The 52,470-nt window shown below is 65.1% G+C and carries 42 protein-coding genes, 1 tRNA gene and 1 pseudogene; 32 read left to right on the forward strand and 12 right to left on the reverse strand.

Annotation, left to right across the window (positions count from 1 at the left end; all coding sequences use genetic code 11):
- Positions 1 to 21: 21 nt before the first annotated feature.
- Together DFR67_RS25155 and DFR67_RS25160 are read right to left on the reverse strand one after the other, a co-directional pair.
- Positions 22 to 95: transfer RNA gene (locus DFR67_RS25155), tRNA-Met, on the reverse strand.
- Positions 96 to 183: 88 nt separating this feature from the next.
- Positions 184 to 3,174 carry a UPF0182 family protein gene (locus DFR67_RS25160; RefSeq protein ID WP_110472213.1) on the reverse strand — a complete coding sequence of 997 codons (2,991 nt, stop codon included), beginning with the start codon at positions 3,172 to 3,174 and terminating at the stop codon, positions 184 to 186.
- A gap of 262 nt (positions 3,175 to 3,436) precedes the next feature.
- Here DFR67_RS25160 and DFR67_RS25165 point away from each other — a divergent pair, with 262 nt between their 5' ends.
- Positions 3,437 to 4,060 (forward strand): PPA1309 family protein, encoded by a 624-nt coding sequence (locus tag DFR67_RS25165; RefSeq protein WP_110472214.1) that lies wholly within the window; start codon positions 3,437 to 3,439, stop codon positions 4,058 to 4,060.
- A 24-nt stretch (positions 4,061 to 4,084) separates the two neighbouring features.
- On the opposite strand, the gene DFR67_RS25170 is transcribed toward DFR67_RS25165, so the two are convergent.
- Entirely contained in the window at positions 4,085 to 5,119 is a 1,035-nt protein-coding gene (locus DFR67_RS25170; RefSeq protein ID WP_110472260.1) for a YlbL family protein, read from the reverse strand.
- A gap of 220 nt (positions 5,120 to 5,339) precedes the next feature.
- On the opposite strand from DFR67_RS25170, the gene DFR67_RS25175 reads away from it, so the two are divergent.
- From DFR67_RS25175 to DFR67_RS25185, 3 genes are all read left to right on the forward strand, one after another.
- The gene (locus tag DFR67_RS25175; protein WP_110472215.1) at positions 5,340 to 6,695 is read left to right on the forward strand and encodes a zinc-dependent metalloprotease; all 1,356 of its coding nucleotides are present in this window, start codon (positions 5,340 to 5,342) and stop codon (positions 6,693 to 6,695) included.
- 106 nt (positions 6,696 to 6,801) lie between these two features.
- The gene (locus tag DFR67_RS25180) at positions 6,802 to 7,701 is read left to right on the forward strand and encodes a hypothetical protein (RefSeq protein WP_110472216.1); all 900 of its coding nucleotides are present in this window, start codon (positions 6,802 to 6,804) and stop codon (positions 7,699 to 7,701) included.
- A gap of 32 nt (positions 7,702 to 7,733) precedes the next feature.
- Entirely contained in the window at positions 7,734 to 9,050 is a 1,317-nt protein-coding gene (locus DFR67_RS25185) for an ABC1 kinase family protein (protein WP_110472217.1), read from the forward strand.
- A gap of 77 nt (positions 9,051 to 9,127) precedes the next feature.
- Here DFR67_RS25185 and DFR67_RS25190 read toward each other — a convergent pair whose 3' ends face one another.
- The 3 genes from DFR67_RS25190 to DFR67_RS25200 all read right to left on the reverse strand — a co-directional run bounded on the left by DFR67_RS25190 (position 9,128) and on the right by DFR67_RS25200 (position 12,049).
- On the reverse strand, positions 9,128 to 9,418 hold the full coding sequence (locus DFR67_RS25190) for a WhiB family transcriptional regulator (protein WP_158540036.1): 291 nt from the start codon (positions 9,416 to 9,418) through the stop codon (positions 9,128 to 9,130).
- Positions 9,419 to 9,568: 150 nt separating this feature from the next.
- The gene (locus DFR67_RS25195) at positions 9,569 to 9,784 is read right to left on the reverse strand and encodes a hypothetical protein (protein ID WP_146240536.1); all 216 of its coding nucleotides are present in this window, start codon (positions 9,782 to 9,784) and stop codon (positions 9,569 to 9,571) included.
- A gap of 189 nt (positions 9,785 to 9,973) precedes the next feature.
- Positions 9,974 to 12,049 (reverse strand): ATP-dependent DNA helicase UvrD2, encoded by a 2,076-nt coding sequence (locus DFR67_RS25200; protein ID WP_110472219.1) that lies wholly within the window; start codon positions 12,047 to 12,049, stop codon positions 9,974 to 9,976.
- 220 nt (positions 12,050 to 12,269) lie between these two features.
- Between DFR67_RS25200 and DFR67_RS25210 the strand changes: the two genes are divergently transcribed.
- Positions 12,270 to 12,494, forward strand: coding sequence for a mycoredoxin (locus DFR67_RS25210; protein WP_084834656.1), 225 nt, complete (start codon positions 12,270 to 12,272; stop codon positions 12,492 to 12,494).
- Positions 12,495 to 12,500: 6 nt separating this feature from the next.
- Here DFR67_RS25210 and nudC read toward each other — a convergent pair whose 3' ends face one another.
- A complete protein-coding gene (nudC, locus tag DFR67_RS25215) occupies positions 12,501 to 13,415 on the reverse strand; it encodes an NAD(+) diphosphatase (protein ID WP_425451339.1) in 915 nt (304 codons plus the stop codon).
- A 66-nt stretch (positions 13,416 to 13,481) separates the two neighbouring features.
- Complete coding sequence (locus DFR67_RS25220; RefSeq protein ID WP_110472222.1) at positions 13,482 to 14,552, reverse strand: potassium channel family protein; 1,071 nt, start codon at positions 14,550 to 14,552, stop codon at positions 13,482 to 13,484.
- Between the two features lie 113 nt (positions 14,553 to 14,665).
- Between DFR67_RS25220 and DFR67_RS25225 the strand changes: the two genes are divergently transcribed.
- The 6 genes from DFR67_RS25225 to DFR67_RS25250 all read left to right on the forward strand — a co-directional run bounded on the left by DFR67_RS25225 (position 14,666) and on the right by DFR67_RS25250 (position 18,826).
- Entirely contained in the window at positions 14,666 to 15,067 is a 402-nt protein-coding gene (locus DFR67_RS25225; RefSeq protein ID WP_110472262.1) for a DoxX family protein, read from the forward strand.
- A gap of 98 nt (positions 15,068 to 15,165) precedes the next feature.
- Positions 15,166 to 15,795, forward strand: a complete 630-nt coding sequence (locus tag DFR67_RS25230; RefSeq protein ID WP_110472223.1) for a DUF4178 domain-containing protein — start codon at positions 15,166 to 15,168, stop codon at positions 15,793 to 15,795.
- 2 nt (positions 15,796 to 15,797) lie between these two features.
- The gene (locus DFR67_RS25235; protein ID WP_110472224.1) at positions 15,798 to 16,289 is read left to right on the forward strand and encodes a DUF2617 family protein; all 492 of its coding nucleotides are present in this window, start codon (positions 15,798 to 15,800) and stop codon (positions 16,287 to 16,289) included.
- The gene (locus DFR67_RS25240; RefSeq protein ID WP_245938151.1) at positions 16,286 to 16,798 is read left to right on the forward strand and encodes a DUF4247 domain-containing protein; all 513 of its coding nucleotides are present in this window, start codon (positions 16,286 to 16,288) and stop codon (positions 16,796 to 16,798) included. Before DFR67_RS25235 ends, DFR67_RS25240 begins: the two co-directional genes overlap by 4 nt.
- Positions 16,799 to 16,819: 21 nt before the next feature.
- A complete protein-coding gene (locus DFR67_RS25245; RefSeq protein WP_245938152.1) occupies positions 16,820 to 17,254 on the forward strand; it encodes a DUF350 domain-containing protein in 435 nt (144 codons plus the stop codon).
- Positions 17,255 to 17,284: 30 nt separating this feature from the next.
- On the forward strand, positions 17,285 to 18,826 hold the full coding sequence (locus DFR67_RS25250) for a polyamine aminopropyltransferase (protein WP_110472226.1): 1,542 nt from the start codon (positions 17,285 to 17,287) through the stop codon (positions 18,824 to 18,826).
- A gap of 24 nt (positions 18,827 to 18,850) precedes the next feature.
- Here the strand turns inward: DFR67_RS25250 and DFR67_RS25255 are convergent, their stop codons facing one another.
- Positions 18,851 to 22,219 carry an ATP-dependent helicase gene (locus DFR67_RS25255; protein WP_110472227.1) on the reverse strand — a complete coding sequence of 1,123 codons (3,369 nt, stop codon included), beginning with the start codon at positions 22,217 to 22,219 and terminating at the stop codon, positions 18,851 to 18,853.
- On the reverse strand, positions 22,212 to 25,514 hold the full coding sequence (locus DFR67_RS25260) for an ATP-dependent helicase (RefSeq protein ID WP_110472228.1): 3,303 nt from the start codon (positions 25,512 to 25,514) through the stop codon (positions 22,212 to 22,214). The genes DFR67_RS25255 and DFR67_RS25260 overlap by 8 nt, the downstream gene beginning before the upstream one ends.
- A 155-nt stretch (positions 25,515 to 25,669) precedes the next feature.
- On the opposite strand from DFR67_RS25260, the gene DFR67_RS25265 reads away from it, so the two are divergent.
- The 4 genes from DFR67_RS25265 (at position 25,670) to DFR67_RS25280 (ending at position 29,569) form a co-directional block, all read left to right on the forward strand.
- Complete coding sequence (locus DFR67_RS25265; protein ID WP_110472264.1) at positions 25,670 to 26,449, forward strand: alpha/beta fold hydrolase; 780 nt, start codon at positions 25,670 to 25,672, stop codon at positions 26,447 to 26,449.
- 12 nt (positions 26,450 to 26,461) lie between these two features.
- On the forward strand, positions 26,462 to 26,767 hold the full coding sequence (locus tag DFR67_RS25270) for an MGMT family protein (protein WP_110472229.1): 306 nt from the start codon (positions 26,462 to 26,464) through the stop codon (positions 26,765 to 26,767).
- A gap of 154 nt (positions 26,768 to 26,921) precedes the next feature.
- The gene (locus DFR67_RS25275; RefSeq protein ID WP_110472230.1) at positions 26,922 to 28,208 is read left to right on the forward strand and encodes an acyl-CoA dehydrogenase family protein; all 1,287 of its coding nucleotides are present in this window, start codon (positions 26,922 to 26,924) and stop codon (positions 28,206 to 28,208) included.
- A gap of 2 nt (positions 28,209 to 28,210) precedes the next feature.
- Positions 28,211 to 29,569 carry a phosphotransferase family protein gene (locus tag DFR67_RS25280; RefSeq protein ID WP_110472231.1) on the forward strand — a complete coding sequence of 453 codons (1,359 nt, stop codon included), beginning with the start codon at positions 28,211 to 28,213 and terminating at the stop codon, positions 29,567 to 29,569.
- An 88-nt stretch (positions 29,570 to 29,657) separates the two neighbouring features.
- Here the strand turns inward: DFR67_RS25280 and glpK (DFR67_RS25285) are convergent, their stop codons facing one another.
- Positions 29,658 to 31,175 (reverse strand): glycerol kinase GlpK, encoded by a 1,518-nt coding sequence (gene glpK, locus DFR67_RS25285; RefSeq protein ID WP_110472232.1) that lies wholly within the window; start codon positions 31,173 to 31,175, stop codon positions 29,658 to 29,660.
- Positions 31,172 to 31,945, reverse strand: coding sequence for an IclR family transcriptional regulator (locus tag DFR67_RS25290; RefSeq protein WP_110472233.1), 774 nt, complete (start codon positions 31,943 to 31,945; stop codon positions 31,172 to 31,174). Before DFR67_RS25290 ends, glpK (DFR67_RS25285) begins: the two co-directional genes overlap by 4 nt.
- Before the next feature lie 143 nt (positions 31,946 to 32,088).
- Here DFR67_RS25290 and glpK (DFR67_RS25295) point away from each other — a divergent pair, with 143 nt between their 5' ends.
- From glpK (DFR67_RS25295) to DFR67_RS25370, 17 genes and pseudogenes are all read left to right on the forward strand, one after another.
- Positions 32,089 to 33,603 carry a glycerol kinase GlpK gene (gene glpK, locus DFR67_RS25295; protein WP_110472234.1) on the forward strand — a complete coding sequence of 505 codons (1,515 nt, stop codon included), beginning with the start codon at positions 32,089 to 32,091 and terminating at the stop codon, positions 33,601 to 33,603.
- Positions 33,604 to 33,652: 49 nt separating this feature from the next.
- On the forward strand, positions 33,653 to 35,389 hold the full coding sequence (locus DFR67_RS25300; protein ID WP_110472235.1) for a glycerol-3-phosphate dehydrogenase/oxidase: 1,737 nt from the start codon (positions 33,653 to 33,655) through the stop codon (positions 35,387 to 35,389).
- Positions 35,386 to 36,132 carry an MIP/aquaporin family protein gene (locus DFR67_RS25305; RefSeq protein ID WP_110472236.1) on the forward strand — a complete coding sequence of 249 codons (747 nt, stop codon included), beginning with the start codon at positions 35,386 to 35,388 and terminating at the stop codon, positions 36,130 to 36,132. Before DFR67_RS25300 ends, DFR67_RS25305 begins: the two co-directional genes overlap by 4 nt.
- A gap of 228 nt (positions 36,133 to 36,360) precedes the next feature.
- The gene (locus tag DFR67_RS25310; protein WP_110472237.1) at positions 36,361 to 36,822 is read left to right on the forward strand and encodes an SDR family NAD(P)-dependent oxidoreductase; all 462 of its coding nucleotides are present in this window, start codon (positions 36,361 to 36,363) and stop codon (positions 36,820 to 36,822) included.
- A 50-nt stretch (positions 36,823 to 36,872) separates the two neighbouring features.
- Entirely contained in the window at positions 36,873 to 37,544 is a 672-nt protein-coding gene (locus tag DFR67_RS25315; RefSeq protein WP_146240537.1) for a TetR/AcrR family transcriptional regulator, read from the forward strand.
- A 75-nt stretch (positions 37,545 to 37,619) separates the two neighbouring features.
- On the forward strand, positions 37,620 to 38,576 hold the full coding sequence (locus DFR67_RS25320) for a fumarylacetoacetate hydrolase family protein (protein WP_110472239.1): 957 nt from the start codon (positions 37,620 to 37,622) through the stop codon (positions 38,574 to 38,576).
- 15 nt (positions 38,577 to 38,591) lie between these two features.
- Complete coding sequence (locus tag DFR67_RS25325) at positions 38,592 to 39,230, forward strand: VOC family protein (protein WP_110472240.1); 639 nt, start codon at positions 38,592 to 38,594, stop codon at positions 39,228 to 39,230.
- A 23-nt stretch (positions 39,231 to 39,253) separates the two neighbouring features.
- Positions 39,254 to 40,267, forward strand: a pseudogene (locus DFR67_RS31510) (FAD-dependent monooxygenase); the annotation flags it as partial.
- Between the two features lie 111 nt (positions 40,268 to 40,378).
- The gene (locus DFR67_RS31515; protein ID WP_342766758.1) at positions 40,379 to 41,092 is read left to right on the forward strand and encodes an aromatic-ring hydroxylase C-terminal domain-containing protein; all 714 of its coding nucleotides are present in this window, start codon (positions 40,379 to 40,381) and stop codon (positions 41,090 to 41,092) included.
- A 274-nt stretch (positions 41,093 to 41,366) separates the two neighbouring features.
- Positions 41,367 to 42,491 carry a VOC family protein gene (locus tag DFR67_RS25340; RefSeq protein WP_110472243.1) on the forward strand — a complete coding sequence of 375 codons (1,125 nt, stop codon included), beginning with the start codon at positions 41,367 to 41,369 and terminating at the stop codon, positions 42,489 to 42,491.
- Positions 42,488 to 43,432, forward strand: coding sequence for a fumarylacetoacetate hydrolase family protein (locus DFR67_RS30645; RefSeq protein ID WP_158540038.1), 945 nt, complete (start codon positions 42,488 to 42,490; stop codon positions 43,430 to 43,432). The genes DFR67_RS25340 and DFR67_RS30645 overlap by 4 nt, the downstream gene beginning before the upstream one ends.
- Positions 43,429 to 44,997, forward strand: a complete 1,569-nt coding sequence (gene mhpA, locus DFR67_RS25345; protein ID WP_158540039.1) for a bifunctional 3-(3-hydroxy-phenyl)propionate/3-hydroxycinnamic acid hydroxylase MhpA — start codon at positions 43,429 to 43,431, stop codon at positions 44,995 to 44,997. Before DFR67_RS30645 ends, mhpA begins: the two co-directional genes overlap by 4 nt.
- Positions 44,994 to 46,898, forward strand: a complete 1,905-nt coding sequence (locus DFR67_RS25350; RefSeq protein ID WP_110472245.1) for an acyl-CoA synthetase — start codon at positions 44,994 to 44,996, stop codon at positions 46,896 to 46,898. The genes mhpA and DFR67_RS25350 overlap by 4 nt, the downstream gene beginning before the upstream one ends.
- Positions 46,895 to 48,091 (forward strand): cytochrome P450, encoded by a 1,197-nt coding sequence (locus DFR67_RS25355; protein WP_110472265.1) that lies wholly within the window; start codon positions 46,895 to 46,897, stop codon positions 48,089 to 48,091. The genes DFR67_RS25350 and DFR67_RS25355 overlap by 4 nt, the downstream gene beginning before the upstream one ends.
- Positions 48,088 to 49,740, forward strand: coding sequence for an FAD-dependent monooxygenase (locus DFR67_RS25360; protein WP_158540040.1), 1,653 nt, complete (start codon positions 48,088 to 48,090; stop codon positions 49,738 to 49,740). Before DFR67_RS25355 ends, DFR67_RS25360 begins: the two co-directional genes overlap by 4 nt.
- A 31-nt stretch (positions 49,741 to 49,771) precedes the next feature.
- Positions 49,772 to 50,206, forward strand: coding sequence for a hypothetical protein (locus DFR67_RS25365; RefSeq protein WP_110472247.1), 435 nt, complete (start codon positions 49,772 to 49,774; stop codon positions 50,204 to 50,206).
- 931 nt (positions 50,207 to 51,137) lie between these two features.
- Positions 51,138 to 51,812, forward strand: a complete 675-nt coding sequence (locus tag DFR67_RS25370; protein WP_110472248.1) for a TetR/AcrR family transcriptional regulator — start codon at positions 51,138 to 51,140, stop codon at positions 51,810 to 51,812.
- The last annotated feature ends 658 nt before the right edge of the window (positions 51,813 to 52,470 follow it).

Here is a 52,470-nt window from a genome sequence, read left to right on the forward strand (position 1 = left end):
TCGAGGGCCTCTTGACCTTCGTAGCGGGGACAGGATTTGAACCTGCGACCTCTGGGTTATGAGCCCAGCGAGCTACCGAGCTGCTCCACCCCGCGGCGGTGAATACAACGTTACAGGCGGGCGTCTCCGATCTGCAAATCGCTCGCCTGTAACGCTGCTCACCTGCCTTGAGCTGCGTAAACGCTAACTCGTCGGCAATGCCTCGTATTCTTGGACCGCCGCTTGCAGGTCAGTCTGAGCCTGACCGTAGGCGGTGAAGTTGCCCGTCCTCAGAGCCTCTTGCATCGCGTTCAGCGCAGTGTCCATCTTCTGGACAACCGCGTCCCGCTGAGGCGATGCGGGAACCGCAGGTGCGTTGCCGGTGGCCGGCGGTGCCTGCCCCTGCTGCTCGGTCTGACCCGGCACCGGATCCTGTCCAGCGGGCGGAGCGCCCTCGGCACCCGGTACCTGGGTCACCCGTGAAGGATCGATACCCACGCCGGCCAGAGCACCTGCCACCGTCGGCGCGTACCCGATCTTGCCGTCGTACCGCACGATCACGCGGAACAGCCTCGGGAACGTGCCCGCGGTGCTCTTCGCCTGTGCGTACATCGGCACCACATTCAGGATCCCGTTGTCGCCCACCGGCAGCGTCAGCAGGTTGCCGAAGGTCACGTCAGCCGTGTTCTCGAGGTTCTTTCGACTCTCGGCCACACGCCCGTCGGTCTCCATGGCACTGAACACCTGTTTCGGTCCCTCACGCTGCGGCGTGGCAGGCAGGTCCTTCACCGTGATCCGACCGTAGTTGCCGGGGTCCGACGACACCGTCAGATAGGACGCCATGAACTCCTGCTTCAAGACGTTCAACACGGCGGTGAGCTGGAAGGAGGGCCTCCCGGTTTCGGGGTCGGACGCCACAAAGTAGTACGGCGGCTGATCGAGCCCCTGCGTGACTGCCGCGCTGTCGGTCGGATCACTCGGAACCGACCAGAACGCATCGCCCTGGAAGAACGTCTGCGGGTTGTCCACGTGGTACTTGGTCAAAAGCTCGCGCTGGATCTTGAACAGATCCTCGGGATACCGGACGTGCTCCTTCAGGTCGTCGAGTTTGTCGAACTCGGACCTCGGTTCCACGCTGTCCGGGAACACCTTCATCCACGTCTTGAGGACCGGATCCTGGTCGTCGAACTGATAGAGCTTGACCTCGCCGGAGTACGCGTCGACCGTCGCCTTCACCGAGTTGCGGACGTACGACACCTGCTTGTTGACCTGGGTCCTGCCGGTCTGTCCCTGATTGAGCTGCTGCGCATCGGTTGTCGCATCTTCCAGCGACGTCGACTGCGCATACGGGAACGCGTCGAGTGTGGTGTAGCCGTCGACGATCCACTTGATCGACCCGTCGTCCATCACTGCGGGATAGGTCTTCGAATCAACGGTCAGCCAAGGCGCTGCCTTCTCCACGCGGTCTCGGGGATCACGGTTGTAGATGATCTTCGAGTTCTTGTTGATGGCACCCGACAGCAGCAGGTTGCGCTCGGTGTACTTCACCGCATACGCGGCCTTGTTGAACCAGTTCGACAGCGGCACACCGGCTTCACCCGAATAGGTGTACGTCGAGTCCGGGGTGTCGAACTCGCGGCTCTCCTCGTTGTCCGACCCGACGATCGCGTAGTCGGGGTTCACCTTCGAGATGAGTTCACCGAAGTAGATGCGCGGCTGCGACACCTTGATGGGGGCGTTCGCCTTGTAGTCGTCGCTCTCGTAATTCCGGAGATCGCTGACGTAGAAGACCGGTTCGCCGCCACCGCTGGCAACGTCGTCGATGTTCGACACTGCTTCGTTGACCTGGTTGGCAGGCGCGGCGATGAAGCCGTTGCCATGCGTGTACACGGTGTGCTTGTTCAACCAGTTCTGCTGGTTCGCCTCGAAACGGCTCGGGTCCAGCTCACGGGCCGCGACGACGAAGTCGCGCATCTGGCCGTCGACCTCGTACCGGTCGAGGGCAAGCTGCGAGGGAAAGCCGTAGAAGTTCTGTTGCCGCTGCACCTGGGTGAACGCCGGGGAGATGATGTTGGGGTCCAGGATGCGGATGTTCGACAACGTGGGTTCGTCTGTGTTGACCAACTGCTGGTTGACCGGTTCGGAAGTCCAATTGTCTTCGTATGTGACCCGATCCGGTCCGATCCCGTACGCCTGTTTCGTCGCCGCGATGTTGCGGCCGATGAACTCGGCCTCCTTCTCCGCAGCGTTCGGCTTGACGGAGAACTGCTCCATGGCAGCGGGCCAGCCGACGCCGATCACGAGCGCGGACAGCAACATCATCGCCGTGGCGAGGGCGGGAATCCGTAGGTCGCGCAGGATGATCCCGGCGAAGAACGCCACCGCACAGATCACGGCGATCGCCATCAGGATCAGCTTCGACGGCAGCACGGCGTTGATGTCGGTGTAGCTCGCGCCGGTGAAGATCTCCTGCTTACGGGTGCTGGAGAGCAACGTATACCTGTCGAGCCAGTACGCCGCCGCCTTGAGCAGCAGGAACGTGCCGGCGATGACCGCCAGCTGGATCCGCGCGGCGTTGGTCAACGTGCCACCACGACCGGCCAGTCTGACCCCACCGAAGATGTAGTGGGTCACCAAGCTCACGATGAAGGCGATGACCACGACGACGAACAGGAAGTTCAGGACGAAGCGGTAGAACGGCAGATCGAACGCATAGAACCCGACGTCGAGACTGAACTCGGGGTCCTTGATGCCGAAGCTCTCGCCGTGCAGGAACATCTGCACCGTCGACCACGAACCCTGCGCGACAAGGCCTGCCAGCAGACCGACCAGCACCGTCGGGATGATTGTGAACCAGCGGATGCGGCTCATCACCAAGGTGCGGTACCGCGCGATGGGATCGCCGGGACCACTGGTCGGCACGAACACCGGCCGGCTGCGGTACGCCAGCCACAGTGCACCGAAGATGATCAGCCCGGCGACGACGCCGCAGATCGCGAACAGCGCGATCCTCGTCCAGATGATCTTGCTGAACACGGACCGATAGCCGATGTCGTCGAACCACAGCCAGTCGGTGTAGATCGAGATGAAACGCGGCCCCACCAACAGGACCACGAGAATGACGACGGCCGTTGCGATCAGCGCCTTACTGCGCCGCGACAGCGATGGCATTGCTGCCGGACCACGGATACCCACGAGTGTTACTCCAAAATTTTATGCCGGAGCACCGCAACCGGACTTGACCAACACTTTACTTTGCGGCGCCCCGCAGCCTGTGCCGGGCGGTAGAAGGCGGCAAGTCGAGTCAGATTCGACACAACTTTTTCGCATTCGCCTAGAACAGTACCGATTGCTACCTGAGAGCGGCCCGCAGCTTGTGTAGCCTGCGCCGGATCACTCAGGCGCGCAGGCCTGCGAAGACGGTGGCTGCACCGGAAACATCGCGATAGATGCCACTATGTGTGTTGTGACCGAATCGCAACCACCTGTGCTCTCCCCCGACGCCTTGGGCAGCGCGATCCGTGAGGTCGTCGAGTTCGTCGACGCGGCCGGATGGGGTCAGCCCCCGCAGTTGTTCGCCCTGGTGCCCACCTCCCTGCTCGCCGACACGCAGCCCGACTGGGTCGACGATCACGACACCTCCGAGCTGACGCTGATCGAGCAGGCGCCCCTACCGGTCTCCCCCGACAGCGGCATGGCCGAGCTCGAGCACGTACTCGCCACCACCAGCTGGCCTGCCGACGTCGCGGGATGCGCGTTGGTCCAGGAGATCATCGTCCTGCCGCCCGAGGCCGAGGACGATCTCGACGACGCCCTGGGTCCCTTGCTCGCCGATCCCGATTCCGCCGACCAGGCCGCGCGCAGCGCAGCCGCGGCGCATCCGGAAAGCCGCCAAGCCCGGCTCGCTGCCGCGGTGTTGCGCGACGGGCGCAATCTGAGCCTGCTGCAGCTCGCACCGGGAGTCGACGACGTCGAGACCGACGACGACGCACCGATAGAACTGCTCTCGCACCCCAACATGGCTCCCAATCTGGTGCTGGCCCTGGCTGCGACCCTGGAGAACACGCCCGACGAGGAGTGAGTACCGCCGACCGGCTCGGCACACTCAACAACTGGGCGGGGTGCGTCCCTCCCGCAGGTCGGTCAGTCCCGTGATGGCGTCGTCGAGCGTGTCGACCCGGACCAGCGTCAGACCGTCGGGTGTATCGGATGTCGCCTCGGCACAGTTGCCGGAGGGTACGAGGAACGCGGTCGCGCCGGCCTCTCTGGCCGCCTTCATCTTGTGGGTGATGCCGCCGATCTCCCCGACGTCACCTGTCGAGTCGATGGTGCCGGTACCGGCGATGAACTCGCCGCCGTTGAGCTCGCCCGGGCTCAGTTTGTCGATGATCGCCAGCGTGAGCATCAGACCTGCGGATGGTCCGCCGATTTCTCCGACGTCGAAGGAGATGTCGAGATCGGGGTCACCGTTTTGTTCCGACAGCGAGATGCCCAGATAACCCTTCTCCGCGTCGTCGGGGTTCGCTGCCAAGGTGACCGTTGCCGTGGCAGGTTGCCCGGCGCGCACGACGTCGAGGGTCACCTGCGTTCCGGGCGCGAGAGCGGCGACCGCTTCACGCAGGGCCACCGACGTCTCCACCGGGGTCCCGTTCACCGCGGTGATGTCGTCGTCGGGCTGCAGCTCGCCCGCGGATGGTCCCTTGTCATCGACGCCGGCAACGACCAAGTCGAGGGGACGACCCAGAAAGGCGAGCGCGGCAATGGTCGCCGAGTTCTCCGAACCGGTCATCTGCTGACGGTTCTCCTGGCTCACCTCTTCGTTGGACTTGCCGGGCGGATACACGCGGTCGCGTGGCTGTAACTCGTCGTCCCCCGACAGCCACAGTCCGATCGACTGGAACAGCGTCAGACCGTCCGTCACCGAGACAGTGGTCAGGTTGAGATTGCCGGTCGTCGGGTCGGTGGGTTCACCGGTGATGGCCACGACCTGCCGATCGTCAACCGATCCCAATGTGTTGACCGTCGGCCCGGGCCCCAGGGCCACGTAGGGCACCCGAACAAGGGTGCCGACGAGCACGAACACGACGAGGAAGGCCAAAGCGACGACCAGAGTTGCGATACGCCGATAGCCCGGCGCAATCGTCGCGCGGCGACCCCTGGGAGCCGCAGCGCGCTCGGGCTCCGGTGCGTGCCCGTGCTCGGGTCCCGGTGATACAGACTGCTCTTTCACGTCGCCCAGCGTAGAGGGTTCGGAGCCGAGTCCTGTTTGTGCTCACCCGCCGGCGAGCGCCGGTCGACTTTCGCCCAGAGCGGATCGCTTCGATCGCCAAATGCGACCCGACCGCCGGTACCGTGGAGTCATGAATGACTTGCCTTTCGGATTCTCGGCCGCCTCCGGTGATGACGGGGACGGTGACTCGTCCGGCAAGAAGCCCGGCGACTTCGACCCCAATCAGCTGGGTCAGATGCTGTCGCAGCTCGGTCAGATGCTCTCCGGCATGGGCGCCGGCATGGGCGCCGCGGGCGGCGAACCGGTCAACTACCAGGTCGCGACGTCATTGGCGCGCCAGCAGATCGGTAAGCACAGCCCTGTCAGCGAGCGGGAGACCTCGGCGGTCACCGACTCGGTGCGCCTGGCCGAGGTCTGGCTCGACAACGTGACGACCCTGCCCGCGGGGGTCAGCACGACCGAAGCCTGGACGTCGGTGGACTGGCTGGAGAAGACGCTTCCGGTCTGGAAGACACTCTGCAATCCCGTTGCCGAACAGATCGCCGGAACCTGGACCAAGAATCTGCCCGAAGAGGCCCGCGAGTTCGCCGGTCCGATGATGGGCATGGTCACCCAGATGGGCAGCATGGCCTTCGGCACCCAGCTCGGTCAGGGCCTCGGACAGCTCGCCAAGGAAGTACTGACCTCCACCGACATCGGCCTGCCGCTCGCGCCGTCCGGTACGGCGGTGCTGTTGCCGGAGGCCGTCGCCGCGTTCAGCGACGGGCTCGAGCAGCCGAGCCAGGAGATCATCGTCTTCCTCGCCGCTCGCGAAGCCGCCCACGTGCGTCTGTTCACCCACGTTCCGTGGTTGCGTCAGAGACTTCTCTCGACGGTCGAGGAGTACGCCCGCGGCATCAGTATCGACTTCTCGGGCATCCAGGACGCCGCTGCGGGTATCGACCCGACCACGCTGCTGTCCGATCCCAGCAAACTCCAAGAACTGATGGCCGGCGGCGCAGCATTCGAACCGAAGACCTCGCCCGCACAGGAACACGCCCTCGCCCGCCTGGAAACCATCCTGGCACTCATCGAGGGCTGGGTGGAAACAGTGGTGACGCAAGCACTCTCGGATCGCATCCCGTCGGTGGGAGCACTCACCGAGACGATGCGCCGGCGCCGCGCCACCGGAGGACCGGCCGAGGAGACCTTCGCCACCCTCATCGGGTTGGAACTGCGGCCCCGCAAACTGCGCGAAGCCGCCGACCTGTGGTCGAAACTCCTCGAGTCGTCGGATATCGCGACCCGCGACGGCGTGTGGGCTCATCCCGACCTCGTGCCAGATGCCGAGGATCTCGATCACCCGGCAGCGTTCATCGACCGGGTCATCGGTGGCGGCGTGGATCCCTTCGACGACCCGATGGCCCAGCTCGAGAAGACCATCGCAGAGGAAGCCGAGAAGCGCGGCGAGAAGCCAGACAGCGACGGCCCGACGCCGCCCGCCTGACATTTCGGCAATCACCGCTGCACCCGCAGCTCAGGGCCATACCCCTCTGTGGATAACTCCACCACGCTGGCCCTGTTACCGGTTCGGGTTCTGGTTGGGTGGCGCCATGACGGTCACCGCTTCGCTACCAGTCCTGCGCCCGGGCGCGGCGGTTCTCGTCCGGCCCGGAGGACGCGTCCAAGTGGGTTGCGACCCCGAAACGGCAGTCATCGTTGAACCGACCGGACATCTGGACCCCGCACGGCTCGCGACGCTGCTGCGGTCGCTCACGAGCAGGCGCCCACGGGATGAGATCGTGGCCGCAGCCACCGAAGCAGGACTGTCCCGGACAGACCTCGAACAGTTGCTCGACGACCTCGTCATCGCCGGCGTCGCGCATCACGAGGTCGCGGCGCCCCCCACCCGGCTCCGGGTACGGCTACACGGATCCGGCCCGCTGGCCGTGGCCATCTCGGGCGCACTGCGCGCGGCCGGAGTCGACCTCGTGCGGTCGGTGCGCAAACCTTCGCTGATCGACGCCGCAGACCCCGATCCTCTTGTCCACCAGGACCGGGTGTCGGCCTGGGCGAGCGACCTCGTGGTTTTGACCGATTACCTCACACATGATCCGTGGCTGGTGTCGAGTCTGATGCGTCATCGCATACCCCACCTGATGGTGCGACTGCGCGATGGCGTGGGGGTCATCGGCCCGATGGTCCTGCCCGGGCTGACCAGCTGCCTGCACTGTGCCGATCATCACCGTACCGACCGCGACCGCGACTGGCCGATCGTCAGCGCCCAACTACTGGGGATCTGCGGTTGGGCCGGATCCGCCACGATCGCCGGGACCGCCGCGGTCACGGCGGCACAGATCGAACAGATTGCGGCGCTCACCCGCTCGGGGCAGCCGAACCCGCCACCGCCGTCGACGGTGAACACCACCATCGAATTCCGGGCAAACCCGTCATCGATGGCGGTGCGGCACTGGCCACCGCATCCGCTTTGCGGCTGCCGCTCAGCCAGGTGAACTAAGCTCGGGCATTGGAAAGGGGAAACTCAATGGCAGAGATCACACGAGGTGGAGCACGCAGAAATGCCAAGCTCGCCTCGCTTCCGCTCGGGGTGGCCGGACGGGCGGCCTCCGGCTTCGGCAAGAGACTCGCGGGTGGGGACCGAGATGAGATCGCCGCCGACATGCTGGAGAAGACCGCGGAGCAGCTGTTCGCCGTTCTCGGTGAACTCAAGGGCGGCGCGATGAAGGTCGGCCAGGCGCTGTCGATCATGGAAGCCGCGATTCCGGAGGAGTTCGGAGAACCGTTCCGCGATGCCCTGACGAAGCTGCAGGCAGAAGCACCGCCGCTGCCCGCAGCGAAGGTTCACGGAGTCCTCGACAATCAGCTCGGGACCAAATGGCGCGAACGGTTCAAAGAGTTCTCCGACGAACCGGCAGCGTCGGCGTCCATCGGGCAAGTGCACAAGGCGCTGTGGCACGACGGCCGCGAGGTCGCGGTGAAGGTTCAGTATCCCGGCGCCGACCACGCCCTCAAGGCCGATTTGAAGACCATGTCCCGGATGACCGGCCTGCTCAAACGCCTGTCCCCCGGAACCGACGTCAAGTCGATGATGGACGAGTTGATCGAGCGCACCGAAGACGAACTGAACTACACCAAAGAAGCGAACAATCAGCGAGCGTTTGCCAAGGCGTTCGCGGACGACCCCGATTTCGTGGTGCCTCGGGTGGTTGCTTCCGCACCCAAAGTCGTTGTTTCCGAGTGGATCACCGGGATCCCGATGTCGAAGGTGATCAAGGAGGGAACCGTCGAGGAGCGCAACGCCGCGGCGGCAAAGATGACCGAGTTCGAGGTGAGCTCCCCGAGCCGGGTCGGTCTCGTACACGGCGATCCGCACCCCGGAAACTTCCAATTCCTGGCCGACGGCCGGATGGCCATCCTCGACTTCGGTGCCGTCGGTCACTATCCAGACGGCCTGCCGGCCGCGACCGGCCCGATCCTGCGACTGTGCCGGGACAGGAAGTACGACGAACTCAAAGAAGAGATGGTGCGCGCGAACTTCATTCAGCGTTCGCACCAGGACAAGGTGACTCCCACCGATCTCGAGGCGTACCTGCGCCCCTACGTCGATCCGCTGTACAGCGAGTCGTTCCATTTCACTCGCAAGTGGCTACAAAGAGCGGCGGGCGCCGCGTCCGATCCTCGTGGTGACGTCTACAAGACCTCGCGAAACCTGAACTGTCCCAAGGAATATGTGATGGTGTTTCGTGTTCTCGGCGGTTGCGTCGGCATTGCCGCACAACTCGATGCCGAAGCCCCGTACCGGGCCATCATGGAACGGTGGGTCACCGGACTCGCAGAGTGAACCCCGCGCATAGACGGCAAACGGGCGGATACGAGACTTTCTCGTACCCGCCCGTTTCGCTTCTCTACCGGTAGGCGTCATGCAGCCTGGTTCTTCCGCGGCCGGCCACGGGGACGCTTGCGGGCGATCACGACACCTTGGTCGAAGATCTCACCGCCCCAGACGCCCCACGGTTCGCGCCGGTCAAGAGCCTCGGCGAGGCATTCCTTGCGCAGTGGGCAATCGCCGCACAGCGCTTTGGCCTGCTCCAGGTCATTCGGGTTCTCGGAGAACCACAGGTCTGCGTCCGCGAACTGGCACGGAAGTTCCATCTTGGCGAAGTCCAGTGCGAGCCCGCCGCCGATACACGACTCGAGTACCTCGGTCATCAGTATTCCTCCACTGTCGAAAGTGCTTGTCGGATGTTGTGCTTGAGACCCGGGCACTTCAGTGGTGGCGGAACGAAAGACGTTCCTAGAACACAAAAGAGGCCACGGGTTCGCTGTCGCGATTCGCCGTGGCCTCGAGTGAAATCTGAACTAGGTCAGATCAACACTCTCCACGGGGAACGCTGAGCGGTTTACCGCCGAAATCGCTGGTTTGGGAGCCAGAAATTCCGGCTTCCCGGCGACTGCGCGATGATGCGCTTGTCCGGTTCGCGGACGCTGGGCGAGGGGCAGCGTCCGATGCCACGAACCGCATGCCATGCCGGCATATGCGACAGCGCTCTCGGCGGTGGTGAACAAATCGTTCATCGGACCTCTCCCTTCCTTGCGTTCGCGTGCACATTCAGTGCGTGGTGTGACGGTGGGCCGATCGAGCAGATCGATGCGACCCCCGCCGTTCTTGTTCTCCACAGTAAACGGGGGCGCCCAGATCGCACAACCTATTTTTGACCTGCGGTTTCTCGGATCATCGACTGCAGACCGATCCCCCGCCTCGAGCTAACCCGTCCCGATATCCCGGACCAGGCCGAGAACGTCTTCTCCGTACTGGTCGAGTTTCTTCGCCCCGATGCCCGGAATCGCCACCAGTGCAGGGACATCGCCGGGCTGTTGTTCCGCGATCGCGATCAACGTGTTGTCGGAGAACACCACGTAGGCGGGAACCTTCTGTTCTTTCGCACGGACGCTGCGCCATTCTTTGAGCGCCACCAGCAGACCTTCGTCGAGGTCGGACGGACATCCCTCACACCGCCCGAGCAGAGATGCGGTCTTACCGACCAACGGCTTTCCGCAGACCCGGCACCGCGGTCCGGACTTCTTGCGTTTGGGTTCTGCGATCCGTGATGCCGGAGAGTCCTCGGGAACGAGATCGACCACGAACCGCGAGCGCCGCCGCGATGCCCGGCCACCCTCATTCCTCGACAGGGCCCACGACATCTGCAGATGCTCGCGAGCACGCGTCACTCCCACGTACAGCAGCCGGCGTTCTTCCTCGATCGCGTCGTCGCCCGCCTTCACCGCCTGGTTGATCGGCAATGACCCGTCGACGAGGCCGACGAGGAACACCGCGTCCCACTCCAGCCCCTTCGCTGCGTGCAGCGACGAGAGCGTCACACCCTGGACGGTCGGTGGGTGCCGCGCCTCCGCACGTGCGGACAGTTCGCGCGCGACCTCGGTCAGGGTGAGGTCGGCGTCCTCGGTCAGCATGTCCTCGGTCATCTTCTGCAGGGCCAGCAGCGACTCCCAGCGCTCTCGTGCCTGCGCACCTGCAGGTGGCTCATCGGTGAGCCCCAGCGGTACCAGGATCGCGCGCAAGAGGGTCACCGTGTCCGCATCGGAGGGCAGATCATCGCGTGCTGCGGTTTGGTTGATCGACCGCATGGCCTGCCGGATCTCGGCCCGTGAGAAGAAAGCCTCGCCGCCGCGCACCTGGTACGGGATGCCTGCGGCGGTCAGCGCCTGCTCATGGGCTTCGGACTGCGCGTTGATCCGGTAGAGGATGGCGATCTCCGAGCCCGGGACGCCTTGCGCCATCAACCGTTTGATGGACCTGGCGACGCCGGTGGCCTCGGCGGGCTCGTCGGCGTACTCCGCGAAATCGGGCTCGGGGCCGCTGGGACGCTGCCCGATGAGTTGCAGACGGGTGCCGGCGATCCTGCCGCGCGCAGCACCGATGACCCGGTTGGCCAGGCTCACCACCTCCGGGGTCGACCGGTAGTCACGCTCGAGGCGCACCACCATGGCCTCGGGAAAGCGCCGTGAGAAGTCCAGCAGGTAGCTCGGGGTGGCGCCGGTGAAGGAGTAGATCGTCTGGTTGGCGTCGCCGACGACGGTCAGATCGTCACGCTCGCCGACCCACGCGTCGAGCAAAGCCTGTTGAGCTGGGGTGACGTCCTGGTATTCGTCGACGACAAAGCACCGGTAGCGGTCGCGGAACTCGTCTGCGAGCACCGGGTGATCGTCGAGGATCGCCCGCGTCATCAGGAGCAGATCGTCGAAGTCGAGGAGCTGATCGCCCGACGAGGAGACCTTGAGCTGCTCGTATCGCTCGTACACGGCGGCGACCTGCTCGGCGGGCAAGGGCGCTTCCCTGCGCGACTTCGCGACCATCGCCGGGTAATCGGCGGGCCCGATGAGCGAACCCTTGGCCCACTCGATCTCGGAGATCAGGTCTCGCAGCGAATCGGTGGTGGTCGGAGCGCCCGCAGATCTGGCCGCGCGCGAGACCACCGGGAACTTGTTGTCGAGCAACTCCCATTGGTTCTCACCGATGGCCTGCGGCCAGAAGTATCGCAGCTGCCGCAGCGCAGCCGCGTGGAACGTCAATGCCTGCACCGCGTTTCCCTGGCCGGAGATGCCGAGCGAGCGCAGCCGGGTGCGCATCTCACCGGCGGCGCGGGCGGTGAAGGTGACCGCGAGAACCTGACTGGCGCGGACGTGACCGTCGCCCACCAGGTGGGCGATACGGCGGGTGATCGTGCGGGTCTTGCCGGTCCCCGCGCCGGCCAGCACGCAGACCGGTCCGCGGGGCGCCAACACGGCGGCCTGCTGTTGAGGGTCCAGTGAGGCGTTCATGGGCTTCAGTATTCCAATGGCTGCCGACAGAGCTGACCCGGCGGGTCGCGCCGCCCACCAAAGACGCCATTTTCGGCCCGCTCGGCGGTCAGTTCGGCACACTCAGCGGCATCTTTGGCACGCTCGACGGTCGGTTCGGCACGCTCGACAGCTCAATCAGGAACACCTGACCCCACCGTGGTGTTATGTAAGCGTGACTACGGAGAACGCGACTTTGACCATGTACACCACCACCTGGTGCGGCTATTGCAAGCGCCTCAAGATGGGCCTCAAGGGCCAGGGCATCGAGTGGGTGGAGATCGATATCGAGCAGGACCCGGCCGCCGCCGATTTCGTCGGCAGCGTGAACGGTGGCAACCATGTGGTCCCCACCGTCAAGTTCGCCGACGGCAGCACGGCGACCAATCCCACGGTCGCGGACGTGCGCAAGAAGCTGGGTGTCTGAACTCAGTCAGACGCCCAGCGTGTAGGCCCAAGTCCTGATCAGGGCACTGGCGATCGAGATCGATCCGGGTAGCCGCAGACGCGCGTCGTCGATGATCGGCGCCCCATCGTCGGATGTCCATTCCTCTTGGGCTTCGATTGCTGCGATGACCTCGTCGCGGCCGAACCACTCGGCCGCGGCGATTTCGCCGTCGATGAAGTCGAGCGGCTGAGCCGGATCAGCGGTGACCTCGAAACCCAGCATCAATGACCTGGGAAACGGCCACGGCTGCGAACCGATGTATCTCGGATCCCACGTGTCGATCCCGACTTCTTCGTGAACCTCACGCAGCACACACTGCTCGAGGGACTCACCGGGCTCCACAAATCCTGCGAGCGTCGAGAACCAGCGGTCCGGCCACTGCGCCTGCCTGCCCAGGAGTATCCGGTCGCCGCCGTCGTGGACGACGGTGATGATGGCCGGATCGGTACGCGGAAACTCTTCTCGCCCACTGATGGTGTTGCGGCGGACCCAGCCACCCTTGATCGGTTCGGTCGGAGCACCGTCGATCGGGGAAAACCGAGCCGCATCGTGCCAATTCAATACTCCAAGGGCCGTCGTCAGGATGCCCGCATCATTGCCACCCAGCAGTTTGGCACCGCGACGGGGGTCGTCCTTGGGGCCGTCGATGATGTCGAAGCGCATCGCCCACATGTCGCGGCCCTCGTCGGGATGTATACCGAGGAACACCGCTTCCGGCGGTGGTTCGTCGCCGACGTCGACCGCCATGATCCAGCCCAGGCCGTCCTCCCCCACCGGGTACCGGCCGGACGGATCGATCTGCAGCAGCAGCGCGTCGGGCCACTTGGCCTTCAGCCGCTGCTCGTCGTGCCTGATCTCGTCGGCCCTGTCGTATACGGCCCGCGACAACATCGGTGGCATCTCGAACTCAAAGCGCGGCAATCGGTTTTCCTCCTAGAAGGTGCACTGCAGATGATGTGGGCGGGCCTAGTCCGGCAGGCCTTGCCGAACGTACAGCAACCGATCGCCGTTCTCGATGGCGTCGACCTTGCTGTCGTCGACGCGGTGCAGTTTGCCGTCGCGGACCACGCCCAGGACGATCTCGGGTAGATGCCGCGGCGAACCGCCGACCTCTTCCGGTTCGATGTCGCGTTCGGCGATGGCGAATCCCTCGTCGGGTGTCAGGAGATCCTCGATCACCTGCACGACGGTGGGTGTGCTGGTGGCCAGGCCGAGCAGACGTCCGGCGGTTTCCGAGCTGACGACGACGGAGTCGGCACCGGATTGCCGGATCAGGTGGGTGTTCTCGGCCTCACGAATAGAGGCCACGATCTTCGCTTTGGGCGCCAGTTCTCGTGCGGTCAGCGTCGCCAGCACCGCGGTGTCGTCACGGTTGGTGGCAACCACGATCGCCGAGGCATGCTGGGCACCGGCCAGACGGAGTACGTCCGAGCGGGTGGCATCGCCGCGCACCGTCACCAGCCCCTTGGCGGCGGCGTTGTCGAGGACCGTCTGATCGCCATCCACCACAACGATTTCCGAGGGCTTCTGACCGTCGGCGATCATCGCCTTCACGGCCGTCTTTCCCTTGGTCCCGTAGCCGATCACCACAGTGTGGTTACGCACTTTGCTCCTCCAACGCTGGATCTTGAGGGCCTGCCGTGAACGTTCGGTGAGCACCTCGAGTGTGGTACCGACCAAGACGATCAGGAACATCACCCGCAGTGGCGTGATCACGAGCACGTTGATCAGCCGGGCCGACGGCGTGTACGGCGTGATGTCACCGTATCCCGTCGTCGAGAGCGACACCGTCGCGTAGTACAGGCAATCGAGGAATGACAGTTCATTGTCCTGCACGTCTCGATAGCCGTCGCGGTCGAGATAGACGATGAAGACTGCGGCGAACAGGGCGATCAGCGCGTAGATGACGCGCTTGCTGATCGCGCGTCCTGGGCTCTCCTGCATCGAGGGGATTCGAACCACACCGACCAATGCATGGTCGGGCATATCCGTCAGGTCATCGTCTTTGAAGCGCCGGCGCAACCGTCCGCCCGCCATCAACGCCTCCCTGTACGGCCGCCGAGGGGGAGCCGCAGTATTTGCTGTCGCACAGTTGGCGACTGTAGCCCTTTTCGGCAGCGGCGGGCGAGGTGATCGTGCAAGGTGTACCCATGAGCAAGCGTGAGCAGAAGTTGCGGGAGTTGGTCTTTCCCGGTGAGAACAAGCTGGCCGAGCGAATGGGGGCGGCGCTGGTCGGGATGGGGGTCCTGCATTTCGTGGCGCCGGCGCCGTTCGACGGCATCATCCCGCCAGAACTTCCAGGTTCACCGCGCGCATACACCTATGGGTCCGGCGTGGCCGAAGTTGCGATCGGGGCGGCGATGCTGATGCCCAGCACCCGACGTCGTGCCGGGCTCGCATCGGTGCTGCTCTTCGTCGGCGTGTATCCGGGCAACATCAACATGGTCCGGATGTTCAAGAACAGGCCTCTTCCCTATCGCATCGCCGCCTGGGGACGTCTGCCTCTGCAGTTCCCCATGATCTGGGCGGGCTGGAAGGTCTGGAAGGGGTAGCGGACCCGACGTCGGGCGGTGCGAGGCGACCGGTACGGAACCTCGCTCAGCGCGACCGGGTCACGTTCGCCAGCGGACCTGTTGGATAGGTTCTTCGCATGGAAGCACTGCTGATCATCATCATCGCCATCCTCGCGGTCATCGCTGTGGTGCTGTTGTTCAACGTCATAGGGACGCGTCGTGAGCGGCAGGCGCGCGAGGCCCAGGGCGTCCGTGACCGTACCTATGCACCGCGCGACCCCTTCTCCTCGGCCGACGACGACGCGGTGCGCGGTGACCCGCGCGCCCTCAAGCCCGGTGACATGGTCGACATCCGGGGTGAGATGTTCGCGGTCCGCGGGACCCTGACCTTGTCGCAGAGTGGTTTCTCGTGGACCGAGAACTTCCTGGACACCGGCACCGGCCGCAAGGCGTGGGTGTCGGTCGAAGAAGATCCCGACCTCGAAGTCGTCCTCTGGGAAGAGCTCACAGGGGTGACCGTGGCCCCCGGTCCCGACACCATCGACGTCGACGGCCGCCGCTATACCTCTGACGAGGCAGGGTCGGCCCGATTCAGCTCCCAGGGCACCACCGGACTGGCAACGGGCAACATGTCCTATCACGACTACACCGCGGGCGACGATCGTCTGTCGTTCGAGGACTTCGGCTCCGGTTGGGAGTGCGCACGCGGTCGGGTACTCGCTCGCGCCGAGTACCGCATCTTTCCTGCCGACACCGGACCGAGCTGACCATGCAGTCCATCCTCGAGGTGCCGTACGCGGACACCGGAGCCGACCAACTCTGTCTGTCGTTCGACGAACCGCTGCTTCCTGCTCTCTCGACTGTGCATTGCGCATTCGAGCGGGCCGGGCTGACGCTGCGCCTGCTCGGGGCAAGCCATCAGGTACGGGTCGTCACCGCGGACACCGAGACCGTCGAGACTCTGGCGTGCCTCCCCGGCCGCCCGCCGACCTTGCCCACGCACATCGACGCCCCAAGCATCTCGTTCCGATCGCGCATCGAGCAGCACGACGCTGCGTCGCTCACCGCACTGGCGGCGCGGGTGTCGGACCAGGCCCTCGGGCCGCATTCGCTGATCGGGCATTACCCCGGCCACCCCAACGCTTTCACCGCGATCATCGCCACCGACCTCGGCCACCGGGCACGGTGGGATACCTGGCACGCCTATCCACAGACCGGTGATGTGGTCGTCACGTCGAGCGTGTTCGAGGCAGTCCGATGATGGCCTCCGCCCCCTTCGCCGGCGGCTACGACCGACGGCCCCTGAACCGGATACGCAACGGGATCATCGCCGCCATCGTGCTCGTTGCCGTCGCGCTGTTGGCCTTCTCCTGTGTCTCGGGGAGTTCGGGATCGACCAATGCGAAGGCCTACATCCAGCAGAACTACCAACGGGAGGCCGGTCTCGACGAATCCTCTGTCGATGCCTACGTTGCCGATGGCACGCCGGAGCAGGTGGCAGACGAGATCAGCGAGATCCAGCAACCGGTGGACCGGCGAACGGCCACCGACACCGCGACGAGCGGCACCGGACTGTTCCTGCAGTATCCGGACTATCTCGTCGGGCTGTTTCCGTACCAGGACAACAAGACTCGGGTGATGGTCAGCGACGACTACGAATCCGGCTATCGGCACTACAGCGGATTCGTCGGCCCCCTGTGGGTGTCGCGGCCAAACTTCTCCGGTGGCGGCTCCGATTATCGGGGCGGCGGCGGCGGTTCCGGTAAGTAGCGCTTCAACAACAGGTGGGAGATGAAAGTGGAGTGGGAGATCATGCGAGACAACGTCGCATCAGCCGCGGCGTACAGCTGCGTGGGTGTGCTGTTGATGCTCGTGAGCTTCATCGCGGTAGACGTGGTGACGCCGGGCAGATTACGGCAGCAGGTCTGGGTGGATCGCAACCGAAACGCCTGCATCCTGGTGGCCAGCAACGCAATGTCGGTGGCGATCATCATCGTCGCAGCAATCACGGCCAGCCAGGGCGATCTCGGTGAGGGGTTGCTGTACACCGCGATCTACACCCTGCTCGGCATTCTCCTCATGGCTCTGACGTTCGTGTTGCTCGATGCGCTCTCGCCCGGCGATCTCGGCGAGGTGCTGATGGACGACAAGCCCCATCCGGCGGTGTGGGTGTCGGCCACCGTCCACCTGGGTACCGGTCTGATCATCGCCGCGTCACTGCTCTAGTTCGTCGCGGTGACAACGACCAGCACCCCGATGCCACCGCTACGGCGGGCGGCGCGCTCCGCGCTGCTCGCAGTGGTGTTCATCTGTGCGGCCTGCGGCCTGGTCTACGAGCTGGCTCTGGTGACGCTCGGGTCGTACCTGATCGGCAACACCGCCACCCAGGCGGCAATCGTGCTGTCGGTCATGGTGTTCGCGATGGGTATGGGCTCGCTGGCCGCCAAGCCGCTGCAGAATCATGCTGCAGTCGGGTTCGCCGTCATCGAGCTCGTTCTCGCACTGCTGGGTGGTCTGTCGGTGCTGCTCCTATACGGAGCGTTCGCCTACATGTCGCTCTACACCCAGGCCCTGGTGGTGGTCGCGTTCTTGCTGGGGTTACTGATCGGCGCCGAGATCCCCTTGCTGATGGTGATGCTGCAGCGCATCCGCGCACAATCGGCGGGGTCGGCGGTGGCAGATCTGTTCGCTGCGGACTACGTCGGCGCTCTGGTGGGCGGCCTGGCTTTTCCGTTTCTGCTGTTGCCGTTCCTGGGTCAGATCCGGGGCGCGCTGGTGGTGGGGATGGTCAACGCGGTCGCGGGAGCCGCACTGGTTCTGATCGTGTTCCGGCGGGACCTCGGGCGCGTACAGATGGCGGCAGTCGGTGCCGGATCAGTCGGGGTGGTGGCCGTCCTGGTGGCTGCCATGTTCTACGCGAGCACCTTCGAGGTCAATGCCAGGCAAGCCCTGTATCGGGACCCGATCGTGCTCGCCGACCGGACCACCATCCAAGACATCGTGATGACCAATCGTTCCCTTCCGGGCAACGGCTCGGACACCCGGCTCTATCTCAACGGAGATCTCCAGTTCTCCAGCGTCGACGAGTACCGCTACCACGAAGCCCTGGTCCACCCCGCCCTGACGAAAGCGCGGGAACGAGTGCTCATCCTGGGCGGCGGCGACGGCCTCGCGATGCGTGAAGTGCTGAAGTACCCGGACGTCAGGTCTGTGCACTTGGTGGAACTGGACCCACGGATGACAGAGTTGGCACGAAACGACCCGAGACTGACCGAGCTCAATGGTCACGCCCTCGCCGACGACCGGGTCACCGTGGTGAACGAAGACGCGTTCGCGTGGCTCCGGCGCAACTCGGAGATGTTCGACGCCGTCATCGTCGACATGCCCGACCCGGACGAGAGCGCCACGGCCAAACTGTATTCCGTCGAGTTCTACGGCCTCATCCGTGCCCACCTGGCGCCGGACGCCCGGATCGTCGTCCAGGCCGGCTCACCATATTTCGCTCCGCGGTCTTTCTGGTGCATCGGCGAAACCCTCGCCGAGGCGGGAATCACCACCGAGGCCTATCACGTCGACGTGCCCTCGTTCGGCGACTGGGGGTTCTTTCTGGGCGCCGCCGGCGACACTCCCCCGGCAGTCGAGATCGATCCGGCGATACCCCTGCGTTTCCTGTCACCCGAAGAGTTGGCGGCAGCTCGCACGTTCCCGCTCGACCGACCACGCCTGCAGATGCCCGCGTCGACTCTGATGCAACCGAGGATCCTCGAATATTCGCAGTCGGAGTGGTCGGCGTACTGATCCGTCGCCCGGATCCGCTTGGGTTCACTGCGGCGACTCGTCCCGGCGGATCAGCGCGGCCAGTTGGGCGCGATCCGGTAGGTCCGCCGGCTCCAGCGTGGTGTTGGACCGGACGTAGTGGAATGCGGCCCGCACCTTCGACAGCTCGGTGCCGGTCAGCTCCGCCCAGGCGAGGCGGTAGGCAGCGAGCTGAACGAACACCGAATGTTCCTGCGCAGCAGTGGGCCTGGCACCGGTCTTCCAGTCGACGACCGTATATCCACCGTCGGGTTCGGCGAACACCGCATCCATCCGGCCCCGGATGATGGTGTCGGCGATGACGGTCTCGAAGGGCACCTCGACCTCCACCGGGTTCCGCGACGCCCACTCGGATCGCAAGAACTGCTCACGCAAGACCTCCAGGTCGGCGTCCGAGCCGCCCTCTGCGTCCGCCGCACCCGGAAGCTCGTCGATGTCGAGTAGTCGGGTGGCCCCGAATCTGCGTTCAACCCAGGCGTGAAAGGCGGTTCCCCTCCGCGCCAACGGATTCGGCTTGAATGGCAAAGGCCGCCTCAACCGCCTGGCGAAGGCCTCTTCATCCTTGTCGAGTTCGACCAGTTGACTGACCGACAGGTGCTGCGGCATCGTCACCTCGATCTCGGACCCGTACTCGCCTGCGCGTTCGGCCAACAGCACCGCCAGGTCGTTCGCCCAGTCACGTACCTGCGGGTCCTCCTCCATCAGACCGGTGCCGCCGCCCTCTCCCATGTCGAACAGGGCCGGTTCACCCCGCGACCGCAGCGCAGCGCGGACGAGTGCGGCACCACGCTCGGTGCCCGCGCGTCGAGCACCGAGCGGATCGGCGGGCCAGGGCGCTCCGGTGGTGAGCATCGCCAGCGGATTCTCGGCGCCGTCCTCCGGTGCATCAGCCCATCCCGCAATGATCATCCCCGGCGCTCCATCGGCAGAGGTCTCGATCAGCCGGCTGGCGATGTCGTGCAGTTCGGTCAAGAAGATGGACGGGCCCCGCGGTTTGTCGCCACTGTCAGACCAGTGGTGACCGGAGATGAGCAGTGCCCGTTTGGTTCTGGTGAGTGCCACGTAGAGGAGCCGGCGATCCTCTTCCAACTTGCGGTTACGCAGGGCCTCTTTGTGGCCGTCGATTGCCTCTTCCAGTTCTTTCCGATTTTCGAGGTCTCCGAGATCGAGTGGTGGGAACCCCTCCGCCCCGACGCTCTCGGCGAGGTCACCCCGCAACTCCGGCGGCAACTCGCGGGCGCTGCCGAGCCAGGTCCCTTCGGCCTTGCCGCCGGGGAAAATGTTGGCGCACAGGTGCGGGATGACCACCACATCCCACTCGAGACCCTTCGCGGCATGCACGGTGAGGATCTGCACGCGGTCCTCGGCGATCTCGACCTTGCCCGGCTCGAGACCTTTTTCGATGTCGGCGGCCGATTCCAGGAAGGCCAGGAGTCCGGGCAGGGTGGCCGCGGACCGTTCGGTGTAGTCGGCGACATACTCGGCGAAGGCGTCGAGATGTTCCCGGCCGGTGATGTTTCCACGCAGGTCACGGGCCCGGATCTGGGCCTCGACGTCGACGCCGGTGACGCGTTCGACTTCTGCGACGAGCTCGGGCAACGGCTGCCCGATCCGCGCCCGCAGGACCGTCAACTGATGGCCGAAGGACTTGATCCGCCGGTATCCGTCCGGCGAATACCGCTGTGCCGGTCCGGGATCGGCCAGGGCGTCCCCGAGCCCGGCCTGATCGACGGTCTCCGTAGGCACCGCAGAATCGAGCGCGCTGTCCAGCTCTTCGAGGCTGGTCATCGCGCCGGTGACGATGTTGGTACCGGCCGCGAGATCACGTGCCCTCGCCCATAGCGCAGCCAGGTCGCGGGCGCCGATCCGCCAGCGGGGGCCGGTGAGCAATCGCACGGCGGCGGTGCCGGCCATCGGGTCGGCCATCAGCCGCAGCATGGCCACCACATCCTGCACCTCCGGCACTCCGAGGAGACCGCCGATACCGACGACCTCTGCCGCAATGCCGCGGTCGGTCAGTTCGGCGGCCAGTGGAGCCGAATCCTCGTTGCGGCGGACCAGGACCGCCACCGTGGGCGGTACCGCGCCCGCCTCGTTGTACTCACGTTCGATCTGGTCGACAACCCACGTCCGCTCCTGGGTGACGGTCTCGGTCAGGGCCATGGTGATGGTGCCTGCCGGTGCGTCGTCACGCGGACGCAGGATGCTCACCGGCACACCGCGCCTGCGGAGTTCCTCCGAGGCGGCGTTGGCCATGTCGAGTGCATAGCGGGCGTTGCGCCAGCTGGTCAGCAGTTCGAGTCGCTTCGCCTGCGTGCCATCGCTGCACCGGAAGTCGGTGGTGAAACGAGGCAGATTGGCGGCGGAGGCGCCACGCCAACCGTAGATCGACTGGATCGGGTCGCCCACCGCCGTCACCGCGATCCCACTGCCCGCGAGAACCCCGGGGGGCGTACCGAACAGGTGCGAGAGCAGAACGCGCTGCGAGTGCCCGGTGTCCTGGTACTCGTCGAGCAGTACGGCGCCGATGGCGGCGCGTTCGGTCGCGGCGACCTCCGGGTGAGTGGCGACAAGTTTTGCGGCCAGCGACATCTGACTGCCGAAGTCGAGGACATTCGCCTCGCGCATGGTCTGACCGAGGGCGGCGACCAACGGGATCAACTCCCGCCGCTCGTCGATGACGGCCTGGATGCTGCGCAGTTTCTGAGGCGGCTCGGGCCGCTGCCTTCCGGTGGGCGGCAAGGTGTCGATCAGTTCGTACAGATCGTCGCCCGCCTCGGCGAGCTGGTCGAGGTCGACGAGGTGCTCTGACAATTCCCCGTACAGCTTGAGGACCGATTCGGTGACTCCGCCAGGTGTTTTGGGGGTGTTGAGATCCTCGGACCATCCCGCGACCACCGAGAACGCCAACTGCCACAACTCGGTTTCGCTGAGTAGTGTCGCCGACGGCTCCACAGGCAACAGCAACCCGTAATCGGCGATCAACCGGCCCGCATATGCGTGGTAGGTGCTGACCTGCGGATCGGCCGAGCGCAACTGAGCACGCAGGGTGCCCTCGGGATCCCAGCGCCCCATCGCCGACGACCCGGCCAGCATCGACAATCGTCTGCGGATGCGCGCCGCGAGCTCCTGGGCTGCCTTGCGCGTGAACGTGAGACCCAGGACGCCATCGGGCTCGACAAGACGGTTCGCGACCAGCCACACCACCCGCGACGCCATGGTCTCGGTCTTACCTGCACCCGCGCCCGCGACCACCAGCACCGGTTCCATCGGCGCCTCGATGACCTCGACCTGTTCGTCGGTCGGCGGCGGCAGGGCCAGTGCGCCGGCAAGGACGCGGGCGGAGATCCTGGTGGTCGTCATCTCGTCAGCCATCGGTCACCGTCCGCCCCTCCAGCTGTGCGGGGCAACTGGACTTGAGCGAGCAATGCCCGCATCCGTCGTTGATGGTCGCGACGAAACCTGGACCGATGCTGCGGTAGGCGGCAGCGCGCACCACCGCCAGCCACTGGTCGACCTGCTCGGGTCCCAGCGGCTCCTGATCGCGCTGTGCCGCACCGGTCTTACCGTTGGAGTTGTTCACATAGACCAGCGCGCCGCCGCCCGGCGGCACCGCACCGACCTCGGGCACACCGCCGAGACTCAGCGCCAGCTGATAGGTGGCCAGCTGCGCGTGGTCTTGCCCGGCCTGCACCGAGATGGTGCTCTTACCGGTCTTGACGTCCACCACGACCGGGCGCCCCTGGGAGTCCTTCTCCAACCGGTCGATGCGCCCGCGCAGCCGGACCTCTGGCATGTCGATGACCTCGCCCTCCGGGTCTGTCACCCTGGCAGCCTCGATACGCGCGTCGACGTCCATCTCGACACCGACCTCGGTCAGACCGCTCCGCGACAGTTTGAGCCACTGGCGGAAGTTGGTGAGCATCTCCTCGGTGCGTTCGAGTTCGCGCCTCGAAAACCACGGTGCGCCGACGTCGACCTGATCCCACACCCGCCGCAACGCCGCGGTGACGTCGTCGGGCGGGATCTTTCCCGCCACCGCCTGCACCAGCGTGTGCACCAGGGTTCCGGCCACCGCAGGCTTCGAGTCACCGTCGCGGCCGCCGTATCGCTCGAGCATCCAGCGCAGCGAACAAGCGCCGAGCGCCTCCACACTCGACGGTGAAAGAGTCAGCGGCCCCGATGAATCCGTCCACAACGGGGTTTCCGTGCTCGGCCCGGCCAGGCCGTACCACTGATCGGGATGCGCACCGGGCACACCTGCATCGGCGAGTTCGGCCAGCATGTCCGCGGCCGCTGCGGTACGCGGGCTCGGTTCATCTGTCGAGGCGCACACCTCGGCACGCAACGCCGCGACCAACGAGGACAGCGACAACACCCGCCGCAACCCCGGCTCGATCGGCAGCTCCAACTCCGCCGGTTCCGCATCTCCGTCATCGGGATCACCACCGATGACGGCGGCGAGTTCACCGACGAAACGTGAGGGCGCAGCATCGCCGCTTCCGTCGTCGACCGCGCTCACCATCAGCCTGCTCCGCGCGCGGGTACAGGCGACGAGCAGCAACCGGCGTTCTTCCGCCAACGCCATGGCCGTCCTGGAGATCGTGTCGAGTGCGTCGGCGTCGACCCCGTCGAGCAGATCCACCAATTGTCCGGTGCCCAAGATGCTTCCGCGACTGCGTAGGCTCGGCCACAACCCGTCCTGCACGCCGGCGACGGCCACCACCTCCCACTCCCGGCCCGCAGCCGCATGCGCCGACATGACGGTCACCGCATTCGAGGTCGACTGCGCCATCCGCGATTCGGTGGGTATCTGCAGTGCGCTGAGGTAGTCGACGAAACCGCCCAGCGTGGCAGCGGGCAGACTGTCGGCGAAGTTGGCTGCGGCGTCGAACAGCGCGACCATCGCATCGAGATCCCGATCGGCCTGCGCGCCACCGGGCCCGTTGTCGCGGCGCATGACCTGATTCGACCACCGCTGACCGAGACCGGTCGCCTGCCAGGCCTCCCACAGGATCTCTTCAATGCTGCGACGCGCGGCATCGGCGGCCCGGGCGGCACTGATCACCGCCAGCACTCTTGCCAGCGGCCGCTTTTCGATGTCGGTGAGTCCGTCGAGATAGTCGGCGACGTCAGTCAGCGCTTCCGGTGCGGTTGACCCGCTGACCAGATCCGCGATTACCGTGCCCGAGTCACGGTCGCGGCCGGTCTCGGTCTCGATGCGCCGCACTCCACGCCGCAGCCGCCTCAGGGCCGCCGGGTCGGCCCCGCCGATCGGACCTGCGAGCAGTTCGAGCACCTCGTCCGATTCCAGGGGCCCGTCCACCGCCCGCAGCGCCAGCAACATCGCAGCCACGGACCGCTGCCGCGCCAGTGGGATCTCACTCGCCGGGGTCATCACGGGAACCCCCGCCGAGCGCAGAGCCCGGCGCAGCGGTGCCATCGCTCGCGGAACCGAACGCACGATCACCGCCATCGATGACCAGGGCACGTCGTCGTACAGGTGCGCGCGACGCATCATGTCCGCGATGGCGGTGGCCTCTTTCGCGGCCGATCCGTAGATGCGGACCACCGGCGCAGGAGCGTCGGGCCGCTCGGCTTCCGAGCGGCGACGCCGTGGTCCCGGGAGTCGGGCCGCGATCGATCCCCCGAGGTCACTGATCGGCTTGGTCGACCGAAAGTTGTTGTCGAGGTACACGTCGCGCTCTGGATCGGCTATGTCGTCGAGGAACCGGGAACTCGCCCCACGGAAGCTGTAGATGGATTGGTCACCGTCACCCGCGATGATCGCCTGCGCAGTGCCGGCGCCGATGAGGCGGACCAGGGTCGCGGCCTGCGGATCGAGATGTTGCGCGTCGTCGACCAACAGATACCGCACCCGAGCACGTTCGCTACGGAGCAGCTCCGGGTCCGTCGCGAAGGCGGTGAGCGCAGAACCCACGAGCTCGGCGGCATCCACGGCGGGCGCGGTGGCCTGCGGGGCCTCCAGGCCGACCGCCCCCCGCAGCAGCCCGCCCTGCTCGTACTGGCGGTACGCCTTACCCACGGCCTGCCATTCCGGGCGCTTGTGCTGACGTCCCAACGCGATGAGATCTTCCGGGCCCACGCCTCGCTCGGCAGCACGCATCATCATGTCGCGCAGCGCCTGCGCGAAGCCGTTGGTGCCCAATGCCGGCCGCAGCCGCTCCGGCCAGTACTCGGCGCCGTCCTCGATGTCGCCCGCGAGCAACTCCCGCAGTACGGCGTCCTGCTCGGCCCCGGTGATCAACCGGGGCGGCGGATTGTCATGGGCGGCGGCCTGCAGGCGCAGGACGGCGAACGCATACGAGTGGATCGTCCGGACGATCGGCTCTCGGGTCGCCTTCGGTGCGCGCCCGGTTGCGCCTGGGGTCTGCGCAAGCAGTCGCGCCGTGATCTGCTCACGCAGCTCGGTCGCCGCCCGTCGACCGGACGCTAAAACCAGGATCGATTCCGGATCGATGTCGGGATCGCTGAGCCGAGCGACTGCGATGTCCACGATCAGCGACGTCTTACCGGTGCCCGGTCCCCCGTGCACTCGGACAGGACGGAAACCCGGCGCGGTCCCGCCCACACCGTCGATGAGGTGGGCAGCCTCCGGTGGCCAACTGCGCGTAGGCGCCGGCGCGACCGGTGCCGACACCAGCCGCATAGTCAATGCGGGCACATACACTCCTTCCCCTCGCTGAAACGATCGTGTCACGGAGCACCGACACGGCGTCCGAGCGCGGTATCGGGCAACGTCATCCTGGCGACGTTGTCGGGCTCGACAGACCGCTCGGCCGCGGGTCAGGCACGATTGTCGACATGTCGTCATTGAACGTCGAGGTGTTCGGTCCGGCCGATGGGCCGTCGGTGCTGGCGATTCACGGGCTGACCGGCCACGCCAAACGGTGGTGCGACCTGGCCGAAGCCCTTCCCGCGGTTCGAGTCGTCGCCCCCGACCTACTCGGTCACGGCCACTCCCCGTTCACTCCGCCGTGGTCGATCGAGGCGCAGGTCGGCGCCCTCGCAGAAGTGGTCGAGGAGTACTTCGACGGTCCCGTTGTGGTCGTCGCCCACTCGTACGGCGGAGCGCTCGCACTCCATCTGTCCCGGTTGATGCCGGACCGCTTCCGGCGGCTGATCCTGCTGGACCCCGCGATAGGCCTCGATCCTGCGTGGCTCGCAGACGTCGCGACCAGTTACATGTCGCACTACGACTATCCCGACGAGGCGGCGGCACGCGAGGGCAAACTGGGCGAGTCGTGGTCGGAACTGGCGCCGGAGGTCTTGGAGCGCGAGATCGCTGACCACCTGATCGATGTCGGCGACAGGGTCAACTGGCGTATCCACCCGGGCATGGTCGTCACGACGTGGAGCGAGTTGGGGCGGCCTGTTGTGCTGCCACCGGCCGATCTCCCGATCGATCTGGTGCAGGCCATGCGGGTGCAGCCGCCGTACGTCACGGCTGAACTCCGAGAGGCGCTGTCTGCTCAGCAAGGCGATCTGCTGACCGTCTTCGAGGAGGACTGCGGTCACATGGTGCCGTTCGCCAGGCCTGAACTGACCGCGAAACTGGTGTCAGAAGCACTGTCCGGACCGTAAGGTCCTCTGATCATGGCGCAGATCACCGAAGAGCAGGTCGAGCGGGTTCGCGACATCGTGGCCTCGATACCGGTGGGCACGGTGAGCACGTACGGCGACGTGGCCGCTGCCGCGGGACTCTCGAGCGCCCGCATCGTCGGATGGATCATGCGGACCGACTCCGCCGATCTGCCCTGGCACCGGGTCATCGCGGTCAGCGGCAGACCTACCCCGCATCTGAGGTCCAAACAACTCGAGAACCTCCGGGCCGAAGGGGTCCCCGTGCTCGACGGCCGCGTGGATATGAAAGCCGCGCGCGTCGACCTCGGCGGGGTGTAGATCGTCCCGCTTGTCGATCACATAGACCGCTGAACGTTCGGTCACCACCTCACAGCCTCTCGCCGCCTGCTGCCCGAAAGCACTGCCGTACTCGACGCCGAGCCGCTACGGTTGTGCTGAACAAACGTTCAGAGCGCCCGGAGAGAGGCCCGCAGTGGACTACGACCTGCCCGACGACATCACCCAGATCCTGCGGGAGCTCGACGACTTCATCGACACCGAGATCAAGCCACTGCAGGAGCACGACGACAACAACCGCTTCTTCGATCACCGCCGTGAGTACGCGCGCACCGACTTCGAGGGCGGTGGTGTACCGCGGCAGGACTGGGAAGAGTTGCTCGGCGAGATGCGCAGGCGGGCAGATGCAGCCGGTTGGTTGCGCTACGGTTTGCCCTCCCACGTCGGCGGCCGCGATGGCTCGAGTTTCAACATGGCCGTCATCAGAGAACACCTCGCCCACAAGGGCTTGGGCTTGCACAACGACCTCCAGAACGAATCGTCGATCGTCGGGAACTTTCCCTTCGCCCACATGCTCATGAACTTCGGCACCTCGGAGCAACAGGACGAGTTCCTCGAGCCAATGATCCGCGGCGAGGCACGGATCGGATTCGGACTCACCGAACCAGACCACGGCAGCGACGCCACCTGGATGGAGACCACCGCACGGAAGGTCGGCGATTCCTGGGTCATCAACGGCGGCAAACGTTTCAACTCCGGCATGCACAATGCCACCCACGACGTCGTCTTCGCCCGGACCTCAGGGAAAGACGGTGACGCCCGTGGCATCACCGCGTTCTTCGTGCCCACCGACCGCCCCGGCTTCTCCGTCGATTTCCAGTGGTGGACGTTCAACATGCCAACCGACCACGCCGAGGTGACGATCACCGACGTAGAGGTCCCGGACTCTGCGATCTTCGGTGCCGAAGGCGAGGGCCTCGCCGTGGCGCAGTCCTTTGTGCACGAGAACCGGATCCGGCAGGCTGCCTCCGGCGTCGGCGCCGCCCAGTACTGTATCGACCAGAGCGTCGAATATGCCCGAAGCAGAAACACTTTCGGCGCGCCACTGGCGACCCGGCAGGCAATCCAGTTTCCGCTCGTCGAGCTGCACACCGAAGCCGAACTCGTCCGCGGGCTGGTACGCAAGACCGCGTGGGAACTCGACCGCGTCCCCCACATGCAGATCAGCGACCGTGTCTCCATGTGCAACTACCGCGCCAACCGCCTCGTCTGCGACGCCGCGGACCAGGCCATCCAGGTCCATGGCGGCATGGGATACACCCGCCACATGCCCTTTGAACACATCTACCGCCACCACCGCCGTTACCGCATCACCGAAGGGTCCGACGAAGTGCAGATCCGCAAGATTGCCGGGTACCTCTTCGGCTTCGCCGGACCGGGCAAACGCCGCGCCGACGGTGCTGCGAGAGCGGGCGAACAGTAGCGATGATCGATCCCGGCGAGTTGACCCGTCGATTGGCCTCGAGGCTGAGCGAGGTGTTCGGACACGACACGGAGATCACCGAACTCGTGCGCCTGACCGGTGGAGCCAACAGCGAGACCTGGTCGTTCGTTGCTTCGATCGAGGGAAGTACGCGCCGGCTGATCCTGCGGCGGCAACCGGGTGATCCGAACGGGCCGCTCGGAATGACTCGCGAATCGCGTGTCATCGCGGCAGCCGAGCGAGCAGGCGTCGCCGTTCCGAAGCTGGTGGATTGTGCGGGTGCGGACAGCACCCTGGGTGCCCAGTACCTCATCTGCGAGCACATCGAGGGTGAGACGATCCCACGAAAGTTACTGCGCGACGAACGATTTGCACAGGCGCGTATCGGCATGGCCACACAGCTCGGCCGGACCCTTGCGCAAATCCACTCGATCCCGACCGATTCGGTGCCGGAGTTGCGGACGGTGCCGGCAGGTGGCGTCGAGGACCTCCGGCAGCGATATCTCGAACTCGATACCCCGTCCGCGGTCACCGAGATCGCCTTGGCCTGGTTGGCCGGGCATCAACCCGAACCTGTCGCCGAAGCGGTGGTCCACGGCGACTTCCGTAACGGCAATCTGATCGTCGACGAGACCGGGCTGGTAGCCGTGATCGACTGGGAGCTCGCCCATATCGGCGACCCACGTGAGGATCTCGGCTGGCTACTCGTCAAGTGCTGGCGATTCGGCACCGAGCCCGAGGTCGGGGGTTTCGGCAGCATCGACGAACTCCTCGATGGATATGCCGAGGCCGCCGGGCACCGGCCAGATGTGGACGCCGTGCGCTGGTGGCAGCTCTATCGCACGGTCTGGTGGAGCATCGGCTGCGCGCAGATGGTCGCACGGCACCTATCCGGTAAGGAGCGCTCGGTGGAGCTGGCGACCATCGGACGTCGGGTCTGCGAACAAGAACACGATGTGTTGCTTCTGTTGGGCTATCCGGCCGGGCCGGAGTCACCTGCGGCATCCGAACCGGACGAGCCAGACCTGCACGGCCGCCCGACGGCTGCCGAGCTGGTGGAAGCAGTCGGCGAGTTCCTGCGCGACTCCGTGGTACCCGGCCCAGACCGCGAGATGGGGTTCAAAGCCCGCGTTGCTGCCAACGCGCTCGCCATCGTCGAGCGCGAACTGACCATCGGAAGCGATCAGCGCCAGGCGAGTCGGGAGCGATTCGAAGCTCTGGGTTTTCGCTCCGAAACCGAACTGGCATTGGCCGTCCGCGCCGGAGAAATCGATGCCGCAGATACCGCGATGATGTCAGCTGTCCGGGCATCGGTCACCGATCGCCTGGCGGTGGCCAATCCCCGCTACTTGAGTCAATAGCTCCGCCGGAGCCCGGAAGTGGTGGGTTCTGGCGAGTGAACCCGCAGGTCGCGTCCGCCAGAACCCACCATCTCGGGGGCTGGGGAGGTCAGGCCGGATCCCATTGCGACGCCAGATCGACAGCCATGGACCAGTTGGCGACCCGGCGTGATCTGTCGGCAGGATCGATACCCGGCTTCCACACCGCACCGGTGTGCCAGTTGCGGCGAAGTTGTTGCTCATCGGTCCACAACCCCACACTGAACCCGGCGGCGTAGGCGGCACCCAGTGCGACGGCCTCGGCCATCTGTGGACGCTTCACCGTGACGTCGCAGATGTCTGCGATGGTCTGCATGAGGGTGTTGTTGGCGGTCATACCACCATCGACCACCAACTCGGTCAACGACATGTCGACCCCTGCTGCGGCCAGATCGTCGTTGAGCGCCGCGACCATCGACCGGGCCGCAAAGGCGTTGGTCTCCAATGCGGCTCGTGCCAGATGACCTCTTGTGATGTACGACGTCAGGCCCACGATCAGCCCGCGGCTGGCGGATACCCAGTGCGGCGCATGCAGTCCCGAGAACGCCGGGACGATGTAGCAGCCGCCATTGTCGTCGACCGTTGTCGCGAGCGTCTCGATCTCGGCCGCGGTATCGATGATCCCGAGGTTCTCCCTGATCCATTCGACCAGTGCACCCGCCGTGGGATTTGTACCCTCCAAGGCATAACGGATCGGTTGGCCGTCCATCTGAAACGCCACCGTGGTGATCAGGCCGTGCCGCGAACGGACCAGTGTCGTGCCCGTATTGAAGAGCAAGAATCCCCCGGTGCCGAGGGTGTACTTGGACTCGCCGGCCCGCAGCGCCGTCTGCCCCACCAACGCAGCTTGCTGATCACCGATCATCGCGCTGATCGGGATACCCGGGACCGGGGTCACTGTTGCCCCCACCTTGCTCAAGGACGGCCGAATCTCAGGGAGGATCTGGGCGGGAATGTCGAATATCTCGAGAAGGCGAGGATCCCACTGCGCGGTCTCGATGTTCATGAGCATGGTGCGACTGGCATTGGTGGGATCGGTGATGTGCAGGCCGCCATGAACACCGCCGGTGAGGTTCCACACGAGCCAGCTGTCCATCGTCCCGAAAAGGACTGTGCCGGCCGCGGCCGCAGCGCGAGATCCGGGACAGGCATCGAGCAGCCAGCGCAGGCGTGGCGCACTGAAATAGTTGGACAGCGGTGCACCGGTCCGGCGCTCGACGTCGGCCCCGATCCCTTGCTCGCGCAGCGACTCGACCATCTCAGAGGTCCGGGTGTCCTGCCACACGATCGCGCGATGCAACGGAATACCGGTGGTGCGGTCCCAGATGACCGTGGTCTCACGCTGATTGGTGATACCGAGCCCCACCAGCTCGCTCGGGTCGATGCCGCCGGAAGCGAGTGCCGCGGGAATCAACCGCTCGACAAGATGCCAGATCTCGAGCGCGTCGTGTTCGACCCAGCCGGGTTCCGGGAAGTACTGAGTGTGCTTGCGCTGAGCCATCGACACCATGACGCCGCCGCGGTCGTAGATGATGCAACGCGTCGAACTCGTTCCCTGATCGATCGCGGCGACGTACCTCGTGGTCACGGCAGCTGCCCGTGACCCATGGCACGCGAGATCGATCGCGCTGAACCGATGACGTTGTCCAACAGCGCTGAGCGCGGTGTGCCGCTGCTGTCACACAGCTCGTCGACTGCACCAGAGATGCCCACCGCCGCCATCACGACTCCGCCCTGATCCCGGACAGGCGCAGCGATCGTCGCCACCTCGGGATCAAAATCACCACATCCACAGGCCCAACCCTTGTCTCGGACCTCCGCGAGTTCGTGGGCCAGTTCCGCGCCGTCGGTGATCGTGCGGTGCGTGAATCGCTCGAGTCGGCCGGCGCCCAGTTCCCTGGCCAGACGTACGTCGAAGGCGAGATGGATCCGGCCGAGCGCCGTCGCATGCGCGGGAACGATCTGTCCGGTGCGCAGCGATGGAAGTCCGACGCCATTCGCAGACAGCACATCGTGCACGATGCGCACCTGCTTGCCGCCGAGCACGCTGATCTGGGTAGCCATCGCGGTCCGCGCCGCCAAGGCGTCGGTCCAGTTCATCGCCCGGGCCCGGACCTCGTTGAGATCCCATTGGTTCTTGCGCGCACCGAACGGGTCGTCGGCAAGCCGGTATCCGGCGGTGTCGGACGTCTGCTCGACGGCACCGACTGCGACCAGGGTGCGGACCAGCCCATGGACCGTTGTCTTGGCGAGGCCGAGCGTGGAGGCGATCTCCGCCAGCCCCACGGGCTCGGGCCTGGTGGCGAGCACATGCAACACGGCGGTCGCGCGCTCCACCGACTGGATAAGACCTGGCACCCTTCGGACGCTACTCGCACACCGGGGCGAGACGTTCGACATTGTCGAACGCGCTCCCTGCTCATCGCCCGGCCACGTGCATAGCGTGGAAGTCGGATGAGACACGCATCACCCGTGAAGACCCTTCGACGAAGCAGGGATACATGACGCAATACATCGGTGCCATCGATCAGGGAACCACCAGCACCCGGTTCATGATCTTCGACCACGCGGGCAACGAGGTCGCCCGCCACCAGCTGGAGCACGAGCAGATCATGCCGCAGGCAGGGTGGGTGGAGCACGACCCTATCGAGATCTGGGAGCGCACATCCTCGGTGCTGCAGAACGGCTTGCGGAAGAAGAACCTGAAGGCCGACGACCTCGCGGCGCTCGGGATCACCAACCAGCGCGAGACCACCGTGGTGTGGAACAAACAGACCGGTCGGCCGTACTACAACGCGATCGTCTGGCAGGACACGCGCACCGACAAGATCGCGTCGGCGCTGGAGCGTTCCGGCGCCGGTGACACCATCCGCACCAAAGCCGGCATCCCACCCGCCACCTACTTCGCGGCAGGAAAGGCTCAGTGGATCCTCGAGAACGTCGACGGCGTGCGTGCCGACGCCGAGAACGGTGATGCCCTGTTCGGGACCATCGACACGTGGGTCATCTGGAATCTGACCGGCGGCGTCAACGGCGGTGTCCACGTCACGGATGTCACCAACGCCAGCCGCACCATGCTGATGAATCTCGAGACTTTGGACTGGGACGACGAGCTCATCGAACTGTTCGGCATCCCAAGGCAGATGCTGCCGACGATCGCGCCGTCGTCGCCCACCGAGCCCTACGGTCACACCACCAGAACCGGTCCGCTCGCCGGCGAGGTCCCGATCGCCAGCGCGCTCGGCGACCAGCAGGCAGCGATGGTCGGGCAGGTCTGCTTCTCGGCCGGACAAGCCAAGAACACATATGGGACCGGCAACTTCTTGCTGCTGAACACCGGTGAGAAGTTGGTCAGGTCGGACAACGGTCTACTCACCACTGTCTGCTACCAATTCGGTTCGCAGGCGCCGATCTACGCCCTCGAAGGATCCATCGCGGTGACCGGATCGGCGGTGCAGTGGCTGCGCGATCAGCTCGGCATCATCTCCGGTGCAGCCCAGAGCGAATCACTGGCGAAGGAGGTGACCGACAACGGCGGGGTCTACTTCGTACCCGCATTCTCCGGGCTCTTCGCTCCGTATTGGCGGTCAGACGCACGCGGCGCGATCGTCGGTCTGTCGCGCTTCAACAACAACGCCCACATCGCACGCGCCACGCTCGAGTCGATCTGCTACCAGAGCCGCGACGTCGCCGACGCCATGGAAAAGGACTCCGGGGTGAAACTCGAAGTCCTGCGCGTCGACGGCGGCGTCACCGCCAACTCCCTGTGCATGCAGATCCAGTCCGACGTCCTGGGCATCCCGGTCAGCAGGCCCGTCGTCGCCGAGACCACGGCTTTGGGTGCCGCATACGCGGCCGGCCTGTCCATCGGGTTCTGGAAGTCGACCGAGGAGCTGGAAACCCACTGGAAGGAAGACCGCCGATGGGAGCCGGAGTGGACCGAAGAAACTCGGGCCGAGAAATACGGGCTCTGGCAGAAAGCCGTGACACGCACCCTCGACTGGGTGGACGTGTGACCGGCCGCCCCGAACTCGTTTCATCCCTTTCGAACTCGAGGAGAACCTCATGACATTGCAACCACTCGCGATCAGCCCCGAATCACGGCGCGCCGCACTCGAATCCATGACCGAAGGTGAGCTCGACGTGCTGGTCATCGGCGCCGGGGTCGTCGGCGCCGGAGCCGCCCTCGATGCCGCCACCCGTGGCCTCCGCGTCGGGATGGTCGAGGCCATCGACTACGCGGCCGGGACATCGAGCCGGTCGTCCAAGCTGTTCCACGGCGGGCTCCGCTACCTCAAGCAACTCAACTTCTCGCTCGTCTTCGAAGCGCTACGCGAGCGAAAGTTGATGCTGAACACCATCGCACCGCATCTGGTGCGCCCGGTGGAGTTCATCTTCCCGCTCGTCACACCCGCCTACGACCGCGCCTACGCCGGCGCAGGGATCGGCTTCTACGACCTGCTCGGCGCGGGGCGTGGGGTCCCCCATCATCTTCGACATATCGGCAAACGCCGAACCTTCGACATCTTCCCCGGCGCCAAGCGTGGCAAGATCCGCGGCGGGGTGCTGTTCTACGAGGGACAGGTCGACGACGCCCGGCACACGATGATGCTGGCCCGGACCGCGGCGAGCTACGGGGCACTGTGCGCATCGAGTGCCCGCGTAACGGACTACCTACGGGAAGGCGACCGGGTCGTCGGTGCCCGTATCGAGGACCTGGAAACCGGTGAGCACGTGGATGTTCGCGCGAAGCACGTGGTCAATGCCGCGGGTGTGTGGACCGACGAGCTGCAGGAGATCCTCGGCGAGAAGGGCAAGATGCGCGTGAAGGCCTCTAAAGGCGTTCACATCGTCGTCCCCCGCGACCGCATCGACTCAGCCGTAGGACTCATCACCGAAACCGAGAAAAGTCTGCTGTTCGTCATCCCCTGCCCGTGGAGCGAGGACTTCTGGATCATCGGCACCACCGACACCGAGTGGAATCTCGATCTGGCCCACCCGGCCGCGAGCAGCGCCGATCTCGACTACATCCTGGCCGAGGTCAATGTGATGCTCGAAAAGCCGCTGGTGCGAGACGACATCGTCGGCGTCTATGCCGGGTTGCGTCCGCTACTGGCCGGTGAATCGGACCAGACCAGCAAGCTCTCCCGCGAGCACGCTGTGGTCTCCGCCGCCCCAGGTCTCACCGTGATCGCGGGCGGCAAGTACACCACCTATCGGGTGATGGCCGAAGACGCGATCGACGCCGCGGTCGACGGTGTGCGCGGTGTGGAACCCTCACGCACGGCAAGCGTCCCGCTCGTCGGCGCAGATGGCTTCGACGACCTGTGGGAGGCACGTGTGCGCTTGGCCAACGAACACCGCCTGCCGGTGAAGACGGTCGCACATCTGCTGCGCCGCTACGGCAGTGCGATCAGCGAGATCTTCGAACTCATCGCTGCCGAACCTGAGTTGGGAAATCCCTTGGCCACCAGCGACGATCGCTACCTCGGCGCCGAGATCCGTTACGCGGTGACCCATGAAGGTGCCCTGCACCTCGTCGACATCCTGGCGCGACGCACCCGGGTCTCGATCGAGACAGCCGACCGTGGCAAGAGCGCTGCAGTCGAGGTCGCGGACATCGTTGCCGACACCCTCGGATGGGACGCCGCGCAGCGTCAACGCGAGATCGAGAATTACTGTGCCCGAGTCGATGCCGAGATCGAATCACAACGGCAGCCCGACGACCGGACGGCCGATGCAGCTCGGATGGGCGCACCCGGCATACGCGAATCAGCGGATGCTGCGGACGTCTCGGCATGAGTCCCACCGATGGTCAGATCTGGCTATGGGAGATCATCGGCACCGCGGTACTGATCCTGCTCGGTGCAGGCGTCGTCGCCGGTAACCAGTTGCTCAAATCGACCGTCCACAAGGGTGGTCCGTTGATGATCAACATCGGTTGGGGCTTCGCCGTCTTCGCCGGCGCGTCGATCGCGTGGAAGTCCGGCGCTCACCTCAACCCTGCGGTGACGCTGGGATTGGCGGTTGCCGACAAGACCGAATGGTCGCAGGTTCCGATCTACATCTGCGCGCAGTTCATCGGCGCCTTCATCGGAGCGATGCTGTGTTACCTGGCGTTCAAGAAGAACTTCGACGTCGAACCCCACCCGGAGGACACCCGCGGGATCTTCTGTACCGGGCCACAGGTCAAGAACTACTTCTGGAACGTGGTCACCGAGGTGATCGGAACCTTCGTCCTGGTGTTCTGGATTCTGCAATCACCCGCGATCTCCGGAAGCGGTGACACACTCGACCTCGGCAACTCCGGACTCGGTTACGCCGGTGTGGCATTCGTCGTCCTCGTCATCGGCAACAGCCTCGGTGGCCCCACCGGGTACGCCATCAACCCGGCCCGCGACCTGGCTCCGCGCATCGCGTACGCCCTGATGCCGATCAAGGGCAAGGGCAGCCGCGAGTGGAACTATGCGTGGGTTCCCGTTGTCGGGCCGGTGATCGGCGGCATCCTCGCCGGGCTACTGTTCGCAGTCACCAAGAACGTCTGACCCCGACCCCCGAAGTTGGTGGGTTCTGGCGAGCAAACGCCCAGGTGGGCATCGCCGGAACCCACCATTTTGAACACGATGTGTTCGACGTTGAACACCCGTGCGACGCCGGGAATTGCATCGGCCTCGGCAGTCGGTCGGATGTCACCCTCATGGTCAGGACCGAGGAGACGCGAGTTGACCATGCCATTTGAGTGATCGCCGTCGCTTCGCGGTCCGACGCACCTCATCGCCGGCGCGAACTCCGGGATCGGCGAGCAGTTCGCCCGCGCACTCGCAGCCAGGGGCTCGGATCTGGTCCTCGTGGCGAGACGGGCCGACCGGCTCCATGGGCTGGCCGACAAACTGAGCAGCAAGTACGCAGCCGACTGCACCGTCGTACCCTTCGACCTGGCCACCGACAATCCTGGCGAAACTCTGCGCGCACAGGTCGACGGCGACATCATCAACGTCTCCCGCACCACAGGCTTCCAGCCGGTGCCCTCCCTCGCGGTGTACTCGGCGCCAACGGCATTCGTGCTCAGCTGCAGTCAGTCCTTGTGGTTCGAGGCGCAGAAACACGGGATCACCGCGTTCACACTTGCGCCTGGTCCGACCACTTCCGAGTTCTTCGACGTCATCAGCGACGGTGCATCGGTCGTGGGCTCGTTCCAGACAGCCGTTCACACGCAACATCACGTCGGCGAGTAATCTTGCCGCGTGGTTATCTGGGATCTCGCGTCGTGGTGAAGGATGCGGAATTGACCCGTCCCGCCACGACGCGTTCGCAACAGAAGGCCGCGACGCGTGACCGTATGTTGGCGGCGGCCTCCGAGCTGTTCGCCGAGCATGACTACGCTGATGTGACGATCGCGGACATAGCCACGCGCGCAGGCGTCGCCCACGGACTGCTGTTCCATCACTTCTCCAACAAACAGGGAATCTACCGCGCTGTTCTCGACGGGGTTGTCGCACAGATGGACTCTGCGTTCACCACCCCGGTAGGCGCCGACACCCCGACAGTCATCCGCGCCGCACTGCGCACCCATCTGAGCTACCTCGCGACTCATCGAGGCGTCGCGCTGCGGCTCATCGTCGGGCGGCGACACCCCGACCCGACGGTCGCCGCCGTGTCCGAGCGCGGACGCACCCGGGCGTTGACGGCGCTGGCGGAATCGCTGGGGCTCGACCCGACCAACAAGCTCATGCAGTTCGTCGGCGCCACCCTGGTGGCCGCATTCGACGAAGCGTCGTCGTGGTGGTTGAACGACCCTGATCCGATTCCTGTCGACGCCCTCGTCACGTCGTTCATCGAACTGGGCATCGGCGCCCTGAAGGGCGTGCAGCACCTCGAAGGGTGCCCCGACCTGCATGGACCCCTCGCCACATTGTCTTCCGCCGCCGCCATGGATCATCGCAAACGGACCACTTGACCGCAGTTCATTGACTGCCATTCAACGAACGAGCTAGCCTGGGACTCCTCATCCACCACGGACGGAGTTCGGACGATGGCGATCTACCTCAGCCGGTACGTGACGGGTGACGCCGTGCTGTGGGGTGTCGTGTCACCGGCTGGGATCACGGCGCTGGAAGGTCACTATGCGACGACCGCAGAGCTGTTGGAGAACGGTCGGGACGACTGGATGGCCGCGGTGTTGCGCCCGCCGACCCACCAGGGCCCTGCCGTCTCGATGCTGTCCCCCGTGACCACCCCGTGCCGAGTGTTGTGCCAAGGCGCGAACTTCCGGCAGCACGCGATCGACTCCGGCATGGATCCCGACCATCGCGCGTTCAACCTCTTCTTCGACAAAACCGACGCCTCGGTGACCGGACCACACACGCCGGTCACACGCCCCGCGCACGTTCAGCTCCTCGACCACGAGATCGAACTGGCCCTGGTGATCGGCAAGGCCATCACCGAGCCGGTGACGATCACCGAGGAGTCGTTGCGCGAGTACGTGGTTGCGCTGACCATCGCCAATGACCTGTCGGCCCGCGACGTCCAACTCCCGCAGGGGCAATACCTGAAAGGCAAGAGCTATCGGGGCTTCTGCCCCCTTGGTCCGGTGCTTGCTGTCCTCGACGACGGCGACTACGACCGCCTCGACGACCTGGTGTTGCGGCTGCACGTCAACGGCGATCTTCGCCAGACCGACACCACTGCACACTTCGTCTATCGTCCCGCCGAATCTCTTACCGAGCTGAGCGCTTTCAGTGACATGGCAGTCGGTGACGTTCTCTTGACCGGGACCCCGCACGGCACGGCTGCGAAGTCACCGCCGGCACTGGTGCGCCGACTCGCGACCGCGCTACTGCCCGAGCACGTGCTGTGGAAGCTGTTCATCCGCCGGAACCTCAACGGCCGCTTCCTGCGGCCCGGCGACACCGTCACCGCCACCATCCGATCCTCTGACGGTGCACTCGATCTCGGTGAGCAACGCACGCCGATCGTCGCACCCCACTGAATCCAAGGAGTCGATATGCCCTCCACGACACCGAGTCCCGCCCCGACCGCGACAGCACTCGCGCCGGATCTGCTCGCCCACTTCGTGGTCAAGACCGCCCGCCCGACAGAGATGATCGACTGGTATTCGACCGTGCTGGGCGCGCGGGTCGTCCACGAGGACGGCCAGATCGCGTTCCTCACCTGGGACGACGAGAGCCACCGCCTGGCACTGGTGAAGGTTCCGTCGGTGTTGCGATACCTGTTTCCCTTGGCCAGGTTCCGGCGCAAGGTCTACGGCGTCGACCATCTCGCGTTCACCTACACCTCGCTCGAGCCGCTGCTGCTGAACTACGAGCGCCTCGCCGCCGCGGGCATCATGCCGGTGTGGTCGATCAACCACGGCCCCACCACGTCGCTGTACTACGAGGACCCCGACGGCATCCGTCTGGAGTTCCAGACCGAGAACTTCAACACGCCCGAGGCGACCTCAGAGTTCTTCTCCAGCCGCGAGTTCGAAGCCAACCCGATCGGGATCACCATCGACCCGTCTTACCTCCTCGAACGGCTGCGTGACGGCGCCCCCACCGAGTCGCTGCTGCGACGTGATGCCGGGGTGCGGCCGGGGACGACGCCGCGGGTCAACAAGCGCGCGATCACGCTCCGAACGCTGTGAGCGCCTCTGATCCGGTGCCGGTGGTGATCGCCGGCGCCGGTTCGACCGGGGCCACCGCGGCACTGTTGCTCGCACGTCGCGGAATCCCCACGGTCATCGTCGACCGCCGGTCTGACGAACTCACCCATCCCGCCGCCCACGTCATTCACGGGCGAACTCTGGAGATCTGGCGTGAGGCCGACCCTGCTCTCGCGGAACGGATCGCCGCACTCGCGCCACCGATCGAGTCGGTCAACCTCATCCGATGGTGCTCCACGTTGAGCAAACCACCGCTCGGCGAGATCGACCTGGCGTCTCGGCCGGAACAACTGGCGCGGGTGCGCTCGCACAGCGACTTCCTGATCTCCCATGTCGGACAGCACCAGCTGATGCCAGAGCTGTGGTCGGCACTCGATCGGGAGCCGCTGGTCGATTTCCGGCGATCCACCCGAGTCGAGGACGTCGACCACCACAGCGACACGGTGACCGCGAGGATGAGCACCGGCGAGGAGGTGACTGCGCACTACCTCGTCGGTGCCGACGGCGCCAACAGCCTGCTGCGTGAGGCCGCGGGGATCCCGATGCGCGGTCCTGTGTTGGCTCGGATGGGCAGTGCGTTCTTCCGCGCGCCGGGACTGTATCCCGCTGACGCACGCCCCCTGCTGAGTTGGATCTACCAGCCGAAGTTCGCCGGGGTGATGATCGCCCACGCCGACGACCACTACGTGCTGATGAACACCTACTTGCATCCCGACCAGGAAGTCGCGACTTCACGCGAGGAATATTGGGCCAGAACGCTTCCCGGGGTGCTGGGTGGCGATCTGCATTTCGACATCGTCTCCACCGGAACGTGGACTATGACATCGCAGACCGCGCAGACCTTCCGTCGCTGACGCCTCATCTTGGTCGGCGACGCCGCACACCGATTCCCGCACACCGGCGGGTACGGGCTCAACAGCGGAGTGCAGGACGCTCACAACATCGCGTGGAAACTCGACGCCATCCTCGGCGGCCAGGCCACCGATCACCTCCTCGACACCTATGAGGTCGAACGACGCCCGGTGATCGACCTGTTCGCCCGACACAGCGTCGCCAACCACTTCCACCTCGACGCCGCCACGAAGCACTTCGGGGTGACCAACAAGATGGTGCAGCGCGCGACCACGGCGATGTCGCGGGCCCCACTGAACTTGCTGCCGGGACTCGTCGCGGCCCCGCTCGCAGAACAGATAACGCGCGCCGGCCTGGCTCGCACCCGGATCCTGGGATCGACGGGCCGGCGGGCGCAACGCGTCCACGACCTCGTCGCAGGCAACATCCCCGGACAACTCCCCCACTTCGTCTCCACCGGGCTGGAGTACGGCTACCGGTACGCCGGCCCTCTCATCGCGACCGAACCCGGCGAACGCGAGGTCGCAACCGGCGCTGACGACGTCGTCGAATACCGCCCGAACACCAAACCCGGTGGACGTCTGCCACACACAGTCATCGACACCACCGACGGGCCGAGGTCAACCCTGGAACTGGTTGATACGACTCCAACTGCTCTGACCGTCTTCACCTTTGATCCCTCAGGGTGGGAGCACGTACTCGAGAGTGGGGTCGGCCTGCTGTCTCCGCTGACCGCCTGCGTCGTGGATCTGGGGAGCGCGACGACGCCCAAGACCGCGATCGATCTCTACGAGGTCGGCACCCTCGGTGCCGTGCTCGTCCGTGCCGACGGACACATCGTTTGGCGTACGGCTGTTCATGCCAAGGCAGCTGCTGTAGACCTACTCGACGCCATCCGTCGCTGCTGGCTGCCCTACTTTTCACAGAACCGCGCGAGCGATCAACGCACCGTGGTCGCCACAGTCGCACCGCCGAAGAGTTCGTCGCGATAGCCAGATCAAACCGGTGGGCACTAAACAGATGCGGGCCGCCCCATGCCGGTAGGTCATTCCCCATGGTTCTGAGTGTTTCCTCATTTTTGAAATTAAAGTCAAAAGACTGGGTGCGTGAGCACTTCTCAGAAATCACGTCGACACAGAAGAACCTCAAGAGTCCTGACGCTCAGCAGAATAACGTTCACAACTGACGATATTCCAACATCACTCAGCCCCTTGACTGCCGCCCCAGTCATAAGTGACGATTTATTCAACACAACGGAGGTCAACGATGACGATCCCAGCAAGCACCCCGCACGGCGATCTACACAGCGAAGACGGCGCACGTCCGGGCGATCCCGACGACCGGGCGGCGGCGCCTGTCGTCAAAGTTGTCGATATTGCTTGGCTCGAGTTCGAGAAACCGAACATCGCGCAGGCGGAACGGTTCGCGCACGACTTCGGTTTCAGCACCGTCTCGCGAACCGTTGATCAGCTGTCCCTACGCGGCACCTGGGCTGGCGCGCCGTGCATCCTGATTCGGCGGTCACATCGATCGAGGTTCATCGGTCCCGCGTTTCGTGCGGCCGGAAAAGACGATCTGTTGCGACTGTCTCGTGAAACCGGGCGTCGGGTATACCCACTCGGTGATCTCGGTGGCTGGGCCATAGACCTCACCGATCCGTCCGGGATGGCGATCCGAGTGGTTGCTGGTATGACCGATCTACCGTCACTGCCCGACCAAGATCCTCTGACGTTCAATTTCAGCGGGAAGGTCGAACGGCTCAACGCTGTTCAGCGTCCACCGCGCGAGCCCGCACGGGTGCAACGCTTGGGACACGTCGTGATCGAGACACCTCGCTTTCGCGAGAATCTCGCGTGGTACCAGGAGATGCTGGGATTGATAGTGAGCGACTTCCTTTTCTTCCCCGGCCAACGTGACCGCGGCCCGACGATGGCGTTCATGCGCTGTGACCGCGGTAGCGAACCGGCCGATCACCACACACTGGCAATGACATTGGGGCCGATGTCGCGATATATCCACTCGGCGTATCAGGTCGCAGACCTGGACGCCGTCGCGGCAGGTAGTGCCTACCTCGCCGATCGTGGCTATCACCATGCGTGGGGCATCGGCCGCCACATTCAGGGCAGTCAACTCTTTGACTACTGGCGCGACCTCGACAAGTTCATGGTGGAGCACTTCGCCGATGGGGACATGTTCGATAGCTCGATCGAGGCGGGATGGGCGCCGATGACCGCCAGCGGGCTGTCACAGTGGGGGCCGCCCGTGACCCGCGACTTCCTGGGCGCCAACCCTGATCCCGATCTCGTCAAGGGCATGCTCGCAGGCCTTCGCGACGACAATGAGTTCGACATCCACCGCCTTCTGGGCCTACTGAAAGTGGCACGTTCATGACCACAACTGTCCTGCGCACCGACACCGGCTGGTGGGTCCAGCGCGACGAGACCGCCTACCCCATCCGCACCTCCGCGAAGACCACCGGCGAGTTACTCGCCGATCGCGCCGCCATAGAGGCGGCAGCCACCGGAGGCGATTCCGGCGCGACCCCCGTGGCAGATCTCGCTATCCTCTCGCCGGTGACCGCCCCATGTCGCGTGGTGGCGCAAATGGTCAACTACCGCAGCCACGCAACCGATTCGGGAATCAACCCGGACAGGGTGTCGGCCACCTTCTTCCGCAAGTCGTCCGGGTCGATCACCGGCCCGTTCGATGACATCGTCAAGCCGGCGCACGTCACACTGCTCGACTACGAGGTGGAGATCGGTCTCGTCGCCGGGGCCACCATCGAAGTCGGCACATCCATCACCACCAATACACTCAGCGAGTACTTCGCCGGCGTCGTGATCACCAACGACGTCAGCGCCCGCGACGTCCAATTGCCGAAAACCCAATTCTACGAGTCGAAGTCGTACCCCACCTTCACGCCGGTCGGTCCTCGGTTGGTTCTGCTCACGCATGAGGAATGGCGCCGGTTCGATCAGCTCCGACTGCAGCTCTGGGTCAACGGCGAACGCCGGCAAAACGGCCGTGTCGGCGGGGACATGATCATCGACCCGGTCAGCGCGCTTGCCGTGCTATCGGGCTTTCAACGGCTCGACGCCGGCGACCTGCTGCTCACCGGCACCCCGGGCGGCACCGCCCTGTCCGCTCCACCCAAGCCCATCGAGATCATCGGGGCACTCATTCCGCCACACGTGAAGTGGAAGACCTTCTTCAAACGTCAAGCATCAAACCCCAACTATCTCAAAGACGGCGACGTCGTCGAGGTTCGCATCGCCACCGACGACGGCGCCATCGAGCTGGGTCGTCAGCGCTGCCACGTGAAATACGCATGACCACACAGCGCGACCCCGTGGTCATCGTCGGCGCGGGCCCCGTCGGGGTCGCCTGCGCCCTGCTGCTCGCCCAACGCGGCATTTCCACCGTCATCCTGGAGCGCCACCGAGAACCGTATCCACTGCCACGCGCGGTCCACCTCGACGATGAGGTGTTTCGCATTCTGCAGGCGATCGGCGTCGACGATAGGTTCGCTCCGTTCACCCGTCCGATGCCGGGCATGCGGCTGATCAACGGACGCCGACGAGTGATGGCCGAGTTCACCCGCGACACCCGCGACGGCCGCAACGGGTTTCCCCCGGACAGCATGTTCGACCAACCTGATCTCGAACGCATTCTGCTCGAGCAGGCCGCAACCATCGACCTGATCGACCTACGCCGCGGGTGCGAGGCCGTACAGGTCACCTCCGGAGAGCACCCCACCATCGAGTTCCGAAACGACGATGGTCACCACGAGGTCGTCGAAGCCGCAGCCGTGATCGCGTGCGACGGGGCCAACAGCTTCGTCCGCGAACAGGTGGGAATCACCATGCGGGATTTCCGTTTCGACGAACAGTGGCTCGTGATCGATGTGCTGACACCGAGCCCCCTCGACGTGTGGAGCGGGGTGCATCAGATCTGCGACCCCGCCCGCGCCGCGACGTTCATGCCGGTCACCGGCAACCGGTACCGATGGGAGTTTCGCGTCCACGACGGCGAGGACCTCGACACGCTGGGGTCGCAGCGAACTCTTCGAGAGTTGTTGGCACCGTGGATGACATCGGCCGAACTCGCTGAGTGCACCGTCATGAGACAAGCGCTCTACACCTTCAGGGCAAGGGTGGCTCACACCTGGCGCTCCGGTCGTGTGTTCCTCGCCGGCGACGCGGCTCACCAGACCCCGCCGTTCGTAGGCCAGGGATTGGGATCGGGACTGCGCGATGCAATGAACCTGACCTGGAAACTGGCTGACGTCCTCGACGGAACCGCACCTGACTCGCTGCTCGACACCTACGAATCCGAACGCAAACCCCACGCCACCCGAATCATCCTGATGGCCCTGGCTGTCGGATGGGCCCTGACCGGCGGGCAAGACCACCTTGCTTCTGTCCGTAGAGCACTGGTCACGGCGGCATGCCATGTCCCCCGCATCAGCAACGCGATACCCGAAGGCAGCCCGTCGCTGAACCACGGACCACTGGTCCAGCGCCGAGGGATGCGGTCGCGCCTCAACGGAACCCTGTTTCCGCAACCGTGGGTACGCACCCCCGACGGCGCCCGGCGGCTCGATGACCTGCTCGGCCCACGCTATGCGCTGATCACCCGCGGTCCCCTGCCCGACCACACGGCCGCTCGACTCACGAGTACGGCAGGGCTGACCCACATAGTCATCGACGAGCTCGCGTGTGTCCCATCGACGAACCCGTCCCTGTCTGCAGTGATGCGCTCGCAGCATACATATGCAGTCCTGCTTCGCCCTGATCGTGTCGTGATGGCATCAGCCCGAACCGGCGCAGATGTGGGCGATCTGCTGTCCACCTATCAGCGTGCACACTGCACCGACGCAACGAAAGTACCGGTATGACTGACGCCCTTCTGTGGCCACGCTACGACAGCCCCGCCGATCTGGCTGACATAGAACGAGCAGCGCTGTCTGATCGCGGCTTGCCGGCGACCACCTATGACATCGTTCTGCGAGCAGCCGGCCGAACCGCCGATCAGATCGCCGCGTCGTACCTACCCGATGCCACCAGGTGGGAGCATCCGCGCACACTCACCTACTCAGCCTTCCTCAGCACAGTCCACCGCTACGCGCACGCGCTGCACGGCGCGGGAGTCGCGCGTGGTGACGCGGTGGTGTTGCTCTCGCCCAACTGCAGTGAGTTGCACGCGATGACATTGGCCGCCGAAGCCGTCGGCATCGCAGCGCCCATCAACCCGTCCCTGTCGCTCGATCACGCCGCAGCCCTGACCGAATTGGCCGAGGCATCAGTCATCGTCGCGGCCGGGCCTGAGCTGGACCCGACGGTATGGGCGCTCGCCCGCTCCCTCACCGTACGCACCGGCGCCCGAACACTGTTCGCGCTCAACACCGACGACCCGGACGTCGATGCGAGCGACCTCGAGCCTCTCGACGGCGTCACCGTCGCTTACCTCACCGACCATTCCGCCGCCCTACCCGACGACGCGCTACCCGCAGACCCCCCGGCCGCTGACGACCTGGCCGCGTTCTTTCACACCGGTGGAACCACCGGCGCACCCAAGCTGGCAGCGCACACCCATGCCAATCAGGTTGCGACCGCCTGGATGATCGCGGCAAACGGCAGCCTCTCCCCCGGTGACACCTTGTTCGCGGCGCTGCCACTGTTCCATGTGAATGCCCTGATGGTGACCACCCTCGCGCCCCTGCTACGCAGCCAGCATGTGCTGTGGGCAGGTCCTCTCGGGTATCGCGACGTCCCGCTCTACGGTATTTTCTGGAAACTCATCGAGCGCTACCGCATCGTGGCGTTGTCGGGTGTGCCCACCGTCTACTCGGTACTCGCGCAGATGCCCATCGATGCGGACATCTCCAGCCTGCGGTTCGCGGTGGTCGGAGCGTCTCCGCTACCGCCCGCGGTGCGCACCGCCTTCGAAACGCACACCGGCGTCAGTCTGTGTGAAGGCTACGGCCTGACCGAGGCAACTTGTGCCAGTGCACGGAGCTTTCCCGACCATCCCCGTCCAGAGTCGGTCGGTCAGCGCATGCCGTATCAGCATGTCCGCGTTGTCGATGCCGAGTCCCGAGCGCCGATCGACGGTGCCGATCGCACCGGCGAGCTGGAGATATCCGGGCCCGCGGTATTCGCCGGATACGTCAGGAAGACCGCAGCGGGCCGCGTGGTGGACCCGTCGGGCGCGGTCACGGACGGATGGCTCGCCACCGGGGATCTGGCGCGTATCGATTCCGAGGGATTCATCTATCTATCGGGCCGCGCCAAGGATCTCATCATCCGAGGTGGTCACAACATCGACCCTGCCGTCATCGAAGACACCATGCGCGAGCATCCGTTGGTTCTCGACGCTTGCGCGGTCGGCCGGCCGGACCAACATTCCGGCGAAGTCCCCGTCGTGTATGTGACCGTGTCGCAGCCCGTCGAGGTCGACGACCTCATCACATGGGCCGAGCAGCACATCGTCGAACGCGCCGCCATGCCGAAATCCATTCACATCCGAGAGTCGTTGCCCGTCACCGATATCGGGAAGCCGTACAAACCGCCACTGCGGGCCGATGCGACTCGCGAGGTCGTCGCCGACGAACTCACCGCCAACGGGTACCTCGAGGCAGCCACCGACGTGCGGACCGATGTCGTCAATGGCGCCGTGACGGTCACGATTCCGGCGTCGGTATCGAGAGCGGACGCGACGAGGATCCTGGGTGGCTATGCACTCACATGGCGCATCGACGACAGTCGGAGCACCGCAGAATCGGTTGCTGCACAATGACAACGCTACATATCGGCTCGCGACGCACAGCACGCCGCGATGGCCCGACCGTGGACGTCGATCTGTACGGACGCTCGGCGCTGATCGACCCCCAACCGGTGTACCGGCAGATCCGCGAGGCCGGCTCGGTGGTGTGGCTGCCCAAGCACAAGGTATGGGCGATGGGCCGTTTCGACGACGTCCGGGACGCGTTGCGCGACGATGTCAACTTTCGAAGCGGCGCGGGGGTCGCGGCCAACCCTGTAGCCAACCTCCTTGGCCGCAAGACTGTCTTGTCCAGCGACGACGAGCGGCATTCGACGCGCCGCCGTATTTTGATGCAGTCGCTGGTCTCCCGCGCGATCCGGCCGTCGTTGCCCATCCTTCGTGACGAAGCCCAAGCGACCGTGGAACGACTGCTCGAACGAGAGTCATTCGACGGGATCGCCGACTTCGCCTCCCGTCTCCCGGTTGCCGCCGTGGCAGACCTCGTCGGCGTCGAAGTCGGACCTCAGCAACTACTCACCTGGGGTGCGAGCACATTCGATATCCTCGGCCCAGTCAACAGGCGCACTCTCGACGCGACCCCCACAGCGTTAGGTCTGCTTCTCTATACGATGCGGCTGCGACGTTCCCAGGTCACACCGGATGGGTGGGCAGCGAGCGTCTTCGATGCTGCCGACCGCGGCGAGATCAGTAAATCCGAAGCACGCACCATGGTGATCGACTTCGTGGCACCGAGTCTGGACACCACCATCCTTGCCACCGGGCAGCTGTTGTGGAGCCTGGGACAGAATCCGGATGTCTACGCCCAACTGCGCGCTGAACCCGACTTGATTCCGACCGCTGTTGTCGAGGCCGTGCGTATGTCCTCCCCCATCCGGGGTTTCACTCGCAGCGTGGCCCACGACAAGATGATCGACGGCGTGCGCCTCAAGGCCGGGGATCGCGTGGTGCTGCTCTATGCCGCAGCGAACATGGACGATCGCCACTTCGACGAGCCTCAGACGTTCTCGCTGCACCGACGCGGAAGCAACCTCGGTTGGGGACACGGCATGCACACCTGCGTTGGCATGCAACTGTCGAAGCTGGAGATGCAAACCCTCCTGCACGTCCTGATCAGCCGGGTCGAGACCATCGAGGTCTCCGATCCGGTCCTACTGGCGAACAACTGCCTGCAGGGGTTCGAATCGTTCCAAGCGAGGTTCACGTGAGCACAAACAACTCCGTCGAACACCCGCAGAGCCCCACACCGGCACGTGGGCGCAACGTCGACGTCGTCATCGTCGGCTTGGGCCCCACCGGAGCTACGGCCGCCAACCTGCTCGGGCAGCGCGGCATCTCCACCGTCGTCGTCGAGCGCGACGCCACCATCTACCCCCGTCAACGAGCTATCGCCTCCGATGAGGATGCCCACCGCGTCTGGCAGGGACTCGGATTGTTCGACGAGATGCAGAAGACGATGTCGTCGGACATTCGGGTGCACTTCAAACACGGCAATCGCACGTTCATGTCGATGCAGGGCAATGAAAGCCGCGGTCAAGGTGTCCCCGGCACTGCGTTCTACCACCAACCCGAACTCGAACGCGTACTCCGGGAGGGGATTGCGCGGTTCCCGACCGTCCAGGTACTTTCCGGCGTCGAAGCAATCGGTCTCACTCAGGACACCGACTCGGTGACCCTCACCCTTCGTCCCGTCGACGGCGGAGCGGACCAGACCATCACCAGCCAGTACGTTATCGCCTGCGACGGCGGATCGAGTTCGATTCGCAAGATGCTCGGAATTGCACTGCCTGGCAAGCACATTGAAGAACCATGGTTCGACATACAGCTACGATCGTGGTACGATCTGCCCTCTGAGGCCCCCTTGGATTTCACGTTCATCTCTGATCCGAAGCGCCCGGGCGTCGATTGCCCCTGCCCGATGGGATACCACCGGGTCGAGTTCCGTGTGAACAAAGGTGAGACCGTCGAGCAGCTGCAGACCGAAGCCGGGCTGCGGGGGCTTCTCGCCGAACGCGGCATCAACTACGACGATGTCGAAATCTACCGGAGCTGGGGATATACCTTTCACATCCGGCAAGCCGAACAGTGGAGCACAGGCCGAGCGTTCTTGGCCGGCGACGCCGCTCACATCATGCCGCCCTTCGCGGGGCAGGGTGTGTCCTCCGGCGTCCGCGACGTGGCCAATTTGTGCTGGAAACTCGATGCAGTGCTCAATGCGGGGGCCGGATCTGAACTACTGAAATCTTATGAGCCAGAACGTCGATTGAATGTAGAACAGCTCACAAAGTTCTCGCTCCGCATCGGCGGGATGGTCATGCTCGGCAGCAATGCCGCATCACATGTGCGCGACGCAGCGTTCATGGCGGCCGCGAAGGCGCCGTTGGTGGGCAACTGGCTCACCGGCATCGGCCTCAAACCGCTCTACCGGCTGGGGACCGACGGCGGATTCTTCGCCGGCGCCCCGGCACGGCGAAGTCCTCGCGGCACGTTCATCAAACAACCCTGGGTCTCGGGCGCAGACCACACGCCGGTCCGCCTGGACACCGTCCTCGACAACCGCTGGACGTGGGTCGGATTCCCCGAATCACCCATTCCGCCATGGTTGGCCGCAGCCGGGGTGACCGAGGTGAAGCTCGAATACTCCTCAGCGATCGCGACCCACCACGTCCCTGCCGGACACTACGTCGACACCGAGCGGGTCCTGGAACGTCAGATGCGCCGTAGCCGGGCCCGCGGCGTCCTGATTCGGCCGGATCGATTCATCTACGGTTCCGACCGCGACCTGAGCTCCGCAGACATCGATCGGGTTGCCGCGTCCGTTGTCGCCGGCGTGCCCCTGACCGCTCACCCGTCCTAGCCCACCATTTCCGTAAAGTAGGGAACCTTCCATGTCTCGTGGCTCTTTCGTGCCCTCATCCACGCGCTCATCCGCGCCAATCCGGCTCCTAGAGAACCTCCCCGCGATCGTCGGGGCGGCACGCGCAGCTATCGGAGTGGCGCACATAATCGCGCCGACCCGCGCCAATGAGCTTCTCGCCGGCCCCGACGCCGCACTCGCGACAACCCGCGCGGCCGCCCGCACGTTCGGGATCCGCGAGATCTACGTCGGTGGTGGTCTGCTGACCGCGACCAGATTTGCACCAGCACTTGTGCGGCCGATGCTTAGGGCCGGCGTCGCGGTCGACATCTGGGACACAGGCGCTTTCGCGCTCACAGCTGATCTACCCCGCCGCACACGAACCGCCGGCTGCGCTGTCGCCGGGGGATTCGTCATCGCCGGGGTGTTGGCCGACGCGCAACTGCCCCGCGCACCCTGGAACTAAAGGCACTCGTGTTCACCAAGATGCTCGTCGCCAACCGCGGCGAAAACGCCTGGCCGAGCTTGTGCCGACTCAGGAACCACATTCGTCGGGCCCTCGGCCCAACGTCCTCGATCTAAATCGACCTTCGGCGACGCCGCAATGTTGCTCGAGCAAGCCGTCAACGAAGGCTCGCCATATCGAGGTCCAGATACTCGCCGACACCCATGGCAACGTCATCGACCCGCACAAGGCGACATTTCCTGCCACCAGAGTTAGCCGAGGTACCGTCCATGCCCCATGTGATCACACAGCCGTGCTGCAACGACGCCAGTTGCATCAGAGTCTGCCCGGTCAACTACACCCGTCGCGCCCTCCACCAGCCAAGGTCTCCCCGCGAGAGGATCGCTCCCCTGATCGCCGGGCGGGGAGCCAATCGCATCGATGCCGACGGCTGGAACCGTATCGACAACGCCGAAAAATCTGCAGGCCGAACGCAAGGCCGCCGACGAGTCAAGCTAGTCCGCATTCAGGACTTCCGAAGATGCAGCTGCACCCTGATTACACGTATCGCCTTGCCTCAACCTCTGAGGAGCCAGCCTTCGTTCGCTGCCCACTACCGTGGGAAGACTGACACCCATCTCCCTGCTCGCGCTCCCGTTCAGTGCGCCCGCCGGTTCAACCTGAAACTCCGATTCAGTCCTCCGTGCGCTGCCGGCTGGGCAAGAGACGCGTTCTCCCGTGGCTCTGGCAGCAGCAGGTGGCGCCGATCGGCCCCGGGGGATCGGGCTCACCAGCGCTGGGAATGCCGACCACTGGGAACGAATTGCTATCCGGTCGAGGAAAACGACGCCTCGTCTAGATTCCCTATACAAGTGAGGATATCGTCAGTGGTGAGTGACGTACCGAAACGTGCCGGCGGCACGGTATTGGATGACAATTTAGGGGCTGGACTTTGGCACACAGCAGTCGGCTTGATCGTCGCAAAGCACGCACCCGGGCCGCACTTGTGGCAGCGGCACAAGGGTTTCTTGCCGAAGGCCGAGTGAACGCCCCAGTGCTCGAAATCACCCAAGCCGCCGACGTCGGAATGGGCTCGTTCTACAACCACTTCAGCAGCAAAGAAGACCTCTTCAGCGCAGCCCTCGACAGCGCCCTCGAATCGGTCGGGGCCTACCTCGACACCCTGACCGCCGGACTCGTCGATCCGGCGCAGATCTTCACGCAGTCGTTCCGGCTGGCCGGCCGACTGTTTCGCCTAGAACCAGATCTGAGCCGGATCCTACTGAACTCAGCCTCCGGTCCCACAACATCCGAACATGGCCTCGCCCCGCGGTCTCGCCGCGACATCGAGGCCGCAGCGCAGCAGGGTCACTTTGACATCGACGACGTCGATGTGGCGCTGGCCCTCGTAGCCGGATCGTTGCTTGCGCTGGGCCGCTTGCTGCTCGACGACCCCGGTCGCGATAGCGAGTCCGCGGTCGACCACATGACGGTCAAGGTTCTTCGAGCGCTGGGAGTGCCCAAGAGCAAAGCACAAAGGATGTGCCGCCAGCCTCTGCCAGAGTCCTACAACGCAGCCCTGCATTCCGTGGTCGAACACGCCGTGCATCCGACAACACCCTCCTGATGTCCGCTGGCGCGACCTCACCGCAGACACCTGCCGACCAAGACCGTCCGGTCCTATCTCAACGGCACCCAACGCCCAGGCGTTCGCCAACGTGGCGTACCGAACCCGTTCGTCACGTTGAATCGCCTACGTCACCGCCAGATGCTCGACGTCCACCTGTGTAAGTGCAAAACACTGTGCGACGAACTCGAGAACACATCGACCACCCACGTGGTGAAGTTAACCAATGGAATTGGGGCGATCGTTCCGACCCACCCGCCTCATGGGGCTGGGGTTCAGCTGCTGTTTCAGAGTGTCTCACAACGATGTATGAAGACGTTGATCGTAATGATCACTACCCGCGAAGTCGAATCCTGGAAGAGGCCGGCGCCAGGTTTCGGGGCGTTTGTCGTTGGTGGGGGTCAGCGGCCGTTCACGAGACTCACGCTCCTACGTGCCAACCGACACGTCTGCAAAGAAGTCTGGGCGTCCACCAGAGACCAAGCAAATGCTTGCTAGGCTGGAAGCGCCGGCACTCTCGAGTGCCCGCACAGTCAACAGAGGTGAAAATGCCTCAGTACAAGGGAGTTCGCATGCCAGAGGCCGTCATCGTCGCCACCGCCCGCTCACCGATCGGCCGAGCCGGCAAAGGCTCACTCAAAGACGTCCGCCCGGACGA

Origin of the sequence: Williamsia limnetica (assembly GCF_003217475.1) — a bacterium.
In the GTDB taxonomy this organism is placed as follows: Bacteria; Actinomycetota; Actinomycetes; order Mycobacteriales; family Mycobacteriaceae; genus Williamsia; species Williamsia limnetica.

What these genes read in the sequence shown, in the direction of transcription:
- DFR67_RS25270 (WP_110472229.1), top strand. Translation starts at nt 26,462, where the DNA reads ATGGCGCAGATCACCGAAGAGCAGGTCGAGCGGGTTCGCGACATCGTG.
- DFR67_RS31515 (WP_342766758.1), top strand. Translation starts at nt 40,379, where the DNA reads ATGTCGCGGGCCCCACTGAACTTGCTGCCGGGACTCGTCGCGGCCCCG.
- DFR67_RS25305 (WP_110472236.1), top strand. Translation starts at nt 35,386, where the DNA reads ATGAGTCCCACCGATGGTCAGATCTGGCTATGGGAGATCATCGGCACC.
- DFR67_RS25320 (WP_110472239.1), top strand. Translation starts at nt 37,620, where the DNA reads ATGGCGATCTACCTCAGCCGGTACGTGACGGGTGACGCCGTGCTGTGG.
- DFR67_RS30645 (WP_158540038.1), top strand. Translation starts at nt 42,488, where the DNA reads ATGACCACAACTGTCCTGCGCACCGACACCGGCTGGTGGGTCCAGCGC.
- DFR67_RS25245 (WP_245938152.1), top strand. Translation starts at nt 16,820, where the DNA reads ATGAAAGTGGAGTGGGAGATCATGCGAGACAACGTCGCATCAGCCGCG.
- DFR67_RS25255 (WP_110472227.1), bottom strand. Translation starts at nt 22,219, where the DNA reads ATGGCTGACGAGATGACGACCACCAGGATCTCCGCCCGCGTCCTTGCC.
- DFR67_RS25185 (WP_110472217.1), top strand. Translation starts at nt 7,734, where the DNA reads ATGGCAGAGATCACACGAGGTGGAGCACGCAGAAATGCCAAGCTCGCC.
- DFR67_RS25240 (WP_245938151.1), top strand. Translation starts at nt 16,286, where the DNA reads ATGATGGCCTCCGCCCCCTTCGCCGGCGGCTACGACCGACGGCCCCTG.
- DFR67_RS25220 (WP_110472222.1), bottom strand. Translation starts at nt 14,552, where the DNA reads ATGGCGGGCGGACGGTTGCGCCGGCGCTTCAAAGACGATGACCTGACG.
- DFR67_RS25180 (WP_110472216.1), top strand. Translation starts at nt 6,802, where the DNA reads ATGACGGTCACCGCTTCGCTACCAGTCCTGCGCCCGGGCGCGGCGGTT.
- DFR67_RS25230 (WP_110472223.1), top strand. Translation starts at nt 15,166, where the DNA reads ATGGAAGCACTGCTGATCATCATCATCGCCATCCTCGCGGTCATCGCT.
- DFR67_RS25355 (WP_110472265.1), top strand. Translation starts at nt 46,895, where the DNA reads ATGACAACGCTACATATCGGCTCGCGACGCACAGCACGCCGCGATGGC.
- DFR67_RS25265 (WP_110472264.1), top strand. Translation starts at nt 25,670, where the DNA reads ATGTCGTCATTGAACGTCGAGGTGTTCGGTCCGGCCGATGGGCCGTCG.
- DFR67_RS25260 (WP_110472228.1), bottom strand. Translation starts at nt 25,514, where the DNA reads ATGCGGCTGGTGTCGGCACCGGTCGCGCCGGCGCCTACGCGCAGTTGG.
- DFR67_RS25350 (WP_110472245.1), top strand. Translation starts at nt 44,994, where the DNA reads ATGACTGACGCCCTTCTGTGGCCACGCTACGACAGCCCCGCCGATCTG.
- DFR67_RS25250 (WP_110472226.1), top strand. Translation starts at nt 17,285, where the DNA reads ATGCCACCGCTACGGCGGGCGGCGCGCTCCGCGCTGCTCGCAGTGGTG.
- DFR67_RS25195 (WP_146240536.1), bottom strand. Translation starts at nt 9,784, where the DNA reads ATGAACGATTTGTTCACCACCGCCGAGAGCGCTGTCGCATATGCCGGC.
- DFR67_RS25165 (WP_110472214.1), top strand. Translation starts at nt 3,437, where the DNA reads ATGTGTGTTGTGACCGAATCGCAACCACCTGTGCTCTCCCCCGACGCC.
- DFR67_RS25340 (WP_110472243.1), top strand. Translation starts at nt 41,367, where the DNA reads ATGACGATCCCAGCAAGCACCCCGCACGGCGATCTACACAGCGAAGAC.
- DFR67_RS25365 (WP_110472247.1), top strand. Translation starts at nt 49,772, where the DNA reads ATGTCTCGTGGCTCTTTCGTGCCCTCATCCACGCGCTCATCCGCGCCA.
- DFR67_RS25235 (WP_110472224.1), top strand. Translation starts at nt 15,798, where the DNA reads ATGCAGTCCATCCTCGAGGTGCCGTACGCGGACACCGGAGCCGACCAA.
- DFR67_RS25200 (WP_110472219.1), bottom strand. Translation starts at nt 12,049, where the DNA reads ATGAACGCCTCACTGGACCCTCAACAGCAGGCCGCCGTGTTGGCGCCC.
- DFR67_RS25190 (WP_158540036.1), bottom strand. Translation starts at nt 9,418, where the DNA reads ATGACCGAGGTACTCGAGTCGTGTATCGGCGGCGGGCTCGCACTGGAC.
- mhpA (WP_158540039.1), top strand. Translation starts at nt 43,429, where the DNA reads ATGACCACACAGCGCGACCCCGTGGTCATCGTCGGCGCGGGCCCCGTC.
- DFR67_RS25210 (WP_084834656.1), top strand. Translation starts at nt 12,270, where the DNA reads ATGTACACCACCACCTGGTGCGGCTATTGCAAGCGCCTCAAGATGGGC.
- DFR67_RS25325 (WP_110472240.1), top strand. Translation starts at nt 38,592, where the DNA reads ATGCCCTCCACGACACCGAGTCCCGCCCCGACCGCGACAGCACTCGCG.
- nudC (WP_425451339.1), bottom strand. Translation starts at nt 13,415, where the DNA reads ATGCCACCGATGTTGTCGCGGGCCGTATACGACAGGGCCGACGAGATC.
- glpK (WP_110472234.1), top strand. Translation starts at nt 32,089, where the DNA reads ATGACGCAATACATCGGTGCCATCGATCAGGGAACCACCAGCACCCGG.
- DFR67_RS25300 (WP_110472235.1), top strand. Translation starts at nt 33,653, where the DNA reads ATGACATTGCAACCACTCGCGATCAGCCCCGAATCACGGCGCGCCGCA.
- DFR67_RS25280 (WP_110472231.1), top strand. Translation starts at nt 28,211, where the DNA reads ATGATCGATCCCGGCGAGTTGACCCGTCGATTGGCCTCGAGGCTGAGC.
- DFR67_RS25225 (WP_110472262.1), top strand. Translation starts at nt 14,666, where the DNA reads ATGAGCAAGCGTGAGCAGAAGTTGCGGGAGTTGGTCTTTCCCGGTGAG.
- DFR67_RS25175 (WP_110472215.1), top strand. Translation starts at nt 5,340, where the DNA reads ATGAATGACTTGCCTTTCGGATTCTCGGCCGCCTCCGGTGATGACGGG.